This is a genomic window from Microbispora sitophila (genome assembly GCF_014892245.1).
GTDB classification, from domain to species: Bacteria; Actinomycetota; Actinomycetes; order Streptosporangiales; family Streptosporangiaceae; genus Microbispora; species Microbispora siamensis.
Genome location: NZ_JADBGC010000008.1, coordinates 325538 through 381528, shown reverse-complemented (window position 1 = coordinate 381528; position 55991 = coordinate 325538). Strand labels below are relative to the sequence as shown.

Sequence of the window (55991 nt, the reverse complement as noted above, 5' to 3'; positions counted from 1 at the left end):
GAGGGCCAGCAGCGTGAGCAGGAACCGCAGTGCGTCGGAAGGACGGCGGATCCGCTGCGGCAGCAGAGGCTCGACGACGAGGACAGCTCCTTGGCCAGGAGTGTCCAGCGTTATGTCCTGCTCCTTTATGCCTCTCACCACCAGCGATTCTGTGCGATCTTCGCACTCGGTGTCCACAATTGACGGCATGCGCATATCCCTGGCCTCGGACAGCCTCGACGGAATCGCGCCGGTGCTTGTGGCCGAGGTGGAACGACGCGGCCATTCAGTCACACTCTATGGAGCGCTGGCCCCCGGCGACCGGGCCGATTGGGCGTGGTGCTGTTCCGCCGCGGCGAGGGACGTCGCGGAGGGCCGCGCGGACCAGGCCGTGGTCTGTTGCTGGACCGGCACCGGCGCGTCCATAGCGGCAAACAAGGTAGCGGGGGTGCGGGCGGCGCTGTGCGCCGACGCCGCCACCGCCGCGGGCGCCCGCAAGTGGAACGACGCCAACGTGCTCGCGCTCAGCCTCCGCCTCACCTCCCAGCAGGTTCTGACGGAGATCCTGGACGCCTGGTTCTCCGAGGCGCCCAGCACCGATCCCGAGGACACCGCGAACATCGCGTACGTGCGGGAAATCCGGTAGAGACCACTCGTGGGCGGCACGCTAACGTCGATGCCATGAGCACGTCGCTACCCGTCCTCGGCGCCTGCCCGCTCGACTGCCCCGACACCTGCTCCTGGGTCGTCACCGTACGCGACGGCGAGGCCGTCGGGCTGCGCGGCAACCGCGACCACCCCTACACCCGCGGGGCCCTGTGCGTGAAGGTCAACCGCTACCTGGAGCAGGTGCGGTCGGCCGACCGCATTCTCCACCCGTTGAAGAGGGTGGGGCCGAAGGGCTCCGGCCGGTTCGAGCGGATCAGTCTGGACCAGGCGCTGTCGGAGATCGCCGCCAGGCTGACGTCGATCGTCGAGGAGCACGGCGGCGAGGCGATCTGGCCCTACCAGGGCACCGGGACGCTCGGGTACGTCCAGGGCGAGTCGGGTCAGGCCGGGCGACGGTTCTGGAACGCCCTCGGCGCGTCCCGGCACGACCTCAACATCTGCGCGCGGGCCGGCAACGACGGGCTGCGGTACGTCAACGGGACTCCCGGCGGCATGGACCCCGAGACGTTCGCGCTGTCGCGGCTCATCCTGCTGTGGGGCACCAACACGCTGACCAGCGGCCACCACCTGTGGAAGTTCGTCCAGGACGCCCGCGCCGCCGGGGCGTACGTCGTGGCGATCGACCCCATCCGCACGCGTACGGCCGACCAGGCGGACGAGCACCTGGCGATCCGGCCGGGCACCGACGCCGCGCTCGCCCTCGGCCTGCTGCACGTCGTGCTGGAGGAGGGCGCGGAGGACCGCGCGTACATCGAGGAGCACACGACCGGCTGGGACGAGTTCGAGGCCGAGATCCGCAGGCATCCCCCGGCACTGGTGGCGGAGATCACCGGCCTGCCCGAGGAGCGGATCCGCGCCCTCGGCGTACGGCTCGCGCACACCCGGCCGACCGGCATCCGGGCCACGATGGGCATCCAGCGGCACGCGGGCGGCGGGGCCGCGATGCGGGTGATCGCCTGCATCCCCGGCGTCACCGGCGACTGGCGATACCCCGGCGGCGGCGTGGCCTACTCCACCTCGGGATACGCCCCCACGGGCCCCGATCCGCGCGACGACCTGCTCCCCCACCCCGTGCGCACGCTCACGATGACCCGGCTGGCCGACGGGCTGGACGAGTCGGTCAAGTGTCTGTGGGTCTACGCGGCCAACCCGATGGGCTCGACCTCCGACCAGAACCGGATCAGGGCGGCGCTGGCGCGGGAGGACCTGTTCACGGTGGTGATGGAGCAGTTCCCGACCGACACCGTCGACTACGCCGACTACGTGCTGCCCGCGACCATGCAGATCGAGCACCTCGACGTGCACCACGGCTACGGGCACATGTACATGGTGTGGAACGAGCCCGCCGTCGAGCCGCCGGGCGAGTGCCTGCCGACGACGGAGACCTTCCGCAGGCTCGCCCGGCTGATGGGCTTGACCGAGCCGTCCCTGTACGACAGCGACCTGGACCTGGCCGAGCAGACGCTCGCCCAGGCGGGGATCTCCGTGGAGGAGATCCGCAAGCAGGGGTGGGCCCGGCTTCCGGTCGCCGACCCGTTCGTGCCGTTCACGGAGGGCTTCCCGACGCCGAGCGGGCGGCTGGAGTTCGCCTCCGAGAAGGCCGAGGCCGCCGGGCTGCCGCGCGTGGCGGGCTACGTCCCCTCGCTCACCGCCCGTACGGCTCCCGCCGACCGGCCGCACCCGCTCGTCATGATCACCCCGGCCGCGCACACGTTCCTGAACACGCAGTTCGCCAACAACCCGGAGCTGCGCAAGCGGTCGAAGGGCCCGCGGGTGCTGGTCAACCCGGCCGACGCCGAGTCCCGGGGGCTCGTGGACGGGCAGGCCGCCCGGGTCTTCAACGGCAACGGCGAGTTCAGGGCGTACGTGGAGGTCAGCGACCGGGTCGCGCCGGGGGTGGTGGCGGCGCCGAAGGGCAACTGGCCGAAGCTGTCGGCCGGCGCCAACCCCAACGCGCTCGTGGACGAGCGGGACGCCGACATGGGCCGGGGCCCGGTCTACCACGACAACTTCGTCGACGTCGCCCCGCTGGAGGAGTGTTGAAAAAGTGCTGCCCGTAGCGAGCGTGGATCCAGATGGATGCATCGCAAGGCGGAGGAGAAGCTCGTAGCGGAGCTACGAGCGACGACGACAACGCAGCGAGGCGCCATCTGGGCCACGCGCAGCAGGGTTTGACTTTTGAAACACGACTCAGCCGAGGAGGAGCTTGAACCCCTCGTGTGAGGCGTTGAAGCCGAGCGAGCCGTAGAAGCGATGGGCCTCGGTGCGGGCCTTGTCGGAGGTGAGCTGCACCAGCGCGCAGCCGCGCTCCCGGGCCCGCTCGACCGCCCACCGCATCATCTCCCGGCCGATCCCCCGGTTGCGGTGCGGCAGGGCGACCCTGACCGCCTCGATCAGCGCGCGCTCGCCGCCCCGCCGCGACAGCCCTGGGATGTAGGTGATCTGCATGGTCCCGACCACCTCGCCGTCCGACTCCACGACGATCAGCTCGTTGCGCGGGTCGGCGTCCACCGCCTCGAAGGCGGCGTAGTAGTCCGGCTCCCCGGATGACGGACGGGCGGCGGTGATCGGGTCCTCGTTGATCATTGCCACGATGACGGGAACGTCCTCACGCCGGGCAGTACGGAAGTGCAGATCCATGCCGGGGAGCCTAACCGGGTGGCGTCAGGGGCGGCTCAGGGACTTCCCCGATGCCGGCGAAACGCCCGAAAAGGCACGCTGTAGTCATGAACGAACTGACCCGCATGGACGAGATGTCCTTGGCCGGCGCGGCCCTGCGCGGCGCGCCCTGGCGGGCCGCGGCGACGTCCGGTGGGGCGGTCGCGGCCACGAGCTTCCTCCTGGGCGTCATCCTGCCCGGCCCGGCCGACCTGACGTGGGCCCTGTGCGCGGGGATCACCGTGTTCGCCCTTGTCGCGGCGATCGGTGCGATCTCCAAGCCGGACGTCGGCGACCGGGTGACCCGGCAGGCCCGCCTCTGGGCGCTGCGCCACCCCTGGCGCTTCTCGCTCTACCCGGGCCTCGGCGCGGCGGCCCTCATGTACCCGGTGCAGCTCGTGATCGACCGCGAGGGCGTCTTCGGCTCGGCCTGGGACGCGCTGTGGGGCGGCGCGCTCGTGCTGCTGATCACCGCTGCCCTCACGTTCTCGATGCGCGGCCGGGCCAAGGGCGCCTGACCCTCAGGCCTCCCGCTCCGCCGCGCTCCGGCAGACGCAGAACTCGTTGCCCTCGGGGTCGAGCAGAGTGACCCATCCGGCGCCGTCCGGCGTCCGGTGGTCCTCGTACGGCTTGGCCCCGAGCGCGAGCAGCCGCTCCACCTCCTGGTCCCGGGTGCCGTCCCCAGTGGGTCTCATGTCGAGGTGCAGGCGGTTCTTGACCGTCTTGCCCTCCGGCACCCGGATGAAGAGCAGGTGCGGGGCACCGTCCGGACGCTCCAGCATGACCTCCTCGTCCTCCGGCTCGGAGTCGACGAGCGGCCAGCCCAGGGCCTCGCTCCACCACTGGGCCAGCTCGTACGGCCGGGCGCAGTCGATCGTCATCGTGTAGATCTCAATCACGCGCCCAGCCAATCGCGACACCGGTAAAGGTGTCAAGCAGGTTACGTTGCCGTGCGCCGTGGCCGCAGGGACCGGACGAGGCCGACCGCGGACACGATGGCCCAGACCCCCTCCAGCAGCAGGAATCCCCAGTCGTCGTCCGCGTACGCGAGCCAGGCGAGCACCGCGGAGCCGACGAGGTTGAGCGTGAGGTAGATCTTCGAGCGGTTGTCGAGGACGTTCATCTGGGAGAGCAGGAACGCGCCGAGGATGAGGATGGCGCCGGCGATCTGCAGAACTTGGTCCATGTCCTTCCGCCCACCGTCTTCGCTGGTCCGGGTACGGCGGGCACCTCGTCCGGGAAGGCCGCGGATCGCGGCTTCTCACAACGGGACCATACCGGTTGTGCGTCACCATTCCGTGCGATCTGTGGCACAGACCATGGATATCGCCGGTTACTCGCGGGTAGCATTCGTTTAGAGTTACCGACCAGTACGTTACCCCCGGGTTCGGTTCTAGGAGCGCACACAGATGGGTCACTACAAGAGCAACCTCCGCGACCTGGAGTTCAACCTCTTCGAGGTGTTCGGGCGCAGGGAGATCCTCGGCACCGGCCCGTTCGCCGAGGTGGACGAGGACACCGCCCGAAGCGTGCTGGACGAGGTGAACCGGCTCGCCACCGGCCCCATCGCCGAGTCGTTCGAGGACGCCGACCGCCACCCGCCCGTCTTCGACCCCGCCACCCACGGCGTGACCATGCCGGAGAGCTTCAAGCGCTCCTACCAGGCCTGGGTGGACGCCGAGTGGTGGCGTCTGGAGCTGCAGCCGGAGCTCGGCGGCACGACGGCCCCGCGCAGCCTGGTGTGGGCCATGGCCGAGATGGTGCTCGGCGCCAACCCCGCCGTCTGGATGTTCGCCTGCGGCCCGGCCTTCGCCCGCCTGCTGTTCGACCTCGGCACCCCCGAGCAGAAGCGGTTCGCCGAGCTGGCCGTCGAGCGGCGCTGGGGGGCGACCATGGTGCTGACCGAGCCCGACGCAGGCTCCGACGTGGGCGCCGGCCGCACGAAGGCGATCCAGCAGCCCGACGGCACCTGGCACATCGAGGGCGTCAAGCGCTTCATCACCAGCGCCGAGCACGACATGGCCGAGAACATCTTCCACCTCGTGCTGGCCCGGCCCGAGGGCGCCAGGCCCGGCACCAAGGGCCTGTCGATGTTCCTCGTGCCGAAGTACCTGGTCGACCTGGAGACCGGCGAGCTGGGCGAGCGCAACGGCGTGTACGTCACCAACGTCGAGAAGAAGATGGGCCTGAAGGTCTCCACGACCTGCGAGCTCACGCTCGGCGAGAAGCACCCCGCCATCGGCTACCTGGTCGGCGACACGCACGACGGCATCCGGCAGATGTTCATGGTCATCGAGCACGCCCGCATGATGGTGGGCGCCAAGGCCATCGCCACGCTGTCCACCGGCTACCTCAACGCGCTCGACTTCGCCAAGAACCGTGTCCAGGGCGCCGACCTCACCCGCTCGGGCGACAAGACCGCCCCGCGTGTCCCGATCACCCGCCACCCCGACGTACGCCGCGAGCTCATGCTGCAGAAGTCGTACGCCGAGGCGATGCGGGCGCTGGTCATCTACACGGCGACGATCCAGGACCAGATCCAGATCGCGGAGTTCGAGGGCCGCCGCGACGAGGCCGCCGAGGCGCTCAACGACCTGCTGCTCCCGCTGGTCAAGGGCGTCGGCTCCGAGCGGTCGTACGAGCTGCTGGCCCGCTCGCTGCAGACGCTCGGCGGCTCGGGCTTCCTGCAGGACTACCCGATCGAGCAGTACATCCGCGACTCGAAGATCGACTCGCTGTACGAGGGCACGACCGCGATCCAGGGCCAGGACCTGTTCTTCCGCAAGATCCTGAAGAACCAGGGCGCGGCGCTGGGGTCGCTGCTCGGCGAGATCAAGACGTTCGCCGCCTCGGAGGCGGGCAACGGACGGCTGAAGGTCGAGCGCGGCCTGCTCGACGAGGCGGCCGACGAGGTCAAGGCGATGGCCGACACGATGGCCGGCTGGGCGATCGCCTCGATGGAGACGCCGCAGGAGGTCTACAAGGTCGGCCTCAACACCACCCGGTTCCTCATGGCGCTGGGCGACCTGGTGCTGGGCTGGCTGCTGCTGCGCCAGGCCGAGATCGCGCTGAACGCCCTGTCCGCCTCGGAGGAGGACAAGGCGTTCTACACGGGCAAGGTCGGTGCGGCCTCGTTCTTCGCGCAGACCGTGCTGCCCCGCCTGGCCGCCGAGCGCCGCGTGCTCGCCGCCACCGGCCAGGACCTCATGGAACTGCCGGAAGAGTCCTTCTGATCTGGTTCTGGTTCGGTACGGCCGCCGCCCGCTGGCCGGTGCGGCGGCCGTACCGCGTTTTCGGGGCCGCACCGCTCCCCGGGCCGGTCAGGTGAACGCGGGGAGCGGTGCGGCGGTCAGTGGAGGCACACGCGCGCTCAGGCGGACGCGGGAAGCGGCCGGGCGGCGCCGTCCTCGTCGGTGTTGACGGTCTGAAGCAGTTCCTCGCGCTCGGGGGTGTTCTCCGGGCGGATGAAGCCGATGACCGTGAAAAGCACCAGCGAGGTGGCCACCGGCGCGGCCGTCGCCACGGCGGTCGAGACGTCGCTCATGCCGTAGTTGGTGAGCCAGAAGACGAACAGACCCGCCGCCCACGAGACCAGCGCGGCCGTCGGGCCGGACCTGCGGAACAGCGGCAGCATGCCGAGCAGCAGCGGGATCGAGATCGGGCCCATGAGGCCGGCCACCCACTTGATGACGACCGTGATGATGTCCTTCAGCACCGGGCTGTTGACCTGCGTGGCCACGGCCATCGACAGCGCGATGAACGCCACCGTGGTGACCCGGGCCGCGACCAGGCCGGCCCTGGTGTCCCAGGCCCGCGCCGCGCGGGACAGCACCGGGATCACGTCGCGGGTGAAGACCGAGGCGATCGCGTTGGCGTCGGAGGAGGCCATCGCCATCGTGTGCGAGAAGAAGCCGGCGATCACCAGGCCGAGCAGGCCGTGCGGGATGAGCTGGGTCGTCAGCAGCGCGTAGGAGTCGCTGGCGTCCGGCTTGGTCGCGTGGACCAGCAGCGGCGCGGCCCACATCGGGAAGAACAGCAGCAGCGGCCAGACCGCCCACAGCACGGCCGACAGCCGCGCGCCGCGCGCCGCCTGCGCCGCGGTCGGCGCGGCCATGTAGCGCTGGGCCTGGTTCCACATGCCGCCGTTGTACTCGAACGTCTTGATGAACAGGAACGCGAGCAGGAACGTCACGGTGAACGGACCGTTCAGCGGCTGCGCGTGCTCGGGCGGCAGCCGGTCCCACATGTCGCCCACCGCGCCGATGCCGCCGAGCTTGGCGAGGACGGCGAAGAGCATCACGACACCGGCGAGAAGCTGGATCACGAACTGCCCGAAGTCGGTGAGCGCGTCGGCCCACAGGCCGCCGACCGTGCAGTAGACGGCGGTGACGACGCCGGTGATGAGGATGCCCTGGTTGAGCGACAGGCCGGTGAACGTCGACAGCAGCGTGGCGATCGCGGCCCACTTCGCGCCGACGTCCACGATCTTCAGCAGGCCCCCCGACCACGCGAGCGCCTGCTGGGTCGGCACGTTGTATCGCTTGGCGAGGAACTCCAGCGGCGAGCTGACCCTGAGTTTCGAGCGGATCCGGTTCAGCCGCGGGGCGAACAGCACCGAGCCGATCGCGATGCCGATCGCGATCGGGAACGCCCAGGTGACGTACGAGGTGGCGCCGTAGAGGTAGGCGATGCCGGCGTACCCGGTGAACATGACGGCGCTGTAGCCGGACATGTGGTGCGAGATCCCGGCCAGCCACCAGGGCATCTTGCCCCCGGCGGTGAAGAAGTCACTGATATTGCCGATACGCCGGTGCGAGTAGACGCCGATCCCCACCATGACGATGAAATAGGCGCCGAGAACGTACCAGTCCAAATGGTTCACGCGCGTCGTACCTCCGGGTGAACGGCGGCACCCGGACCGACAACCGCCTGGCCTCGTTACGATGCGCCCGCCCGCCGCCCGTCGTCAATGGCGGGTTCGCAGGTCACGGGCGTACGGGAGAGCGCGTCGAGGCCGTGACGCAGGTCACAGCCTGTTCATGTTTCTGAACCGGCTTCGCGTATCTGAATCGTTATCAGGAACGGCCTTGATCTCGCACACGGTGGGGGGTGAAAGTGTGCGGCGAAATGAGATTCCAGCAAGCGGCACACAACGGACCCGTCACCGCCTGGCACCGGTGATCGTCCGGCACGGCACGTACGCGAGCGGGAGGCCGGGAGCGCCGCCCGCCCTGTGCGTGAGCATGCCCGGGAGCGTGAGAGAGAAGGTCAGACGGCCGCGAGCACGGCGGAGCGGCGTTCGAGGGCGGCCGACAGGACGGCCAGCACGAGCGCGGAGGCGGTGAGGAGGGCGCCGACCCAGTTCGGCGCGGTGTAGCCGAGGCCCGCCGCGATGACGAGGCCCCCGAGCCAGGAGCTCAGGGCGTTGCCGAGGTTGAAGGCGCCGATGTTGACGGCCGAGGCCAGCGTCGGCGCGCCGTGGGCCAGGTCGAGCACGCGCTTCTGCAGCGGCGGCACGGTGGCGAAGCCGAGCGCCCCGATCAGGGTGACGGTCACCGCGGCGAGGACCTTGCTGTGCGCGGTCAGCGTGAAGGCGGCGAGGACGACCGCGAGGGCGCCCAGCGAGACGTACAGCATCGGCATCAGCGCGCGGTCGGCGAACCTTCCGCCGACGAGGTTGCCGGCGACCATGCCGAGGCCGAAGAGGACCAGCAGCCAGGTGACCGCCCCTTCGGGGTAGCCCGCGACCCGGACCATCATCGGCGCGATGTACGTGATGGCCGCGAAGACGCCGCCGAACCCGAGCACGGTCATGCCCATCGCCAGCAACACCTGGACGTCGCGGAGGGCGGCGACCTCGTGACGCAGGCGTACGCCCTCGGGCCGTGGCATCTCGGGCACGAGCACGGCGACGCCGATCAGGCCGACGGCGCCGAGCCCGGCGACGATGGCGAAGGTGGTCCGCCAGCCCGCGATCTGGCCGACCAGGGTGCCAAGAGGTACGCCGACGACGTTGGCCACGGTCAGGCCGGTGAACATCAGCGCGATCGCGCCGGCCCTCCGGTGCGGGGCGACCAGTTCGGCCGCGACCACGGAGCCGATGCCGAAGAACGCGCCGTGCGCGAGCGAGGCGATCACCCGGCCGGCCAGCATCACCCCGAAGCCGGGTGCGAGGGCCGAGAGCAGATTTCCGGTGATGAACAGCCCCATCAGCAGCATCAGCACGCGCTTGCGGGACATGGTCGTGCCCAGCACGGTCATCGGCGGGGCGCCGACGACCACGCCCAGGGCGTACCCCGTGACGAGCAGGCCGACGGTCGGAATGGAGACCCCGAGGTCGGACGCCACCTGCGGGAGCAACCCCGTGATCACGAACTCGGTGGTCCCGATCCCGAAGGCCCCGATGGCGAGGGCTACGAGTGCGAGAGGCATGAGGAGGTCCCCCAACAATTGCAGGAGCAAGTAACAGGCGTAGACAATAGTTGCAGACGCCTGATACTTGCAAGCGCGGGCTATTGCAGGAGTGGAGTATCCTCGTCTCAGTCACCCGCCTAGGAGGGAGAGTCGATGACGGCCGCCGATCCCGCCCTCACCGCACTCGCGCAGGGCTGGTGCGCGCTCTCCCTGTTGCACGAGAAGATCGAGGCGCACATCGAGCGCGCCCTGCAGAGCAAGCACGGCCTGAGCGTGCGGGAATACTCCCTGCTTGAGACGCTCAGCCGGCAGCACGACGGCCCCGGCGGCCACCTGCAGATGAAGCAGGTCGCCGACGCCGTGGTGCTCAGCCAGAGCGCGACGACGCGCCTGGTGACCCGGCTCGAAGAGCGGGGACTGCTCACCCGCTACCTGTGCCCCACCGACCGCCGGGGGATCTACACCGACGTCAGCCCCGCGGGCCTGGCGCTGCTCGCCGAGGCCAGGCCCACCAACGACGCCGCCCTGCGGGAAGCCCTCGACCAGGCCGCCCAGAACCCCAGGCTCGCCCCTCTGGTCGAAGCGGTCGAATCACTGCATGCGCGCTAGTGCTGTGACCGGAAACGATCATCGGGTTGGCGCGTAAGACGGTCCTGCCGGTCGGATGGTGCTGATCACGTTCGATCGGCAGTCGGAAGGCCAGGTGACGCAACCGGTCAAGGTCCGCGGGCTCACTGACCAAGAAGGGCAGAAGCTGCAGCGGATCGTGCCGCGCGGCACGATGAGCACGGTGCGCTATCGGCGGGCGATGATCCTGCTGGCCTCGGCCGGCGGCAACACCGTCCCGGTCGACGCGCGGCTGGTGCAAGCCGATGAGGACACCGTGCGCGATGTGATCCATCGCTTCAACGAGATCGGGCTGGGCTGCCTGGACCCTCAGTGGGCGGGAGACCGTCCGCGCCTGCTGAGTCCTGACGACGAAGACTTCATCGCGGCGACGGCCACCACCCGACCTGCCAAGCTCGGTCAGCCCTTCACCCGCTGGTCCATCCGCAAACTGCTCGACTACCTGCTTCGCCTGCCCGGCCGGGCCATCACCATCGGCCGCGAGGCGTTACGCACCCTGCTGGCCCGCCGCGGGATCACCTTCCAGCGCAGCAAGACCTGGAAGGACTCACCCGACCCCGGCTTCGACGCCAAACTGGACGAAATCGAGTACGCCCTGACCCACCGGCCCGAACGCAGCTTCGCCTTCGACGAGTCCGGCCCTTGGGCATCCGGCCCACCGCCGGATCCGGCTGGGAACCTGCACCAGCCGCCTGAAATCCTCACCCAACCTGGTGATCGTTTCCGGTGACAGCACTAGGCGCGCCGGTGGTCGCCGCTCGCGCCGTCGATGAGCTCGCGCACGATGTCCATGTGGCCGACGTGCCGAGCGGTCTCCTCGATCATGTGAATGAGCACCCAGCGCAGCGTCATCCTCTCGCCGCGCTCGTTGGTGCCGAGGTCCTCGAGGCCGAACTTCTCGATGACCTCGTCCGAGGACGCGCGGGCGCGGGCGTAGAAGGCGAGGACGTCGGCCGTGGTCTCGCCGGGGTCGACGCGCAGGTCGGCGTCCTCGTCATCGTCGTCGAACGGGAGCTCTTCGTGCTCCTGCCCGAACGTGTCGGCGAACCACCAGTATTCGACTGCCGCCAGATGCTTGACCAGGCCCAGGAGGTTCGTCCCAGACGGGGTCATGGGGCGTCGCAGCGCCTCGTCGTCCAGGCCCTCGACCTTCCACAGCACCGCGTCGCGATGCCGGTCCATGCTGGCCTGGAGGCTTTCCTTCTCCCCACCGGTGAACGGGACTCTTTTCATGCCCGGAACGTAACAGTCGCCCCGTCACTCGGGCTAACTGGTGGGGCCACCCGGCACACCTGCCATGGACCTCGAACGGCGTGTCATCAGACCCGGTGAACGTATGTGGTCAACGCACTAGAGCACGTACTGCACGGCCGCGCGGGCGGCGAGGATCGGCGTGATGCACTCGTCGATCACCGCCCGGTGGGCCGGGTGGTCGCGGTAGACGACGTAGTCCTCCTGGGAGTCGAAGTCGGCGACCACGCCGAAGGAGAAGTTGCCCTGGTTGACGCCGGCGTCCGGGCCGATCTGGTAGGAGCGCAACTCGGGGATGACGTCCGGCAGGCCGCCCAGCCGCCTGGCCACCTCGGCGCGCTGCTCCGCGGTGGCGTCCTCGGTCCACTTCAGCAGCACGACGTGGCGGAACATGCACTCCCCCTGGGACGAGACGCACGCGGCCCGGCGGCCGCGCCCTTCACGGCGCTCATCCTCTCATCCCCCACGCCCGCGGGGCGCACCACCGCCCCGCGGACACCGCCGCCCCGATCTGTGGCCTCGCCTCAGAGCCAGTGCCACTCGATGGAGGCCCGCCTGCGCCGTCCGGCGAGCCACTCGCCGAAGGCGGTCTCGCCCGCCGCGGCCAGCGTCTCCGGGTCGTCCCACGCCACCCGGCGCTCCAGCAGGATCCCGGTCAGATAGCCGTCGCCGTACGCCACAGGCCCGACCAGCGTGTCGTGCGCGGCGTGGCGCAGGGGCGCGGGCAGGTCCCTGGCCCACCGCTCGCCCACGGTCACCACGGCCTCCCCGCAGCCCACCAGGCCGCCCACGCCGCGCAGCAACTCACCGTTCACCGGCTGCGAGCCCGTCACCCACAGGGCACGTACGCGGTCGAAGTCGCAGCGGTGGGCCGCGAAGTGGCCCGGCGCGAGCTCGGCCTCCTTCCGCCGCCGGAAGCGCCGCCGCCGCGCGATTCCGGCGATGAACGCCTCGAACTGCTCTCCGGACAGCGACATCTCCGCCAGCCAGGCCAGCGTGGAAACGCGGTCACGCAGGCCGTGGCCGGCGCGGAACTCCTCGGCGGCGGCCCGGATGTCGGCGTCGTCGAGGGGCTCGCCGTCCTCCAGCGTCTCGTTCATCAGCAGGCACTGCTCGATGATCTCGTCGTGGACGTCGCGGTCGCCGTACGGCCGCCGGGGCAGCAGCATGAGCGCCTCGGCGACGCGCAGGCGCACGCGGTCGACCGTGACCAGATATCCGGCGACCCGATTCCCGGCGACCCGATTCCCGGCGGCCCAATTCCCGGCGGCGCAGTGGGCCGAGTCCTCGGCCGACCAGGGCACGCCGTCGTCGGGCGAGGCGGAAAGGACCACGGTGCCACCCTCCGGATGTTCGACGAGCAGGTCGTAGTCGACCAGCGGGCTGTCCGGACGCAGGCCGACGATGAGCCGGCCCCGCGCCTCCGGGTGGGTGGCCGCCCACGCGGCGGCCAGACTCCTGGCCTCGGACACGGCCGTACGGGGGCGGCGCAGGCCGCGCAGCAGTTCGACGGCGTCGGCGAGGACCGCGGCGAACGCGGTCACCGATACGGCGGTCATGCCGCCGTCACCCGTGACCCGGCGGGGAACTCAGCGATGTCCCACCAGGTCACGGGGACGCCCGGACGCTCGATCTTCGGGAGGACCCGGCCCACGGTGGTGTCCTGCCGGTCGCTCAGTATGAGGATCACAAGCGAACGGTAGGAATCCGAGCTTGAACCTCACTGGTTCGGATCTTGCATCCGACTTGAGTGTGCCCGCTCAGCTCCAGGCGAGCATGCGGAGGGGGTCCTCCAGCATGGCGCCGACGTCGCGCAGGACGTACGAGCCGAGCTCGCCGTCGACCACGCGGTGGTCGAACGACAGCGCTAGCGTGGTGACCTTGCGGACCGCGAGCTGACCGTCGACCACCCAGGGCATGTCCCTGATCTGGCCCACGGCGAGGATCGCCACCTCTCCCGGATTGAGGATCGGCGTGCCCGCGTCGACGCCGAAGACGCCCACGTTGGTGATCGTGATCGTGCCGCCGCTCAGCTCGGCGGGCTGGCACTTCCCGGCCCGCGCCCGCTCGGTGAGCTCGCCGAGCGCCCGGGCGAGGTCGGGCAGCGACATCGCGTCGGCGTCCTTGACGTTCGGCACGATCAGCCCACGATCGGTGGCGGCGGCGATGCCGAGGTTCACGTAGTGCTTGACCACGATCTCCTCGCCGGTCCACGTGGCGTTGGCCATCGGGTGCCGCTTCACCGCGGTGATCAGCGCCTTCGCCACGAGCAGCAGCGGGGAGACCTTGACCTCGGCGAACTCCGGCAGCGTGCGCAGCCGCCTGACCGCCTCCATCGTCTCGGTCACGTCGACCTGCAGCCACTCGGTCACGTGCGGGGCCGAGAACGCGCTGGCCACCATCGCCTGCGCGGTCGCCTTCCTGACCCCCCTGACCGGGATGCGCTCCTCCCGTGTCCCGGGCTCCCGCCGCGCCGCGGCCGGAACAGTGACGGGCGCCGCCACCGCGGCCTCCACGTCCGCCCGGGTGATCGACCCCTGGGGGCCGGTGCCCGTGAGGCTGGTCAGGTCGACGCCGAGGTCCTTGGCGAGCTTGCGGACCGGCGGCTTGGCCAGGACGCGTGCCCGTGTGGACGCTGCGGACCCGTCGCCCTGGACCGCACCGGCCGGAACGGCCGGAGCAGGAGTGGGCAGCGCGGGCGCGGCGGTCCGGGCGGGCGAAACTGGCACAACAGGCGCAACAGGCGCAACAGCCGGGGCGGACGAGACCGGCGGAGCGGGCGGAGCGGACGTGGCCGGTTTGCGGGGGCGGCGGCGGGTGGCGCTCGTCTTGACGCCGTACCCGACCAGCACCGGCTGGCGCTCCTCCTTGGCCGGAGCACCGTTCCGCACGTCCGGCACCATGTCGTCCGCCAGCGCCTCCCTGCCCGCGCCGGCGTCGTCACCGCCCTCGCCGTCCTCGACCGAGATGATCGGGGCGCCGACGTCCACCGTCTGGCCCTCGCTGACCATCAGGGCGGAGACGGTGCCCTCGTAGGGGCACGGCAACTCGACGACGGCCTTGGCCGTCTCGATCTCCACGATCGTCTGGTTGATCTTCACCGAGTCGCCCGGGGCGACGTGCCACTTGACGATCTCGGCCTCGGTCAGCCCCTCGCCCACGTCGGGGAGCCTGAACTCACGGAGCATGAGAAGTCCCTCCCCCTCAGTACGCGAACGAGCGGTCCACGGCGTCGAGCACGCGGTCCAGGTCGGGCAGGTAGTGGTCCTCCAGACGGGACGGCGGGTACGGCGTGGAGAACCCGCCCACCCGCAGCACGGGCGCCTCCAGGCTGTAGAAGCAGCGCTCGGTGACGCGCGCCGCGATTTCGGCCCCGAAGCCGGTGAAGACGGGGGCCTCGTGGACGACCACGCACCGGCCGGTCCGCGACACGGACTCGGTCAGGACGTCCACGTCGAGGGGGTTGAGTGAGCGCAGGTCGATGACCTCGATGTCCCGCCCGTCCTCCTCCGCCGCCGCGGCGGCCTCCAGGCAGGTCTTCACCATCGGCCCGTACGCGACCAGCGTGACGTCGCGGCCCTGCCGTACGGTGCGGGCGCGGTCGAGCGGCAGGCCGGGGGCGGCGAGGTCGACGTCGGCCTTGTCCCAGTAGCGGCGCTTGGGCTCGAAGAAGATGATCGGGTCGTCGCAGCGGACGGCGTCCTGGATCATCGTGTACGCGTCCGCCGGGTTCGAGCACGCGACCACCCGCAGTCCCGCGGTGTGGGTGAAGTACGCCTCGGGCGACTCCGAGTGGTGCTCGACCGCCCCGATGCCGCCGCCGCAGGGAATGCGTACGACGACCGGCAGCTTGAGCGTGCCGAGCGACCGCAGCGGCATCTTGGCCAGCTGCGTGATGATCTGGTCGGCGGCCGGGAACACGAACCCGTCGAACTGGATCTCGCAGACCGGCCGGTAGCCGCGCAGGGCCAGGCCGATCGCCGTCCCGATGATGCCCGACTCGGCGAGCGGCGTGTCGATCACGCGGTCCTCGCCGAAATCCTTCTGCAGGCCGTCGGTGACGCGGAAGACGCCGCCGAGCTTGCCGACGTCCTCTCCCATCACGAGCACCTTGGGGTCGTCCTCCATCGAGCGGCGGAGGCCCTCGTTCAACGCCTTGGCGAGAGTCAGTGTGGTCATCGTTCGAACCCCGCCAGGTAGGTCAGGTACTGCTCGCGTTCCTCGTCGAGGAGTGGGTGGGCACCGGCGTACACGTGATCAAAGATAGCCCCGGGTGGCGGGTCGGGCAGCGCAAGGCACCGGCTTCGCACGTCCTTGCCGAGCGCGTCGGCCTCGGCGTCGATCTTCTCGAAGAACTCCTGGTCGGCGAGCTGGTTCTTGAACAGGTACGCCTTGACCCGTTCGATGGGGTCCTTCAGCTTCCACGCCTCCAGCTCGTCGGCGAGGCGGTAGCGGGTGGGGTCGTCGGAGGTGGTGTGCGCGCCCATGCGGTAGGTGAACGCCTCGATCAGCGTCGGCCCCTGCCCTTCGCGGGCGTTCTGCAGCGCGCGGCGGGTCACGGCGAGGCAGGCGAACACGTCGTTGCCGTCCACGCGGATCCCGGGGAAGCCGAAGCCGGACGCTCTCTTGTAGAGCGGGATCTTCGACTGCTTCTCCAGCGGCTCGGAGATGGCCCACTGGTTGTTCTGGCAGAAGAACACGATGGGGGCGTTGAACACCGAGGCCCAGATGAAGGACTCGTTCACGTCGCCCTGGGAGGTCGCGCCGTCGCCGAAGTAGACGATCGTGGCCGCCTCGGCGCCGTCGCGCTGGATGCCCATGGCGTAGCCGACCGCGTGCAGGGCCTGGGAGCCGATGACGATCGTGTAGAGGTGGAAGTTGTGCTCGGCCGGATCCCATCCGCCGTTGCTCACGCCGCGGAACAGGCCGAGCAGCTTGACCGGGTCGACGTCGCGGCACCAGGCCACGCCGTGCTCCCGGTAGGTGGGGAAGACCATGTCGGCGTCCGTGAGCGCCCGGCCGGAGCCGATCTGGGCCGCCTCCTGCCCGAGCAGGGACGCCCAGATGCCGAGCTCGCCCTGCCGCTGGAGCGCGACGGCCTCCAGGTCGACGCGGCGGACGAGGACCAGGTCACGGTAGAGGGAGCGGACCTCCTCCGCGGTCAGCTCGATGTCGTAGTCGGGATGCTCGACCCGCTCCCCTTCCGGGGTGAGCAGTTGGACGAGCTCCGGGGGTGCGTCTACACCACGAGGGGCGTCGGCTGTCACGTGCCACTCCTGTGCGTGTCGGGCCCCCGCGGGTGGGGTCACCCCCGCAGGAAGGCCGGGTCGTCTGGCGTACGGCCGCTGGGGTGGGCGACCGGGCGCATATGGGGACATCGTGGCAGAAGTCACACCCCTTAGCGCAAGACCCCGCCCACCCGTCCACACTTCTCCGATTCCCGGACTGTGAGACGCCACACCCCGGCGTCACGTCTCAGGAGCGGTGGACCACTCGTCCGCCCAGCATCGTCAGCCACGCGTCCACCCCCGCCAGCTCGTCCACGCCGAGACGGTCGAGGTCGTGGTCCAGGACGACGACGTCGGCCAGTTTCCCCGGCGTCAGGGAGCCGATCCGGTCCTCCATCCGCAGCGCGTACGCCGCGTCGGCGGTGTGGGCGCGCAGCGCCTCGTCCAGGGTGACGGCGTGGTCGGCGCCGATGGGGTCGCCCTCCCGGGTGCGCCGCCGTACGGCGTTGGCCACGGTCTCCATCGGCCGCAGCGAGGAGACGAACGAGTCGCTCGACAGCACCGGGCGGAGCCCGGCGTCGATCTCCTCGCGCATCGGCTGGAGCCGGTGGGCGCGGCGCTCCCCCAGCCGCCGTACGAAGTCCCTGCCGCTGTCGTGCAGGAAGTTCGGCTGGTTGACCGGGATCACGCCGAGCGCGGCGAAATCGCGCACCTGGCCGGGAGTCGGGTGGCCGCAGTGCTCGATGCGCGGCCGGGCGTCGTCCCCCGACACGGCCACCGCGGCCTTGATCGCGTCGAGCGTGTAGGCCATCGCGAGATCGCCCTGCGTGTGGATGCCGACCTGCCAGCCCGCCTCGGCCGCCCGGCGGACGAGGTCGGTGAGGCGCTCGGGCCGGTGATAGGTGGAGCCGGTGAACTGGCCGCCCTCGCCGTACGGCTCGCTGAACAGGGCGGTGCCGCCGAGCAGCGTGCCGTCGCAGTAGAACTTCATCGCGCCCAGGCGCAGCATGTCGTCGCCGAAGGGACCGGCCAGGCCGAGCGCGGCCAGGTCGTCCAGCATGTGCGACAGGGGCATGCAGACCGTGCGGACCGGCAGCGTGCCCGCGGCGTGCGCGGCCCGGTAGATCGACAGCTCCCGGCGGGACACCTGGGGGTCGCACACCGTCGTGAGCCCCGCCGACAGGTACCTCTCACCGGCGGCGGCGAGCCAGGACAGCAGCTGCTCCGCCGGGAGATCGGTGTGGAAGTTGGGGCCGTGACAGCCGATGTCCACCGCGGTCGGCAGCAGCAGCTGCATCGCGGAGTCCAGCACCATCCCGGTGAGCCGGCCGCCCTCGTCGCGCAGGAAGGCGCCGCCGACCGGGTCGGGCACGTCCGCGGTGATGCCCCGCCACGCCAGCGCGGCGGAGTTGACCACGGCGTGGTGGCCGGAGACGTGGTAGACGATCACCGGGTGCTCGGTCGTCGCCTCGTCAAGGTCGCGCCGGGAGGGCCGGCCCCCGGGAAACTTCGCGTCGTCCATGCCGAACGCCCTGATCCACTGGCCCGGCGGCGTACGCTCCGCCTCCGCGGCGATCACCGCCACCAGGTCGGCGGCGCTCCCCACGGCCGGGTAGCGGGCGTCGACGGACACCAGGGACTCGGCCGTGGACAGCAGGTGGTTGTGCGGGTCGATGAACCCCGGCAGCACCGTGCGGCCGCCGGCGTCGATCACCTCGGCGCCGGGTCCGGCCATGGCCGACACGTCCGCGTCCCGGCCGACGGCGAGGACGCGGCCGTCGCGTACGGCCAGGGCCTCCCCCCTGGGCGCACCGGGGTCCATGGTGCGGACCTTGGCGTTGGTGATGACGATCGCGGACAAGACTCCTCCAACTACTGGATCACTGGGAGACGGCGGGAACGCCGGAGACGGCCGGGGTGTCGCGGTGGCGCGGCGCGACGGCCAGGCAGACCACGCTGAGCAGGCACATCCCGATCAGCAGCCCGATGGCGGGCGCGGGCCCCCCGCCACCGGCCTTGACGAGGGCGGTCGCCGCCAGCGGCGAGAGTCCGCCGAAGATCGCCCCGGCCACCTGGTAGGCCAGCGACATGCCCGTGTAGCGGACGTTCGGGGGGAACATCTCCGCGAGCAGCGTGGCCATCGGCCCGTACGTCGCGGACATGGCCAGCCGCATGAGGCCCAGCATCAGGAAGATGAGGACCGTGTTGCGCGTCCCCATCACCGTGAACTGCGGCACCGCCAGCAGGGCCACGGCGACCAGCCCCACGATCACCACGCGGCGCCCGCCGACCCTGTCCCCGAGCCACGAGATGGCGAGCGTGGCGACGAGTTCGACGAACGCGGCGAAGCTGAGCCCGTTGAGCACCACCTGCTCCTCGACGCCGACGTCGGCGCCGGTCGCGTACGCGAGCAGGAAGGTCGTCGCGATGTAGTAGCCGCCGATGGCCACAGGGAGCGCCCCGATGCCGAGCAGCACGGGCCGCCACGACGACCGCAGCACCGCCCTGATCGGAAGCTCCGCGGCGGCCGCGGGCGCGCTCTCGCGCCGCTGCCTGACCTGCTCGAAGACCGGCGACTCCTCGACCCGCAGCCGGATGAACATGCCGACGAGCACCAGGACCGCCGAGACCAGGAACGGCACCCGCCAGGCCCAGTCGCGCAGGGCCTCGTCGCCGAGCGAGGTCATCAGGCTGAACGCCCCGGTCGCGAGCAGGGCGCCCGCGGAGTTGCCGAGCTGGGCGAACGAGCCGTAGAAGGTCTTCTTCCCCTCCGGAGCGTGCTCGACCGCCATCAGCGCGGCCCCGCCCCACTCACCGCCGACGGCGAGGCCCTGAACGAACCGCAACAGCACCAGCAGCGCGGGGGCCGCCGCTCCGACGGAGGCGTAGGTGGGCAGCAGTCCGACGGCGAAAGTGGCCACGCCCATCATCAGCAGCGTGACGACCAGGGCCGACTTACGGCCCAGCCGGTCGCCGAAGTGGCCGAACACCACGCCGCCCAGGGGACGCGCGAAGAACCCGACGGCGTACGTCGCGAACGCCGCCATGACGCCGACCAGCGGATCGGTGGACGCCGGGAAGAAGACGTGCCCGAAGACGAGGGCGGCGGCGGTCGCGTAGACGTAGAAGTCGTACCACTCGATCGTCGTGCCGATGAAGGCCGCGAACGCGGCCCGGCGGGGAGTTCGTCGGTCCATGAGGTCCTCCGGTGGGTTGGGGGTTGGAGAGACCGTAAGACCAGGTCAGACGCGAGCACCGTGGGCGATGTGCACTATCGTCGGGGCTTTCTCGGGCGAAGCGCACAGGAGAGGTCATGCCGCTCACCGTCGCCGACGTGCTGGCCATGCCGATGCTGGAGATCAGCCTGCTCGCGGGCCGCGACGGGCTGGGCAACCACGTCAGGTGGGCCCACGTGACCGAGCTGGCCGATCCGGTGCCCTGGCTGCGCGGCGGCGAACTGGTCATGACGGTCGGGCTCGGGCTGCCCGCGTCGGCGCGCGGGCGCGCCGAGTACGTCGAGCGGCTGAGCGGGGCGGGCTGCGCCGCCCTGGCCTTCGCGCTGGACGAGCACCTGACCGAGATTCCTCCCGAGATCGTCGAGACCGCGGCCCGCCTCGGGCTGCCCCTGCTGGAGGTCACCGGCAGGACGCCGTTCGTCGCCGTGACGGAGGCCGTGGCGCGCTGGCACGCCGACGAGCGGGTCCGCGGCGAGCGGCGGGCGGCGGCGGCGCAGGAGGCGATGGCCCGCGCCGCGCTGCGGCACGGCTCGCTCGGCATCCTCCGCGCGCTCGCCGAGCACACCGACTGCGAGACGCTCCTGCTCGATCCCCGGGGACGGCCCCGCGTGTCCCATCCGGAGGGAGCCCGGCCGTGGCACGCGGAGGCGGCGGCGGCGGTCGGCCAGCTCACCGGCCCCCGAGGCTCCATGGTGATCGACAAGGGGGACCGGGTCCTCCAGGTGCAGAGCCTCGGCTTCACCGGGCCGCCCCGCGGCTGGCTCGCCCTGCGCGGCGCGTCGACCGAGTGGCACACCAGGATCCTGGCCAACCAGGCGGCGAGCCTGCTGGCGATCGAACTGGTGGGGCTGCACCGGGCCCGCGCCCGCGCGCACGCCCAGCGCGCCGCCGTGCTGAGCGCCGTCCTCGACAGCTCCGCTCTCGGCTGTGCCCCCGATCGCGCCCCGACCGGCACGGGCGCGGCGGCACCGCTGTTCACGGCCGGCCGGCTCGCCGAGATCTGCCCCATGCCGCCACCGCCGTACGAGGTGATCGTGGCCGTGGCCCGTACGGAGGGCGAGGCCCCGGCGCTGGCCGATCCCGCGCTGGACGCGCTGAGCGACGTTATGGGAGACCCGGCCGCCGAGGAGACGGCCTTCGTCTGCCCGCGCCCCGGCGGGCTGCTCCTGGTGGTGCCGCAGACCGATCCCCGCCTCGGCCCCGCCCTGGTCGAACGGCTGGGCACGCTCACCGGCCTGGACATCTCCGCGGGAGCGTGCGGCGCGCGGGACATCGGCGAGATCGCGTCCGCCGTACGGCACGCTACGGCCCTCGCGGGCGGCCCGGGATACACGCACGTCGACGACCTCGAGCCGTGGGCGCTGCTGCGCGACGCCCTGGACCCCGAGGGCGTGGCCCGCTTCGCCGACGTGGTGCTGAAGCCGCTGCGGGAGCACGATCTGCGGCACGGCGGCGCCCTCGTCACCTCCGTCCGGACCTTCCTCGACTGCGGCGCGAGCGTCGAGGCCGCGGCGCGGCGCCTCGGCGTGCACAGGAACACCATGCGGGCCCGCCTGCAGACGGCCGAGCGCGTCTGCGGGCGCGACCTCGGCAAGGCGCGCGACCGCCTGGAGCTGTGGCTCGCCCTGTCCCTGGAAGAGTTCGTCCCGCCGGGCCGCAGGAGCTGAGCGCGGTATCGGGCCGGCCGCGGGAACCGGACGGGACGGCCGGGCGCCCGCTTCGAGCACCGCTCGGCGCGGCACCCGGCCCGTCGAGGGCGTGACGACGGGGCGGCACTAGGCTTGACCCAGGCGGCCCCCCGAACGGGCGGACCTTTCCCGGACCGGCGGGCCCTCATTCGAATTGGAGGAACATCGTGGCGCGCGTCATCGTCGACGTCATGCTCAAGCCGGAGATCCTCGACCCGCAGGGCCAGGCGATCGCCAGGGCGCTGCCGCGACTCGGCTTTGCCGGGGTGTCCGGGGTGCGGCAGGGCAAGCGGTTCGAGCTGGAGCTGGACGGCCCGGCCGACGAGGCCGCACTTTCGGATGTCCGAAAGATGGCCGAAACCCTGCTCGCGAACACGGTCATCGAGGACTTCTCGATCCGCGTCGAGGGGTGAAGTGGCGCATTTCACACCACCATTCCCGCAGCTTGTCCACCCCTAATCAGGCATCGGTCCGTCTCGAACCCACCTATGCGGTGCGTCCTGAATAACGAGGACGTGATTTTGCGGTTAGCCCTGATTCATCGGGGAAGCCTACCTTGGTGACCTTCGACACCGGGGAGGGGTCCGGTGGATATTGAGTTCTCACTGGCGATGCCACGGGACGCAATCGGCATCCCGATGGTCCGCCGGGTGGTGGGAGACGCGCTGCGGTCTCTCGGGGTGACCGAGGAGTGCGTGTCCGACATACTCCTGGCCACATCCGAGGCGTGCGCCAACGCGGTGCGGCATGGTGGTCCCGCCAACCGCTACGAGGTCATGGCCACCATTGGCAACGGCCGCTGTGAGTTGCGCGTCGCCGACGAAGGCGAGGGGCTGCACATGATCCCCCGCCAGTACCCGCCGGCGGAGACCGAGAACGGCCGGGGCATCCTGATCATGCGCGCCGTCGTGGACGATCTCTCGTTCGACATCACGCCCGGGCGCGGCACGACCGTGCGCCTGTCCAAGGAACTCGACTGGGACGAGGACGCCATCGCCCACCACCTCACTCTCGATCGCCACCTCGCCGGGGTCTGAGGACCCCGGCTCCCCATCACGCCGGGCTCCGAGCCCGGCGTGACAGGTGATCGGAAGTGGGCCTCCACAGGGGAAGCCGATTTGGCGGCTCCGATACCCTGAGGTGTACCGCCACAGACCGCCGTCCGGCCAGATGACGGTGGCGTCCGGCTAGGCGGGGACCCTTGGAGGGAAAACTGTCATGAGCGCTGCCCGGGTGGGCGTCGTCACCTTCCCCGGAACACTCGACGACCAGGACGCCGCGCGAGCCGTACGGCTGGCCGGAGCGGAGGCGGTGCCCCTGTGGCACGCCGATCACGACCTCAAGGGAGTCGACGCCGTCTTCCTGCCGGGCGGGTTCTCCTACGGCGACTATCTTCGCTGCGGGGCGATCTCCCGGTTCTCCCCTCTCATGACCGAGCTGATCCCGGCCGCCCAGGGCGGGCTGCCCGTGCTCGGCACCTGCAACGGCTTCCAGATCCTCTGCGAGGCGCACCTGCTGCCGGGCGCGCTGACCCGCAACGAGGGCCTCCACTACATCTGCCGCGACCAGCGCATCCGCGTGGAGAGCACGCGTACGGCGTGGACGGCGGACTTCGCGGACGGCCAGGAGATCGTGCTGCCGATCAAGCACGGCGAGGGCCGTTACGTGGCCGATGCGGCGACGCTGGCGGCGCTGGAGGGTGAGGGCCGGGTGGTCTTCCGCTACGCGGGCGGCAACCCGAACGGCTCGCTCAACGACATCGCCGGGATCACCAACGAGGCCGGGAACATCGTCGGCCTCATGCCCCACCCGGAGCACGCGGTCGAGGACCTGACCGGCGCGCCGAGCGTGGACGGCCGCGGTTTCTTCACCTCGATCCTGAAGCGGCTGGTGAACGCGTGATGACCGGGAGCGATCCCGACGCAGTGAGCGGAGTGGCGGGCCGAGGCACGAGGGACGCCGCGGAGCGAACGAGGAGCGGTGAGCGACCAATGAACACCGACAGTGTGAGGCGCGCGCAGGAGACGCCGGACGAGCGTCAGCCGTACGCCGAGCTGGGCATGAAGGACGACGAGTACCAGCGCGTACGCGAGATCCTCGGACGCCGGCCGACCAGCTCCGAGCTGGCGATCTACTCGGTGATGTGGAGCGAGCACTGCTCCTACAAGTCGTCCAAGGTGCATCTGCGGCAGTTCGGGACCAAGGCGCCCAAGTCGGAGGCCCTGCTCGTCGGCATGGGCGAGAACGCCGGCGTGGTCGACATCGGCGACGGCTGGGCCGCCACCTTCAAGATCGAGTCGCACAACCACCCGTCGTACGTCGAGCCGCACCAGGGCGCCGCGACCGGCGTCGGCGGCATCGTGCGCGACATCATGTCGATGGGCGCCCGGCCGGTCGCGGTCATGGACTCGCTGCGCTTCGGCGGGGCCGACCAGCCCGACACGCGCCGCGTGCTGCCGGGCGTGGTCGAGGGCATCAGCCACTACGGCAACTGCCTCGGCCTGCCCAACATCGGCGGCGAGGTCGTCTTCGACCCCTGCTACATCGGCAACCCGCTGGTCAACGCGCTGTGCGTCGGCCTGCTGCGCAAGGACCAGATCAAGCTGGCCACCGCGCCCGGCCCCGGCAACAAGGTCGTGCTGTTCGGCGCCAGGACCGGCGCGGACGGCATCGGCGGCGCGTCGGTGCTGGCGTCGGCCACCTTCGAGGACGAGTCGCAGGCCAAGCGGCCCGCCGTACAGGTCGGCGACCCGTTCATGGAGAAGCTGCTCATCGAGTGCTGCCTGGAGCTGTACCAGGCGGACGTGGTCGTCGGCATCCAGGACCTCGGCGCGGCCGGGGTGTCCTGCGCCACGACCGAACTGGCCGCCAAGGGCACCGGCGGCATGGAGGTGAACCTCAACCTCGTCCCGCTGCGCGATCCCACGCTGCGGCCCGAGGAGATCCTGATGAGCGAGTCGCAGGAGCGCATGATGGCGGTCGTCACGCCCGACGACATCGCGGCCTTCATGGCGATCTGCGACAAGTGGGACGTCCCGGCGACCGTGATCGGCGAGGTCACCGACACCGGCAGGCTCGTGATGACGTGGGACGGCGAGGTCATCGTCGACATCCCGCCGGGCACGGCCGCCGACGAGGGCCCGGTCTACGAGCGCCCGTTCCACGAGCCCGCCGGGCAGGCGGCGCTCAACGCCGACGGTCCCGAGCGCCTGCCGAGGCCCGAGGACCTGCGGGAGACCCTGCTCACCCTGCTCGGCTCTCCCAACCTCGGGTCCAAGGAGTGGGTGACCTCCCAGTACGACCGATACGTCCGGGGCAACACGGTGCTGGCCCAGCCCGCCGACTCCGGCATGCTGCGCATCTCCGAGGCCATGCCGGGCGCGCAGGAGACCACGCGTGGCATCGCGCTCGCCACCGACGGCAACGGCCGCTACGCCAAGCTCGATCCGTACACGGGGGCCCAGCTCGCGCTGGCGGAGGCGTACCGCAACGTGGCGGTGACCGGCGCGAAGCCGCTGGCCGTCACCAACTGCCTCAACTTCGGCTCGCCGGAGGACCCTGAGGTCATGTGGCAGTTCTCCGAGGCCGTACGCGGGCTCGCCGACGCCTGCCGGACCCTGGGTGTGCCGGTGACCGGCGGCAACGTGTCGTTCTACAACCAGACCGGCTCGACCGCGATCAACCCCACGCCGGTGGTCGGCGTGCTCGGCGTGATCGACGACGTCGCGCAGCGGGTCAGGCCCGGCTTCACGGCTCCCGGCCTGCGCGTCCTCCTGCTGGGCGAGACCCGCGAGGAGTTCGGCGGCTCGGAGTGGGCGCACGTCGTCCACGGCCACCTGGGCGGCCTGCCACCGCAGGCGGACCTGGAGGCCGAGCGCGGCCTGGCGGCGGTGCTGACCGAGGCGGCGGCCCGCGGGCTGCTGGAGGGCTCGCACGACCTGTCCGACGGCGGTCTCGCGGTCGCCCTGGCGGAGTCGTGCCTGGCTCAGGGCGTCGGCTGCACGGTGACCCTGCCGGGCGAGGACGCCTTCGTCGAGCTGTTCAGCGAGTCGGCCGCGCGGGCGCTGGTGTGCGTGCGGCCCGAGGCGTTCGACGCCCTCGCCGACCTGTGCGCCCGCCACGAGGTCCCCTGCTCCGGGCTCGGCCTCACCGGCGGTTCCGCGCTCACGGTGGAGGGCGTCCTCGACGTCCCGGTCGAGGAGCTCCGCGAGGTCCACACCTCCGCGCTGCCTCGCATCTTCGGCTGATTCCGAGTGGGCGAAGGCCCTTCCGGACGGATCGTCCGGAAGGGCCTTCTCATGTCAGGCGACCGGCGGCCGCCCTTCCGGGAGGGGGTGTCGGAAGGGCCTGCTCGCCTTTCGCGTGCCGTCAGACGGCGTTGACGTGGCAGGTGGCGGTCATCGTCGTGGACGGGTCGCTCTCGGAGGTGGCCGTGAGCTTCACCGTGGCGTGACGGCTGCCGCCCGCGGACTGCTGGGCGAAGACCGTGACGGTCTCCTTGCCGCCGAAGTCCACGGCCGCGAGGGCGTTGGGCGTGATCGTGGTCCAGCCGTTCCCTTCGACCTCGGCCTTCAGCCGGTAGACGTCACTGTTCAGGTACGCGCTGACGTCCTCGGGGTGCTGCCCCTGGGCGGAGGCGGCCTTGCCGGTGTTGAACAGCGGGAAGCTGCACATCGACACTCCCTTCTGGGCGGCGGGGACGCCGGCGCCCGGAAGCAGCTTCACGCCCCGCTTCTGCGGGCCGGCTCCGTCGAGGGACTTGATCGCCACCGTGTACGACAGGGTCCCCTTGGCGTCGCGCTGCACGTCTGTCACGTAGAAGTGCAGGCGGTTGGCCTGGTCGACGTACTCGTACTCGCTGCCGGAGTCGGTGCCCGCGTGGAAGAGGGCGTCGGCGAGCTGCCGGTAGTCGCCGATCGTGATCGGGACCTTGGTGCCGTCGGGCAGCACGTAGTCGGTCATGTTGATGTCCTGCGGGTTGGCGTCGATCACCCACTCGAACGGCGCCCGGTCCTGGTTCTTCGTCTTGGCCAGGAGCACGCCGGAGTCGGGGGTGAAGGAGTCGCTGCCGATCCGGTCGACGACCTCGACGGTGTAGTTGTCGTAGCTGCCGCCGTCGCAGAGCGGGTCGGTCCGCTGGCTGCACGACCCGGTGGACTTGTCACCGGTGTCGAAGGAGATGTTGACGCCGGTCAGCCCGCCCTCGCCCGGCTGGATCTCGCGTGCGGTCACCTTGGCGACCACCAGGCCGGAGTCGCGGAGCGCCTCGCGCGACAGGCGCAGGACGTTGTCCTCGTCGACCATGCCCAGCTTGATCTTGTTGCGCAGCATGTGCTGGGCGCCCATCGACGCGCCCGCCGTGGGCGGGATCAGCCAGCGGCTGTGCGGGCCGCCGGGACCGTTGAAGCTGCCGCGGCTGAGCATCTCCCAGATGCCGGTGTAGGCCCGGACCGGCGGGTTGCCGTACGGGTTGTTGTAGTTGTCCAGGACACCGAGGATGTGGCTGAACTCGTGGGCGAAGACCCCCTGGCCGGAGCTCTCGGCCTGAACCGAGTCGACGCCGATGTTCGCGTTGGGCCAGAACGTCGAGCCGGCGGCCCAGGACGTCCATTCCACATAGCGGGTCTTGGACCAGTTGGGCAGGTTCGGGTCCGGCGGCCCGAAGTCGTCGGTGACGGCCTCCTTGGTGGGGAACTTCATCATGCCGAACTCCTGCCAGGTCGACGACTCGTCCTGGCCGGCGCTCAGATAGAAGACGAAGTCGAACTGGGAGGCGACGTCCTTGCCGACGTCGGCGAGCCAGGCGGCGTTGCCGTCGGCGCGCAGGTTCTTGTTGCAGCTGTCCCCCGCCGGGCAGGCGTCGCGCTGGTACTCCATCGCGTACTCGTGCGACTTGCCCGGCATGCGGTACGGACCGAACGCGGTGAGTTCGACACCGTACCGGCCGCCGGAGTCCTCCATCCAGTATTCGTGCAGGGTGTGGCCCTTGTTGAGCTGGTTCGGGGTGTTGAGGAAGTCCTGGTAGAACTTGGCGACCTTGTCACGCGGGATGTCGTGGGCCTCGGCGCTGGGGTTGCCGAAGACCGTCGAGTTCTGCGGCTGGGTGACCACGAACTGCTGGTTGGGGTAGTCCACCAGCACCAGCGCGCCCTTGAAGGTGCGCGTGGAACCCTTGGTGGCGGGGTTCGCCCAGTCGGTGCCCGGGATCTTCTTGTAGTCCGCCCACGTCATGTGGTCGGGGTTCTTCCAGTTCTGCGGATCGATCGGCGCGACGACCCGGGACGCGCGGCCGTGCAGAGCCTGAGCCTCGTCCGGCTCGTCGCGCTGCCAGGGCTGGATCTGGGGCCAGTGGTCACGACGCCAGGGGAGATCGGGGTCTCCGCCGGGGGCCGCGGAGGCGGGAGCCGCCGTCCACGCGAGCGGGGCGAGCGCGATGGCCGCCAGTATGCCCGGGAACAGCGTTTTTGAGAGTTTCACGAATTATGACGCTATAGAGACTATTGACGCAGATCATCGGTCACTTGTAGGGAAGACCAGCGGGCCCTTCTCCTACATATGTCGAAGCGTCCAGGTGGAGGCCGAGTGGTGGATCTGCAGCGAATCGTGGACGACCTCGCCCTTCGCCTCGAAAGACCTCTGCTGCTCGAGGACGGCCGCCAGCGCGTCGTCGCCTACAGCGAGCAGGACGGGCCCATGGACGACGTCCGCCGCCACTCGATCCTGCGCCGCCACACCACGCCCGACGTGCGCGACTTCCTGCGTACCGCGGGCATCCACGAGGCGACCAAGCCGCTGCGCACGCCCGGCGCCCCGGAGCTGGGGCTGCTGCCGCGGGTCTGCGTCCCCGTACGGCACGACGGCCTGCCGCTCGGCTTCCTCTGGTTCATCGACGCGGCCCCGGCCATGACCGAGCCGGAGATCGCGGTCGCGGCGGAGGCCGCGCCCACTCTGGCCCTGACCCTGTTCCACGAGAGCCTGGCCTCCGAGCTCGCCTCGCGCCGCGAACTGGAGGCCGTCACCGGCCTGCTGCAGCGCGAGCCCGACGCCGGCAGGACCCTGATCGAGGCGGGCGCGTTTCCCCCCGGCATGCCCGTGACCGTGGCGGTCGCCAGGCCCGTGCACGGCGGGGCCGACGAAACCCTGCGGCTGACGCTTGAGCGTGGGCTGCTGGCCCTGCGGCGGCGCCTGGCCAGGCACCATCCCCTGCACCTGGTCCGCTACGACCACGCCGTACTGCTCACCGCGGGCACCCGCGCCTTCGCCGAGGAGATGCACGCGGCTCTCGGGACGCCGGTCCTGGTCGGGATCGGCTCGCCGCGCCCCTCGCTCTCCCTCGCGGCCGAGTCGTACGAGGAGGCGTTGCACGCCGCCGAGGTCGTCGCGAAGGTGCCGGAGTTCGGGCGCTCGGCGGAGTGGGGCCGCCTCGGCGTCTACCGCATGCTGTCCGGAGTGCCGCACGGCAACCTCCACCCGGGGCTGGCACGGCTGCTGGACGAGGCCCAGCACCGGCCGCTGCTGGAGACGCTGGAGATCTACCTCGACCTCGCCGGCAACGCCCAAGCCGTCTCTCGCCGGCTCCGCCTGCACCGTACGTCGCTCTACTACCGGCTTCGCCGGGTCGAGGAGCTGGCGGAGACCGACCTCAGGGACGGCGAGGAACGGCTGAGCCTGCATCTCAGCCTCAAACTCGCCCGCCTCTCCGGCCGCTACCGCCCCTCCCCCCTCCCGGTCCAGGCCGAGAGCCCCGACCAATGACGTTCGCTTAGATATTCGCTGGTTTGCGGGCGATGAGGTACGCCTGAGGGGTTCGCTCGAACTCGCGGCGCTCTGTCGTCACGTGCGCGACCACCGGCAGGCCCGCCTCGGCCAGCATCGTGGCCGCCCGGTCCGGCGACAGGCGGTGGAAGTCGAGCGCGACCTGCCGGCCGAACACCTCCGCCGCGTGGAAGGACTCGTCACCGACCTGGAAGGCGAGTAGCAGATGCCCGCCCGGGGCCAGCACACGGTGGAATTCGGCCAGCACCGCCGGCTGCCGCTCGGGCGGAGTGTGAATGATCGAGTACCAGGCGACGACACCGCCGAGGGCCTCGCCGGCGATGTCCAGGGCCGCCATCGCCCCCTCCTCAAACCGCAGGCCCGGATGGTCGCGCCTGGCCACCGCGATCATTCCCGGCGACAGGTCGACACCGAAGACGTCCAGGCCGAGTGAGTGCAGGTGTGCCGTGATCCGGCCGGGCCCGCAGCCGACGTCGGCCACCGGCCCCGGAACGCCCGACGCCCGAACGATCTCGGCGTACACGGCGAGCATCGCGCGCTCGAACGGCTTGTCGTTCAACTGATGACGAAAGCGATCGGCGTAGTCCGCGGCGATCGCGTCGTAGGCCGCCCTGGCGGCCTGCACGTACGAGGGCTCGGTCATGATCGGACACCTTAGGCTCCGGAACCGCCGACCGCCCCCGGGACCGACGAAGGCCCTTCCGGTAACCCCTCCGGAAGGGCCTTCGCAGTGCCGTACGCCAACGCCTCATCGCGTACGGCAAGCAGGGGCGGCGCGTCCGCGGAGCCCCACGGACTCCAGCGGCACGCCCTTACGAGATCTTGGTGCAGATGGCGTAGACGAGGCCGTTCCCCTCGCCGTCGCTCGCCAGCTCGACCCTCCAGCCGTTGCCGCTCATGTAGCTGCCTGTGACGGTCCTACTCGAATTGATCTTGTAGCCGCCACCGGTGACCGTCTCTCCCGCCGCGCAGGAGACGGATGCGCTGTTCCCCGAGATGAACTGACTCGCCATGCGCGAGGTCAGCGTGGGGGCGCCGCCGGAGCCACCCTGGTCCTTGAGCCACTTGAGGAAGTCGGCCTCGTCCTTGGCACTACAGGTGCCCTTGTTCCAGATATCGCAGGCGCTCTTGCCGTCCTGGCCCGGGGCGCCGTCCTTCCCGTCCTTACCGTCCTGACCCGGAGCGCCGTTCTTGCCGTCCTTACCGTCCTGGCCGGGTTCGCCCTTTTCGCCCTTTTCGCCCTGGAGGCCCTGAGGACCGGCGGCACCCTGTGGACCGGCGGCACCCTGTGGACCGGCGGGACCCTGCGGACCGGCAGGACCCTGCGGACCGGCGGGACCCTGCGGTCCGGCCTGGTTCCACGACACCTTGGTCTCGGTCGTCTTGCACGCCGCGGTGTCGTCGACCAGACGCATGTCACCCGTGGTCTTGTGCGCACAGGCATAAAGCACGACGTCACTCGCCGACGAAGCGGTGGCCGCACCACCCAGGACAAGGACCGATCCAGCCAGAGCACCAGCCGTCATCAGGCCGATCGTGCGTCCACCCGGCAACTTGATAGCCACGGAACTTCCCTTTCTGAGGCACACGAACTGCGTGGGCACAGAGGTTGTACGTATAAAACACGCATTACGAAATATGCCGGTTGTCACACCCAACGTCACGTATGCGCATCTCCGCTACCAGTGAGTCCGAGTGGTCAAGAAATGGGCCGGACGCGAGCATGGCGGAGCCCCCACGAATCCCACCGCCTCGCCGGCCACGTCACATGCAGAGCACGTAGACCGTGCCGTTGGCGTTCTTGCCGGAGACCTGCCAGCCGAGCGGCTTGCTGTTCAGGAAGTACGGGCTGCTGACCCAGAACTGCCCGCTGGTGCTGCCGGAGGCGTTGTAGCCGCCGCCCGTGGCGATCCCCTTCTCACACATGACGATCTTGGTGCCGCCGCTGCCGCCGAAGTTGAAGCTGTCGGACTTGTAGGTGGCGCTGCCCGCGCCGCCGGAGCCAGAGCCGCCCGACTCACCCGGGTCGCCCTTGTCGCCCTTCTCACCCTTGAGCGACGCGAGGAACTGCGCGACCGTCTTGCCGCTGTTGCCCGGCTGCGCCTTCCAGATCTCGTAGGCGCTCTTTCCGTCCTCGCCATCCTTGCCGTCCCTGCCGTCGGCACCCTTGGGGCCTTGCGGACCGGCGGGACCGCGCTCGCCGTCCTTGCCGTCCTTGCCCGGCTTGCCGTCCTCGCCCGGAAGGCCGCGAGGACCGGTGTCGCCCTTGTCGCCGTCCTTGCCGTCGGCGCCCTTGGGACCCTGCGGACCGGTGTCGCCCTTGGGGCCCTGCGGGCCGCGCAGACCCTGAGGACCACGAAGACCCTGCGGACCCGCGGGACCCTGCGGACCGGTACCGCCGATGCCCACCGGACCCTGTGGACCGGTCCTGTTCCACGACACCTTGGTCTCGGTCGTCTTACACGTCGTCGTGGCATTCACCAGCCGCATGTACCGCGTGCTCTTGTTCACACACGCGTAGAAGGCGGCGTCACTCGCCGACGAAGCGGTGGCCGCACCACCCAGAACCAGGACCGATCCAGCCAGAGCACCAGCCGTCATCAGGCCGATGGTGCGTCCACCCGGCAACTTGATAGCCACGGGACTTCCCTTTCTGAGGCACACGAAGTGCGCGGAATACAGAAGTTACGCACGTGATTCACGCGCCATGGCATATGTGGGTTGTCATGCCAAACATCACGTATGCGCATCTCCGCTATTCGTAAGCCCGGACGGTCAAGAACGTTCCAATCCGTCGTCGGCCGATGCGGCACCCCCGCGCCCGGTGAGCGGGTCCTGAGACATTCAGGACGTACGGCGTACGTCAAAATCGACGGCATGCCCGACATCCCCCAAGAGCCAGGTTCAGCCGACCATGCGAAGGCCCTCCGGTACGCCTGGAGGGTCTGCTCCGTCACCGGGCTCGGTCTCGTGCTCATCGGGCTCAGCTCGAGCACCTTGAACGTCGCCCTCCCCGCGGTCGTACGGCACTTCGACGCCGGGCCGCTGGCGTCGAGCTGGATCCTGCTCGCGCATCTGCTGATCAGCACCGCGACGCTGGTGTTCTTCGGCCGCGTCGCGGACCTGCTCGGCAGGCGGGAGGTCTACCTCGTCGGGTTCGCCCTGTTCACGGGCGCGTCGCTGCTCGCCGGGATCGCGCCCCACGTCGGGGTGCTCATCGCCCTGCGGGCACTCCAGGGGCTCGGCGCGGCCATGATCCTGGCCAACGGCACGGTGATCGTCACCGCCGCCTTCCCGCCCGATCGGCTCAGCCAGGGGATGGGCGTCTACATGGCCACGCTCTCGGTGGCCCAGCTCGCCGGGCCGACCCTCGGCGGCCTGATCGCGGACACGCTCGGCTGGCGGTGGATCTTCTGGATCAACGTCCCGGCGGGGGTGGTCGCGCTCGTCTGGGGCGCGGCGGTGCTGCGGAAGGTCCCGGCCGGTCCCCGGCAGTCCGTGGACGCGCTGGGCAACCTGATCGTGTTCGCCGCTCTGTCGGCCGTGCTGATCGCGATCAGCCAGGGCGAGCCGTTGCCCGGCGTGGCCGCCGCCGCACTCGTCCCCGCGCTGTTCGCGGTGGAGCGCAGGGCGCGCAACCCGGTGCTGAACCTCACGCTGTTCGGCGGGCGCATGCTGCTGTACGCCAATCTGGCGTCGTTCGCCAACGCGCTGGCGCGCTCGTCGCTGATCCTGCTCGCCGGGCTCTACTTCCAGGCCGCGCGCGGGGCCGACGCGCTGGCCGCCGGGATGGGCGTGCTGCCGGTCCCGGTGGGCATGACCATCGCCTCTCCCCTGGCCGGCACGCTGGGCCGCCGGGTGAGCCCGTACGCGCTGTCGGTGGGCGGGTGCGTGCTCACGGCCTCGGGGCTGCTCGTCCTCGCGCTCTCGGCCGGCCCGGCCACGCCCTACTGGCTGATCGGGATCGGGCTCTTCGTGTGCGGGTGCGGCAGCGGCGCCTTCCTGACCGGCAACACCACCCAGGTCATGAGCGCGCTGCCGGAGGAGAGCCGCGGCGTGGTGAACGGCTTCCGCCTGATGGTCATGAACGTCGGCGTCGTGCTCAGCGTGGCGACGACGCTGAGCGTGCTGACCGCCTCGGTGGCGCCGGCGCTGCGCGACCAGGTCTACGCGGGGACGCTGTCACAGGTGTCCCCGGTCGCGCTGCGGCAGCTCATGGCCGGGTTCCGCACCACCTATCTTGTGCTGTTCTGCGTCGCGCTGTTCGGGGTCCTCTTCGCGGCCATGGCCTCGACCCCGGACATCAGGAGATCCAGACCGAACGCGTAGTAGGCGTCGAGGTCGGGCTCCCCCTCCATCGTCTTGGCGTACTCCACGATGCGGGGGAACTCGTCGGCGGGGAGCCGTTCCAGGGCCAGCCGCTTCTGCCGGCGCAACTCGGCCGCCTCCGCTGCGGTGAACGCGCCGGGGCAGCCGGGCTCGTTGTCGACCAGGGCCATCGCGCCGTGCAGCAGGTATGTGGAGACGGCGTAGCCCTCGCTCAGGGTGAAACCTCCCTGGGAGAGCAGGTCGAGCGCGGTGTCGGTCGCGCGGCTGAAGCTCGGGAGCTCCTGCTTCTCGACCATCGCGAACAGGCCCGGCATGTACCGGTGCCGCCGCATCACCCCGACCAGTGCCTCGACCATCGCCCGCAGCCGCATGTTCCACGTCGCGGCCGGGTCGAACTCGGCGGTGACCTCGGCCAGCAGGTGGTCGGCGACGCAGACGAGCAACTGGTCCTTGTTCTTGACATGCCAGTAGAGAGCCATCGGCGTCACCCCGAGCTCCTGGGCGAGCCGCCGCACCGTGACCGACTCCAGGCTCTCGGCGTCGGCCAGCTCGACGGCCTTCTCGACCAGACTCAGGCGGCTCAGCCGCTCCGCGTTCGCCATGGCCCGCAGCCTCCCTACCTCCTCGGCACTTGACAACTATACGCCGTACAAGGTCTCCTATGCACCGTACATGTACGCCGTACATGTACCTCGTACAAGAGGAGGACGCATGTCCGGACGGTGGTGGGCGCTCGTCGCGGTGGCGCTCGCGACTTTCATGACCTATTTGGACAACAACGTGGTCAACGTGGCCCTGCCGACGATCCAGCGGGACCTGGCGCTGACGATCTCCGGTCTGGAGTGGATCGTGAGCGCGTACATCCTGGTGTTCGCGGGCCTGCTGCTCGCCGGCGGACGCCTGGCGGACGTCTTCGGCCCCCGGACGGCGTTCTTCGGCGGCCTGGCGGTCTTCACGCTCGCGTCGGTGGCGGCGGGCCTCGCCGGGAGCCAGGAGACGCTGATCGCGGCGCGGGCGGTGCAGGGGCTCGGCGCGGCGCTGGTGACACCGTCGACGCTGGCCCTGCTGCCGCGGATCTTCCCCGATCCGCGCGAGCGGGCGACGGCCGTCGGCATCTGGAGCGCGGTCGGCGCCCTGGCCCTCGCGATCGGCCCGCTCACCGGCGGGTTCCTCAGCGAGAACGCCGACTGGGGCTGGATCTTCCTGATCAACCTGCCGATCGGCGTGGTCGCGGCCGTGATCGGCCTGCGCTCGATCAGGGTCGAGCGGGCCTCGTCCGGGCGGGCGTCCCTCGACCTGCCGGGCCTGGTCACCTCCGCCGTGGCGCTGTTCGCCCTCACCTACGCGCTCATCGAGGGCGAGTCGCGTGGGTGGACCTCGGCGCCGATCATCGGGGCGTTCGCGGTCTTCGCTGTGGCCGCCGTCGCGTTCCTGGTCGTCGAGTCCCGTACGGCGCAGCCGATGATCGACCTCACGCTGTTCCGTGAGCGGGTCTTCAGCGGCGGCCTGCTGTCGATGGGGCTGTGGTCGTTCGGCGTCTTCGGCATCTACTTCTTCACCGCGCTCTACCTGCAGAGCGCGCTCGGGTTTTCCCCGACGGCGGCGGGCGCGGGCTTCGTGCCGATGGCGCTGCTCATGGCGGTGATCGCGAGCGTCTCACCGCGGATCGCCGAGCGCTTCGGCAGCGCGGGCACGGTCGCCGTCGGACTCGGCCTGATGGCGGTGGCCATCGGCGGGCTGTCGAGCGCGGGCGAGGGCTCCCACTACGGCGACCTCATCCCCTGGTTCCTGCTGTACGGCGCGGGCGCCGGCCTGCTCGTCCCGCTGACCAACGTGGTGCTGAACGCGATGCCCCCCGCGAGGGCGGGCGTGGCCTCGGGCGTGCTCAACGTCTCCCGGGAGGTCTTCGGCCTGCTCGGCATCACGATCCTGGGCGCGATCCTGAGCGCCAGGCAGAGCGCGGTCGGCGGCGCTCCGCTGCACGCCTTCCTGGAGGCGTACCGGTTCACGCTGGTGATCGCGGCGGCGATCGTGCTGGTCGGCGTCCCGGTCAGTGTCTACGCCCTGCGCCGCACCCGGGCCGCCGCCGCCTCCGCCGAGCCCAGCGAACCCGCCGTGGCCGAGCCCGTCGCCTGACTCCCGGAGCTCAGGGCAACGGAGCTCAGCGCAACAGGGCTCAGCGCAACAGGGCTCAGCGCAACAGGGTTCAGGGCAGCAGGGCGCCGGCCCGCTTGACGGTGCGGATCACCGGGGCGGTCTCCACCTCGCGCACTCCGTCCAGCGTCGCAACCCGCTCCGTCAGGTAGCGGTAGAGGGCCCGGGTGTCCCGGCAGGTCACCCCGGCCATCAGGTTGGTGGGGCCGGTGGTGGCGGCCACCACATCGGCCTCGGCGTGCCCGGCCATGGCCGCGCCGACCGTGATCAGCGCCCGTGGCTCGACCTTCATCCACAACCAGGCCTCGGCCTTGTAGCCGAGCGCCCGGGCGGGGATCTCGACGTCGAAGCGCAACGCGCCGCCGGCGCACAGCTGCTCCAGCCGGCGGCGGGCCGTGGTCTGCGAACATCCGGCAGCCGCCGCCAGTTCGCCGAAGCCGGCCCGGCCGTCCCGGGCCAGCACCCGCAGCAGGGCACGGTCCTCGTCGTCCAGGCTGATCTCGTGCTCGTGCTCGTCCACGTGATCCGGGCGCAGGCGTGCGGCCTGCTCGTCCGAGAGCGCGACGGTCCGGCTGCGCCATCCGGCGAACATGTGCAGCGTGGCGTGCGCCGACATCGAGACGACGCGCGGCGTCTTGGGGAGCTTCTTCAGCAGCAGGTCGTCGCCCTCCCCGCCGCCCTGGACGCCGCAGGCGATCTCGGTGCCGCCGGACAGCAGGCGCACCCAGACGGTGTCCTCACGCCGGGCCAGCGCCTCGGCCACCGGCCCGGCGGCGTCCGGTGTGCACACCAGGCGCACCGCCCAGGCGGTCTGCCCGAAGCGGGTGCCGTCGAGCATGCCGACCACCCGCAGGAGCCCCTGAGAGCGCAGCCTGCGATAGCGGCGCGCGATGGTGTGCTCGGAGGTTCCGACGACCTCGGCGATCCGGCGGAAGGAAGCCCGGCCGTCGATCTGAAGCGCGTGCACCAGGGCACGATCGAGGTCGTCCAGCAAGCTGCTTTTCTCCATATTTCATGATTCCATGCGATTTTTCGCCGAAAAGTTGCCGCCGGTCTGCGGGCGACGCAGGTGAGAAGTGATCGTGAGCGCATGAGCACTTACCTGGTTTTCGGCGGCACGGGAAACGTCGGCCGGCGGGTCGTGGAGCGGCTCGCCCGGGCGGGCGCCGCCGTACGGGCGACCAGCCGCCGCCCGCGGACCGCAGGCCTCCCCACGGGCGTCGAGGTGGTCACTCCGGACCTGGACGCGCCCGGCGCCCTTGACGGTGTCGAGGCGGCGTTCCTGATGTGGCCGTTCCATTCGGCCGAACCCGCCCGGCCCCTCGTCGACGCGCTCAAGCGCCGCATCCGCCGGGTCGTCTTCATGACCGGTGGCGACGCACGCCCGGGTGTGGCCCCGGAGCTGCAGCCCACCGCGGTCGCCCGCTGGCATGCCACTGTGGAACACCTGATCGAGCAGTCCGGCATGGAGTGGACGATCCTGAGTCCCAGCGCCTTCATGGCCAACACCCTGTGGTGGAGCGAGCAGATCAAGGCCGGCGACGTCGTGCGAGGCGCCTACGGGCAACTGAAGACGGTGCCGATCCACGAGGACGACATCGCGGCGGTGGCCGTACACGCCCTGACGGAGGACGGGCACGCCGGGCGCCGGTACACGCTCACCGGACCCGAGGTCCTCACCCAGGAAGAGCAGGTGCGGATCATCGGCGAGGCGCTCGGGCGGCCGCTGCGCTGGCACGAGCTGACGCGGGAGGAGGAACGCGCCAGGCTGCTGGCCGATCCCGGCTTTCCCGACGACTTCGTGGACGAACTCCTCGGCGGATACGCCACGCTGATCGCCGCCCCGTCACCCGCCGTCACCACTGCCGTGCCCGACATCACCGGCACTCCGGCCACGCCACTGTCGGCGTGGGCCGCCGAGCACGCGGCCGGCTTCGGCGGTGAGCCGCGATGAGAGTGATCGTCATCGGGGCCGGTCTCGGCGGCCTGGCCCTGGCCAACGGACTACGCGGGACCGGAATCGACGTGGCCGTCTACGAACGCGACGCCTCGCCCGTGATCCGTGGGCAGGGATACCGTCTCCATCTCGGCGACGTGGGCATCGACGCGCTGACATCCGTACTCGCGCCGGAGCGCTCGGCCGTGTTCCTGGCCGCCGCCCACACGCCCGATCCGCGGTTCGTCCGTCTCGACCCGGCACTGCGGGTGCTGGAAGAGCACGATTTCGGCGGCCGGCACCTGTCGGTCGACCGGCAGGAGTTGCGTGACATCCTGCTGGCCGACGTGCAGGGGCTGATCACCTTTGGCAAGCGCCTCACCGCCTTCCAGACGGAGGGCGAGCATGTGACCGCGCGCTTCGACGACGGCACCACCGTCACCGGCGAGGTGCTGGTGGGCGCCGACGGCGTGGGCTCCGCCGTCCGCCGGCAGCATCTGCCCCACGCCCGCGTCGTCGGCACCGGCCTCACCCAGCTGTACGGCAAGATCCCGCGGGAGTCGGCCGAGGACCTGGACCACGTGTTCAGCGCGGTCACCGGGCCCGGCCACCGTGTGGTGGGCATCGCCCACACGCGCGACTACGCCACCCTCTCCTTCAGCGCCCGCACCGAAGAGCTGCCGCCGGAGCCGCACCTCATGACTCAGCGGCAGCTCGGATCCCTCGTCATGGAGATGACGTCCGGCTGGCATCCCCGCATCCGCCGGGTGCTCGCCGACTGGCGGGAGATCTTCCCGCTGGTGCTGCGTACCAGCGTTCCGATCGCCCCCTGGGACACCACGCGCGTCACGCTGCTCGGCGACGCGGCCCACGCGATGAGCCCGGCGGGGGGAGCCGGGGCCAACCTCGCCCTCCGGGATGCCGCGAGCCTCGCCGCCGCTCTCACCGGTGGCCGTCCCCTGATCCCGGCACTGCGTTCGTACGAGCGCGAGATGATCGACTGCGGATTCGCCGCGGTCCGCGCCTCCGCCGCCAACGGCGCTCGGATCCTCGGCCAGGACCCGCTCCCAAGCTGAGTCCCCCGTACGGCTCCGCGCCGAGCCGTACGGGATGCCCTATTCCTTGATCACGTTGTCGCGCGAACCGCCGGCGTAGAGCGGGTTCCAGTCAAGGTGCTCCCTGGTGACGAGCAGGCGGATCAGTCTGGGCTTCCGGGTGGACTCCTCCGCCTCCCAGACGGTCCAGTCCTTCCCGACGGGGATGTCCTGCCGTTGCGGATCGATGCCGAACCCGCCGAGGTTCCGCGGGTTGGGATCGATGATCAGATACGTGACCTTCAGGCCGCGCTTCTCGATCTCCGGCACGACCTCGCCCACCGTCTTCCCGTCCACCCGGTATCCGGCGAGCGAGCGGCCCTTCGTCGTCGCCATGCGATAAGCGAAGAGCTCCGGCTCGCTCGTCCTCTTGGGGGTGTCGTCGGGCACGAGCACGCACGGCTTCACCGGGTCGTTCATGAGGATCGTGCTGGTGCCGGTCTGCCCGTCGGGCAGGGCCGTGAGGGTCCAGACGAAGGTCTGTCCGGGCTTGAACAGCGTGGTGTCGATCCGCATCTGCCAGCCCTCCTTCTCCCCGGGGATGTTCGTCGGAGGGTCGTAGAGGCCCTGGGGGATGTCCTTCACGTAGGCGGCGCGCGGCTCCCGGCACTTCTTTCCCGGAGGCGCGTAGTCGACGATGGCGGGGACCCCCAGGTCACGCAGCTGCTTCGTCAGCCCGGCGACGTCGCGGAAGTCGCGGACCTTGACCCACACGACCCCGTGGGAGTCCTTGGTAACGGCATAAGAAGGCGTGGTGAGGGCTCCGTCGTCGAGCAGGCTCGGGCCGACGACGATGCCCGCGGCGGCCACGGCGGCGGCCGCCAGTCCCAGAGCCAGCCGGCGTGGGCCGCGACGCCTCGCACGCGCCGGTACGGCCACGCCGCCGCCGGGCGGCTCGGCCGTGATCGAGGCCAGCAACGCCCGCGCCCCCGCGTCGGACGGGCGGCCACCCGGCGTTCCCGGTTCGACCCGGGCCAGCGGTCCGATCATCGCCTCGATGTCCTTCACAGCGACCTCCCCGCCGGCGCCAGCCGGCTGCGTGACGTGAGATGGACGCCCGCCTCGGCGAGCGCGCGGGAAAAGCGCCGTCGGGCGCGGTAGAGCCGGATGCGTACGGCGTTGCGCGACAGGCCGAGCGCCGTGGCGATCTCCTCGCGGCCCAGCCCCTCCCAGGCGACCAGCGACAACAGCTCGCGGTCGTCGTCGGACAGGCCCAGGAACGCCTCGCCGATCGCGGACACCTCGACCCGGCTCTCGGGGGAGTCGCCGTACAGGTCGGTCAGCTCGGCGTCGAGCCGGGCACTGCGGGCCTGGCGGCGTACCTCACCCCTGCGGTGGTTGGCCACCACGTTGCGGGCCACGCCGTACAGCCACAGGACGGCCTCGTCCCCCTCCGGTAAGTCGTCCATCCGCCGCCAGGCGACGGTGTAGACCTCGGCCACCACGTCGGCCGCGTCCTGAGGCGAGTCGCACCGGCGCGCGGCGTACGCCGTGAGCCGGCCGTACGTCTCCCGGTAGACGGCCTCGAACCTGGCCGACGGTTCGTCATCCACGGGCGGTTCCCATGATCGTTCCCCTTGTCGGGTGCTCCTACGTACACCCCTCTCATGTACGAAGACCGCCCATCATTTCCCCCGCGATCGACCGGAGGCGGGATCCGGGACAATGGGCCGGTGCCGGCACGCAGACTCGACCCAGGGAAGATCCGGGAGGCGCTCGACGCCCAGCTCGCCGATCTCGGACGGCCGCCGTTCGACGGTCCAGAGAGCATGGCGGGCAACGCATGTGTGCTGGCCGTGCTCGACGCCTACGACGCCGGGCTCACGCCGGTGAGGGCCGCCGCCCGCGCCGCCGTACGGCACCTGCTGGAGGACCTGGCCGCCCGGGCGCCGGGACGGTCGGTGGAGGTGCGGGTCCCCCCGTACGCCGCGGTGCAGTGCGTGGAGGGCCCCCGGCACACGCGGGGCACCCCGCCCAACGTCATCGAGACCGACCCCCGCACCTGGCTCGAACTGGCCACGGGCCGGCTGTCCTGGGCCGACGCCACCGAAGCCGGGAAGATCGCGGCCAGCGGCTCCCGGGCCGACCTGTCCGCGCTGCTGCCTGTCTGGTGAACCCCGCCCGGGTCACTGGAACCCGGAGAGCTTGTTCTGCACGCAGCGCTGCGCGTCCTCCTGGGTGGGGTAGAGCCGGCGGTCGAAGCACTCGCCGACGTGCCTGGTCGTGAACCAGTTGTAGAGCGCCACGCTCATGATCAGGGCGATCAGCAGGGTCAGCGTGCTCAGCACCACCCCTCCGACCGCCCTGCCCCGGTTGGAGTTCCTGGCGATCGCCACGATGCCGAGGACGAGCCCGACGACCGCCACGAGCGTGCCGACGCCGCAGACCAGCAGCAGGACGATCGAGCAGATCCCGAGCACCAGCGCGGCCGTCCCCAGCCCGCCGCCCGGCTGAGGCCCCCAGGGCCCACCGGGAGGTCCGCCAGGTCCCGGGGGCGGCGGCAGCGGCCCCCCGTACGGCGGCTGCCCGTAGGGAGGCTGCCCGTAGGGAGGCTGCCCGTAGGGAGGCTGGCCATAAGGAGGCGGGCCATAGGGTGGGCCTCCGTAGGGCGGGCCTGCGGGTCCTTCGGGCACTCCTGCCGACGGCTCCCGCTCCTCCGGAGCCCCCGGGCCGTTCGGCTCCCGTGGGCGCCCGGGGTCGTCGGGTGTCGCCACGATCATCCCTCCCGTACCGATTCTGGGCCATATCCGATTCTTGGGGCCTGACCGGAACCCCAGGCTCCCCCGAAATCCGCCTGTGAGCAGGGGAGACACGGCAAAGGGCGGGTGATGCTTCCGGCGCCTGACGGGCATGCCCAGGTTTGAGCAGCGCCAATGCCCAAATAGACTCAAGTACGTGTTGAAGGGCGACGGCCGGCTGGGCCATGACCTCGACCCCCAGGACCGCGCTCCGAAGGACGCCTGTGGCGTCTTCGGCGTATGGGCGCCCGGGGAGGACGTCTCCAAACTCACCTACTACGGCCTCTACGCACTGCAGCACCGCGGGCAGGAGTCCGCGGGCATCGCGGTCAGCGAGGGCAACCGCATCCTCGTCTACAAGGACATGGGCCTGGTGGCCCAGGTCTTCGACGAGTCGATCCTCGGCACCCTGCGGGGGCACCTGTCTATCGGACACTGCCGCTACTCCACCACCGGATCGAGCGTCTGGGAGAACGCGCAGCCCACGCTGAACTCGAGCGACGGCAAGGGGCTGGCGCTCGCCCACAACGGCAACCTGATCAACACCGCCTACCTCGCCGAACGGCTCGCGCCGGGCTCCACCCGGGCGACGACCGACACCGAGGTGCTCACCGCTCTCCTGGCGCAGGACTCCTCGCGCCCGGTCGAGGACGTGGCGGCCGAGCTGCTCCCGGAGGTCAAGGGCGCCTACTCGCTCGTCTGGATGAACGAGACGACGCTGTTCGCCGCCCGCGACCCGCAGGGCATCCGCCCGCTCGTGCTGGGCCGGCTGGAGCGCGGCTGGGTGGTCGCGTCCGAGACCGCCGCCCTCGACATCGTCGGCGCGTCGTTCATCCGCGAGATCGAGCCCGGCGAACTGCTGACCATCGACGAGCGCGGGGTCCGCTCGCGCCGCTTCGCGCCGGCCGAGCCCAAGGGCTGCCTGTTCGAGTACGTCTACCTCGCCCGGCCCGACACCACGATCGCCGGGCGTGGCGTGCAGTCCACCCGGGTCGAGGTCGGCCGCGTGCTGGCCCGCGAACACCCGGTGGACGCCGATCTCGTGATCCCCACGCCCGAGTCCGGCACCCCCGCCGCCATCGGCTACGCCGAGCAGAGCGGCATCCCGTACGGCCAAGGCCTGGTGAAGAACTCCTACGTCGGCCGGACGTTCATCCAGCCGTCGCAGACCATCCGCCAGCTCGGCATCCGCCTCAAGCTCAACCCGCTGCGCGAGGTCATCGAGGGCAAGCGCCTGGTGGTCGTGGACGACTCGATCGTCCGCGGCAACACCCAGCGGGCCATCGTGAAGATGCTGCGTGAGGCCGGGGCCAGCGAGGTCCACGTCCGGATCTCCTCACCCCCGGTCGCCTGGCCGTGCTTCTACGGCATCGACTTCGCCACGCGGGCGGAGCTGATCGCCGGGTCGCTGTCGGTCGAGGAGATCCGCTCCTCGCTCGGCGCCGACTCCCTCGGGTACATCTCCCTTGAGGGGCTCACCCGGGCGACGACGCTGCCCGCCGACCGGCTCTGCCGCGCGTGCTTCACCGGTGAGTACCCCATTCCGATCGAGGACGACAGGGTGGGCAAGTTCGTGCTGGAGGCTCAGCGATGACCAGCTACGCCGACGCCGGCGTCGACATCGAGGCCGGCGACCGCGCGGTCGAGCTGATGAAGTCCCGGGTGGCGCGCTCCCGGCGCCCGGAGGTCGTGGACGACGCCAGCGGCTTCGCCGGGCTCTTCGACGCCTCGGCGTTCCTGCGCTACCGCAGGCCGCTGCTGGCCACGTCCACGGACGGCGTGGGCACCAAGGTCATGCTGGCCCAGCAGCTCGGCAAGCACGACACGATCGGCATCGACCTCGTCGGCATGGTCGTGGACGACCTCGTGGTCTGCGGGGCCGAGCCGCTGTTCATGACCGACTACATCGCGTGCGGCAAGGTCGTGCCCGAGCGGATCGCCGACATCGTGGGCGGCGTGGCCGAGGGATGCCGGCTCGCGGGCTGCGCGCTGGTCGGCGGGGAGACCGCCGAGCACCCCGGGGCGATGGGCCCCGACGAGTACGACCTCGCGGGCGCCGGCACCGGGGTCGTCGAGGCGGACGAGATGCTCGGCCCCGACCGGGTCGTGCCCGGGGACGTGGTGCTCGGGCTGGCCTCCAGTGGCGTCCACTCCAACGGCTACTCACTGGTCAGGCACGTGATCAAGACCGCCGGGCTCGGCCTGGAGCAGGAGCTGCCCGAGCTGGGCCGCACGCTCGGCGAGGAGTTGCTGGAGCCCACCCGCGTCTATTCGCTCGACTGCCTGGCGCTCATCCGGGAGACCGAGGTGCACGCCCTGGCCCACATCACCGGGGGCGGGTTGGCGGCCAACCTGGCCAGGTCCCTGCCGGGCACGGTGGACGCCCTTCTCGACCGGAGCTCCTGGACCCCGCCCGCGATCTTCGAGGTGCTGGCCGGGCGCGGCGGCGTGCCCCAGGAGGAGATGGACAAGACGTTCAACCTCGGGGTGGGCATGTGCGCGATCGTCCCGGTGGCGGAGGCCGACAAGGCACTCGCCCTGCTGAACGGTCGCGGCCTGCCCGCCTGGGTGCTGGGCGAGGTCGTCCCGGGCGAGGGACGAGCCCGTTTCCGTCAGTGAGGTCCGGGCCGCCCGGCCCGATGGACGATCGCCGGATGGAGGTCGTGGCGTGACGGCCACGGCGGGTCGTCCGGAGCACCGCAGCCGGGCGGTCGCGCGTCATTGTGGCCGGCGCCACCCGCATGCGATCCGTCACATCGGGAGGTGCGGCCACGGCGGACTCCCGGGGTCGCCCCCGCGAGCATCCGAGCAGCATCCCGTCGCGGCGACCACAAGGGGCCCAAGGGATGGGGTCCGGGCGGCAGCAAGGGACATCCGGCTACACAAGACGCACCAGTTCGACAGCCCGGCCGACTCGACGAATGGTGAAACACGCCGATGACGCCGACCGACTGTGACCATGCGGCCGGCCGGCTCTCACCCCGCGCCCGTCTCCGTACCGGAGACGAGGCATGCGAGAGAGCGCTCGCGGACATTGAGAGAACCCGGCGGGAACGTCCCCGCCGGGTCACTCACCTGGCGATCAGAACCGGGTCAACGCCGCCCACGGCGATCGTCGTCGCCGTCGTCGTCGTCGACGGCCGCGTAATCGGCGTAGCGATCAGCCAACTCGTCGTAAGGGTCATGCTCGTCACTGTGGCCGGAATCGTCGGCGTCCACGACTCCGAGCTCCGCGCGCAGGCGCTCAAGATCCGTACCGCCGCTGTTGTACTTCAGCTGACGGGCGACCTTGACCTGCTTGGCCTTGGCTCGGCCGCGCCCCATTGGCTCGACCCCCTCATGCGGGGCCGTGCCCGACCCCTCGTCACTAACGCACCGCGCACCGACGCCACCTGACTTCAGGCGTCAGTCTCTCGTTCGCCTATTACCGTACCTGGTTTGTGCGCCGCTCGGTACGTCGTACGAGCGGCGGCGGTCAGCGCCGGAGCCAAATACCCCTTAGCCGACCGATTTCTGACATTCTCCGCTCTGCCAGCCTATCCGCTGCGACGGCGGGAGGGACGCCTTCCTCCTCGGCCGAGCGGAAGATCTTCAAGGTCGTGTCGAAGATCTTCGCCGCCCGGGCGCGGGCCCGGTCCATGTCGAAGCCCTCGATCTCGTCGGCCACCTGGATGACCCCGCCGGAGTTCACGACGTAGTCCGGGGCGTACAGGATGCCCCGCTCGGCGAGCTGCTTCTCGACGCCGGTGTGGGCGAGCTGGTTGTTGGCGCCGCCGCAGACGATCTTCGCCTTGAGCCGGGGGACGGTCTCGTCGTCCAGCGCGCCGCCGAGGGCGCAGGGCGCGTACACGTCGATGTCGGAGCTCGCGAGCGTGGCGGCGTCGGGCACGACCTCGACGGCGGGGTGGCGCCGCCGCAGCCGTTCGACGGCCTGCTCGTCGACGTCGCAGACCACGACCTCGGCCCCGTCCTCGATCAGGTGGTCGACCAGGCGGTTGCCGACCTTGCCGACCCCCTCGACCCCGACCCGCCTGCCGCTCAGGGAGGAGGCGCCGTACACGTGGTCGGCGGCGGCCCGCATGCCCTGGAACACGCCGAACGCGGTGAGGATGGAGGAGTCTCCGGCGCCGCCGTGCGCCGGGGTGCGGCCGGTGACGTAGGAGCACTCGCGCGCCACCACGTCCATGTCCTCGCTGTAGGTGCCCACGTCGCAGGCCGTGTAGTAGCGCCCGCCGAGCGACTGGACGAACCTGCCGTAGGCCCGCAGGAGAGCCTCGCTCTTGTCGGTCGCGGGGTCGCCGATGATGACGGCCTTGGCGCCGCCGTGGTCGAGGCCGGCCAGCGCGTTCTTGTACGCCATGGCCCGGGAGAGGTTGAGCACGTCGGCGAGTGCGGCCTGCTCGCTCTGGTAGGGATAGAACCGGGTGCCGCCGAGCCCCGGTCCGAGGGCGGTGCTGTAGATCGCGATGATGGCGTAAAGGCCGCTGCGCTCGTCGGAGCAGAAGACGACCTGTTCGTGTCGCACCGGCTGGGCGGGGTTCGTGTCGCCGCCGGAGCTGGGATCCTTGTGGGACAGCCCGAAAACGTCGGTCACGGTGGTGACTCCTGATCGTGTACGCCGCCTCGTTGTGGCGATCGGCCTTCAGCTTATCCGACACACCCACGAAACGATCATGAAAAGCCGGAACGGTGCTGCACATGTGTCCGGCGACGTGGCACGATTCTGGTGTGCTCCCCTACGCCGCCTATCTCCGTGTGTACGAGCCGCTGACCGCTTTCGCCCCTCAGGATCAGGCTCGGTGGGCCCGGTACGCCGAATCGCGCGACCGGCCGCGCCGGGCAGGCGCGCTCGAGGTCGAACACGGCGAGGCGGTCCGCCGCCTGCTGCCGGTCCCGCCACTCCCGGCGCCCGAACGGGAGAGCCCCAACGCGTACCTGCGCCGGGTGGAGGAGACGTTGTATGTCTGCCCCTGGCAGAGCAGGCTGCGGTCGTGGCTGGCGTTCGCGTCGTTCCGGGGGAGCGTCCCGGTCAAGCTCGCCTCCCGGTTCGTGCCCCAGGCCATCGCGGAGCAGACCGCCGACGACTTCGACCGGTTCAAGCGGGGAGAGCAGTCCCTGCGCACCCACATCCGCACGAGCACCTGGCATGTGCCGATCGCGTGGTTCGTGCCGTTCGACTCGGCCGAGCGCTGGCTCGTGCTGGGCTCGGAGCAGCCGTCCGAGGCGGGCGCGCAGACCACCGCCGCACCGCCCAGGAACATGCTGTACGTCACCTCGATGGCACAGGCCCGGCGCCGGGTGGCCCGGGCGCTGGTGGTGATCCGCAGGCACGTCGGACAGGTGGCGGCCCTCACCGAGGTCGAGGAGGTGGGCCGCTGGCTGGAGGAGTTCCACCCGCACTCGCTGGTGGAACTCGACTACGGCGGCCTCGTCCATCTGATGGACGACAGGACCCTCCAGGGCGACCAGTCCGTCGCCGAGGTGGCGACGGCCCTCGCGGGTTTGGACAACGGTCAGGAAGAACTTGCCTTCGCGATGTATCAGCGGGTGATCCTCCGCTGGAGGTCGATCCGCGCCCTGGAATCGGCAAACTGACGGTCATGAACATGCCCTGACCTGCCGATTCTGGTCATGGCATAGTCGATCTCACATCTACGAACTGAGTAGTTTGCCGTTTTCACTGCGATACCACGAAACGTGTCGCTAGAATCACCCAGCGTGACATCAACCCGTGGTCGAGACGTTGTGCCCAGAGGGCTCGCCAATCGCACTACGTGGCTGTATGGTCACATCGGGTGATGCCGTAAATGATCCTAGAAACCGCACGTTTTGGATCATTGAAGGACATCCGTGACAGTGCCGTGACCGACAAGATTTGCCCGAACGAAGCGGTGTCCAGAGTGGCGCGACGCGACCGGGCAGGGATTGACGGAAGGGGCACTTGCGCCAGACAAGTCGCAGGATCGCTGCCGGCGGTCCACACGGAGGAGAGGCCGCACAAATGTCAGCTCGTACACCCGAGGCCGAGCCGCTGCTCACCCCGGCGGAGGTCGCCACGATGTTCCGCGTCGACCCCAAGACCGTCACCCGGTGGGCGAAGGCGGGCAAGTTGACGTCCATCCGCACCCTCGGCGGTCACCGGCGGTACCGGGAGACCGAGGTCCGGGCACTGCTCGCGGGGATTCCGCAGCAGCGGTCCGAGTAGGACGTGGCCGTCACGCCACGGGGGGAACGACGGCGCGCTCGCGTCGGGGATGTGAGCGCGTCCACCACACTCCCGTGACCGCTACGGGTCATGGGAGGGATCTGGGGTCGGCGCCGCCCGCCCGGCGCCTCCCCGCGTGCACGGTCCGTCCGCCCCCGGCGACTCCCCGTCTCCCCATGCGTACGCCCTGGTCTTCGCACCTCGGGCGGCTCGCGAACGGGGTGAGGGGTTCAGGGAACGGCCTCACGGTCCGCAGATGCCGGGTGCACGGGCAGCAGGGTCTCCAGCAGCACCCGCAACCCGGGATCATGCCCGCTCGCCGCCCCCAGGAGCGCGACCAGCTGGTCCACCAGGAGGCGCTCCAGCTCGGCCCGCTCCATGTCGCGGTGCTCCAGCCAGTCGAGGCCGGCCGTCTCCACCGAGGCGACCCACGACCTGAGCGTGACACGCAACGCCGGACCGGGCGCGTCGACCCCCATCTGATGAACGATCATGCGCAGCATGCGCTGCCGCACCCCGTCGACGATCTCGCCGATCTCCCCGGCGCGGTTGGCCGGGCCTCCCCTGAGCAACGCGGCGAAGCCGGCCGCGTGCTCCTCGACGAAGTCGAAGTAACGCGTCAGGCCCGAGCTGAGCTGCTCCAGCGGCCCGCCCTCGCCCTGCTGCTGTAACCGCGCCTGCAGTTCGGCCGCCGCGCTGCGCAGGGCCGCCACGTAGAGCTCCTGCTTGCCGCCGAAGTAGTGGTAGACGAGCGCCCTCGACGCGCCCGCGGAAGCCGCCACGTCGTCGATCGAGACGTCCTCGGCGTCGTGCCTGCTGAACAGCTCGAGCGCGGCGGCGATGAGCTCTTCCCGCCGCCGGTCCACGCTGAGCCTGCGACGCGCCGGACGTGCGCCGTCTTCCGCTTGGCGTGTGGCACTCACACTCCGCACCCTAGCGAATCGGCCCCCTGGGAGGGGGACCGGCCGGATCAAGGGTCCCCCTCGAAACCCCTCCCGGTTCCGGCCTCCTACCCATGGTGCGGCTAACCTTCCCAACGCCCGATTAGAGGAAGGATCCTGTCTTACCGCGATCAACCCGTACCCTCTGGGCAACTCGATCGTTTGGTGTGTCAGGTGCACGTCCACGCATCGTGGGGAGAACCATGTCAGGACCGTCCATGCAGACCACTGCCCGGAAAGACGTCGGGGTCACGATCCCCACCGGCGGACTGTCCGATGGGTTCAGCCCGCGGCCACGCCCGACGATCCGCAACGTGGCCGAGCGGGCAGGCGTCTCCAAGTCGCTGGTGTCTCTCGTGCTGCGGGGCTCCCCGCATGTGAGCGAGCATCGCAGGGAGGCGGTCCTCCAGGCCGCCCGGGAGCTCGGCTACCGCCCGAACGCGGTCGCCCGCAGTCTGGTCGAGGGACGCACCCACCTGGTGGGCGCGCTCGTGGCCGACCTGCACAACCCCTTCTACGCCGAGTTCCTCGACGGCCTGCAGGAGAGCCTGCACGGCGACGGGCTGCGGCTGCTGATCGGCAGCGGCCGCTGGGACCCGGCGTTCGAGGACGAGGCCGTCGAGGCCTTCCTCGAGCTGAGGGTGGACGGACTGGTCCTGCTCGGGGTGGCGCCGTCCAGCGACACCTTGGCCGAGGCCGCGGCCTACACGCCGACCGTGGTGGTCGGCGAACGCGACGTCGAACTCGAGGGCGTGGACATCGTCGTCGACGACGACCAGCTCGGCGCCCGCTTCGCCGTGGACCACCTCGTGGAGCTGGGCCACCGGCGCATCGCCCACATCGAGGGCGCCCCGTCGTCGGCCGCCCGCTGCCGCTGCGAGGGCTACCTGGTGGCCATGCGCCGCCACGCGCTGGCGCCGTACATCATGGTCGAGCACGGCGACTTCAGCGAGGAGGGCGGCAGGCGCGCCGCACTTGCGCTGCTGAAGCGCGAGCCCCGGCCGACGGCGATCTTCGCGGCGAACGACATCGTGGCCATGGGCGTGCTGAGCGCGGCGAGCGAGCTGGGGCTGCGGGTGCCCGAGGACCTGTCGGTCGTCGGATACGACAACACGCATCTCGCCTCCGTCACCCACATCTCGCTGACCAGCGTGGACCAGCCCCGGCGGGCCATGGGCCGCTCGGCGGCGGCGCTGCTGAGCGACCGCATCACCGAGCCGGGCAAGACCGCCCGGCTGCGGCAGGTGAGCCCGCAACTCGTCGTACGGCGCAGCACCGGGCCCGCTCCAAGCGGTGGCCAAGGCTAGGTCAATCACCGACGTGTCCCCTCGCGGCCGGTGTTGACTTCAGCCGTGGCGCCGGCCCCCGGCGGGTCGCGGAAGGGCTGCCCGCGGGCCGGCGACCGGGAATCGGGGGGATTCATGCGTGATCCTGAGTTGGTCTCCTGCGCTCAGCGGGCCGCCGGCGAACTGGAGCGGGCCTGGGCGCACTGGAGGGAGAGCCGGGGGCTGGACAGCGATGACGTCGCCGAGTCGGTCGCGAGCTACGTCGCCCACTCGATAGACCACCCCTGGGGACGGCCCCGCGTGGTGCTGGGCCTTGACGCCGAGGACGCCCGTGAGCTGGCCGCTCTCCTGCACCGGCAGGAGGTCCCCGAGCCGGCGTGGGTGGGCAGGTTTCCGGCATAACGGTCTGATCACGACTCCGTTCCGGTTAGGTTGGGGAGACCACACCTCCGGGAAGGGATCTCGACCGTGATCAGACGACCACTCGCCGCCGCAGCCCTGGCCCTGTGCGGGGTCGGAGCCGTCGCCTGCGGCGGCGCTGAGGTCTCCGACACGGGGGCCTCGGCCCCCGCCGCCTCGCCCCGGCTCGGACGGCCGGCCGCGACCCAGGACCAGGCGGACGCGTCCGAGACGGCCGCCCCGACCACGCGTACGGCCGCCTCCGAGACGGAGGCCCTGCCGCTGGCCGGGAAGGTCGTGGTCGTCGACCCGGGCCACAACGGCGGCAATTTCCGCCACACCAAGGAGATCAACCAGCTGGTCGACATCTCCAACCAGAAGAAGGCCTGCGACACGACCGGCACGTCGACGAACGACGGCTACACCGAGGCGGCCTTCACCTGGGACGTGTCCAACAGGCTCGCGAAGCTCCTGCGAGCCCAAGGGGCCACGGTCAAGCTCACCCGGACGAGCGGCACCGAGTGGGGTCCCTGCATCAACCAGCGGGCCGCCATCGGGAACAAGGCCCACGCGGACGCGGCGATCTCCATCCACGGCGACGGCGCGGCGGCGAACCTTCGCGGGTTCCACATCATCATGCCGAAGAAGATCGGCGGGCCGGTCGATCCGGTCGTGAAGGACTCGGCGCGGCTCGGCAAGAACGTGCGGGACGCCTTCCACAGCGGCACCGGCCTGCCGTACTCGAACTACATCGGCAAGCAGGCGCTGAACTACCGCAGCGACCTCGGCGGGCTCAACCTGTCGACGGTGCCGAAGATCTTCATCGAGTGCGGCAACATGCGCAACGCCAAGGACGCCGCCAGGTTCAAGGACCCCGCGTTCCGCGCGAAGATGGCCCAGTCGCTGGCGAAGGGCCTGGAGGCGTATCTCACCTCCGCCCGCTGACCGCACCTCAGCGGCTCTCAGCGGGCTGTGGACGAGGTGGCGGGACCGTCGGTGGGGTTTGGCATCATCGGCGGCATGAACCATCTCCTTCCCCTGCCGAGGCTCGCGGAGACGGGCTCAGGGTCGGCCGAGATCGCGCCCGGCTCCGCCGTGTCGGGCCCGGCCCCGCTCACCGACGCCGTACGGCTCGCGCTCCCCGTGCTCGACCTGAGGCCCGGCGACGCCGCCACGGCGGCCGTACGGGTGGAGGAGGATCCCCGGCTCGGGCCGGAGGCGTACGCGTTGACGATCTCGGGCGACGAGGTGCGCATCGCGGCCGGAGACCGGGCGGGCGCCTTCTACGCCGGGCAGACGCTGCGGCAACTCCTGCCGGCCGAGGCGTTCCGGTCGGCCCGCGTGCCGGGGACGTCCTGGACGGTCCCCTGCGGGCGTGTGGAGGACGCGCCGGGGTTCTCCTGGCGTGGCGCGCACCTCGACGTGGCCCGCAGCTTCCTGCCGAAGCGGGAGGTGCTGCGGATGATCGACCTGATGGCGCTGCACAAGCTGAACCGGCTGCATCTCCACCTGGCCGACGACCAGGGCTGGCGGGTGGAGAGCAGGGCGTTCCCGCTGCTGCACGAGGTGGGCTCGCACCGCCCCCGGACGATCACCAGCCGCAAGGGGGAGGAACTCTCCTTCGACGGTGTCCCCCACGGCGGCCACTACACGCTCTCCGACCTGACGGAGATCGCGGCATACGCCCGGGGGCGGGCGGTCACCGTCGTGCCCGAGATCGACGTGCCGGGCCACGCGTCCGCGGTGCTGGCCGCCTATCCCGCGCTGGCGTCCCGGCCGCAGGAGCGCTACGAGGTGCTGGACCGGTGGGGCATCTCGTCGGCGATCCTGTCCCCGCTTCCGGCGACCGTCGACTTCCTGACCACCGTGTTCGCCGAGATCGCCGACGCGCTGGGCGACGTGCCGTACTTCCACATCGGCGGTGACGAGTGCGTGCTCGACGACTGGGCGGCGTCGGCCGAGATCTCGGCGTACCAGTCCTCGCTGGGCCTGGAGAACACGGGTGATCTGCACGCCTGGTTCCTGCGCCGGCTCGCCGACGCACTGGCCGAGCGCGGCAGCCGCACGGTGGTGTGGGACGAGGCGTTCGTCAGCGGCAGGCTGAGGCCGGACACGATCGTGATGCCCTGGCGCGGGGAGCATGTCGCCCGGCGGGCCGCGGCGGCGGGGCACGACGTGGTGGCGACGCCGGTCTTCCCGATGTACTTCGACTACGCCGAGGCGGCCTCGCCCGAGGAGCCGGCCGGTCTGGGGGACGCGATCACCGTGGCCGACGTGGCGGCCTTCGCGCCCGCGCCATCCGACTGGCCGGAGGAGGAGCGTGCCCGGGTGATCGGCGTCCAGTTCCAGTTGTGGAGCGAGCGCATCCCGGACGGCCGGACGCTCGACTACCGCGCCTGGCCCCGGGGCTGCGCGGCGGCCGAGGTCGCGTGGACCGGCGGCCCGGCCGAGCCCGGGGACTTCTTCCGCCGCCTGGACACCCATCTGGAGCGGCTGGACGCGTTCGGCGTGGAATACCGCCCGCTGTCCGGGCCCCGGCCCTGGCAGCGGGGCGGCACCGGCTGGCGTCGGCACCGGCCTGGCGCCGTCGCCGTGCACGACGTGATGCGCCACCTGCACGAGCTCAGCCTGTCGGCCGACTCCACCCGGCCCAGCCTCTGACGCCGCGCCGCGTCGGCGACGTCTCTACGCCGCACCGTGTGGCTGGCGTCTCTAACGCCGCACCGCGTCGGCGACGCGCCGCACGCGGGAGCGGTCGCAGAGCACGTCGGTGCTGTCGACGTACTGGTCCACCGTTCCGGTGAGAGGCAACCGCCGCACCTCCGGATCGGTGATGGTCTCCAGCAGCGCCTCGGTGAAGCGCTCGGCGCGCAGCACCCGGTACGGCCGGTCGTGGTACGGCCGGGTGCGCGGATCGACGGGCCTGGTGAGGCCGAGGGCGTTGTGCAGGGCCGCGAGAGCCTCGTAGGCGGTGGCGAGGTGGCGCTCGCGGTCCCACCGGCCGGTGGCCGACACGGCCGCCCTGAGCACGGGCGCCAGGTCGGGGCCGCACGGCAGGGCGGCGAAGGCGCTGCCCAGCCACTTGCCGTACGGCGGGTAGCGACGGTGCATGAGCAGGGCGAGCCGGATGAGGTCCCGCACCAGGCGGGCGCAGGTGACGGCGGAGCCCAGTTCGTCACCGGCCTCGCCGGCGCGGCCCACGAACGCCTCCTCCTGGCATATGCGCCGCCACTGACAGGCCAGGACGTAGCGCCAGACGTCGTCGGGATACCAGGCGAGGCGCCGGCGGACCGGCAGGAGCAGCCCCAGGCCGTCGTGGAAGACCTCCCCCGCCGTGACCTCCGCGAGCGTCTGGGTGGGCGTCGCCAGCCAGTCGGTCAGGCCGACGCCCGCGAGCGGGTCGAACCCGAGGTGCCCGGTGAGCCATGTGGTCAGGTCGGCCGGCACCACTCCGTGCCGGCGCGGCCCGTCCGTCGTCTCCATACGCCGGGTGCCGTCCGACGCGGGCGGGCCGAAGTTCGTGGGATAGCCGAGGAACCGAGGCGGCAGGCTTTCGGCGAGCGCGGTGTCCACGGCCTCGCCGTGGGCGGCGGCGTCCTCGGGGCCCAGGAACAGCTGCAGCCGTGGGCCCCAGTCGTGGTCGGTGGACCGCTCGGTGTCGTACCCGAGCACCTCCGAGCCCGGACCGAGGAGGGCCGCCGTGTGCGTGAGGCCGCCGAAGCGCCGTGCCAGCAGCGGTGCCACCGCCTCCAGGTAGAACCGCCGCGACAGCTCCAGCCCGCGCACGTGCCCGTCTCCCATGACCGACATCCTCCGCAGGCTCCGTCGCGCGGGGCAACCGGCTTTCCAGGTGCGGCGGGGGATGTCACGCTCCGTCGAGGACCTCGGCGACGATGGCGGCCGCGATCTTCTCCGCGTCGAGGCCCTGGTAGGTGTCGATCACCTCGCGGATCCTCGCGGTCAGGCGCAGGTCGGCCTGGGCGGCGTCGCCGATGTGGCGCCCGGCCACCGCCACGGCGGCGGCGAGCTCGTAGGCCTCGGCCGGCCCGAGACCCTGCGGATCGACCTCGACGAGGACGCGAGCGCCGTTCTTCGGCGAGACCCGGACCTTCCACCGCCCGGACGGGCCGGAGACCGACAGCGTGTCCTTCCGCAGGGCCGGCGGGAACAGGACGACGGCCACCCGGCCCGCCGCGGCGAGGACCCGCTCGGCGAGCCTGCGTACGTCCTTCTTGGCGACGACGATCCTCCCGGAGCGGTTGATGATGCTCACGGAATCACCGCTGTCGGCCACGGCGATCCGCTCGCCGTCGGCCTGGTCGTAGATGGCGCTCATGGGGGGTCGCTCGCTTAGCTTTGTCGGGGCGGGCTGCGAGACTCCGCCCATGCATGATCTCGTACTTTCGGAGCGCATGATCGTGATCCGCCTTTTCCCATGCGAAGGCCGCAGCGGGCGAGCGGCATGAGCACGTCCGAGCGGTTCAGCCTGCGGCCGAGCGCCGAAGAGTGGCGGCACGCTTGGATCGCCCGCGGCGAGCTGCGCGACCAGCGGTTCGAGCTGCCGGCCGGAGTGTCGAGCGTGATCTTCGACCGGGCGCGGCTGGTGAACGTCGACTTCTCCGGAACGCGCTTCGCCGAGTTCATCGTCGAAAGCAGCGAGTTCGAGGGCTGCGACTTCTCCGGCACGGCCTTCGACAACCTGACGATGGGCGCCGGTCTCCGGCGGAGATGGAGGGGCGACGTGTGGCCGCAGTCGGTCTTCCGCGAGTGCGTGTTCCGGCGTACGCGCTTCGCGTCGCTCACCTCGTTCGGCAACGTCCGATTCGAGAGGTGCGTGTTCGACCGGGCGCGGCTGCGGCAGCAGACGTTCACGATGGAGGCCGAGTTCGTCGACTGCGTCTTCTCCGGACGGCTCCACGACATCAACTTCTGGGGCCGTCCCACCCGCAACCAGGCCGCGCTGGGCAGGGAGCACAACGCGTTCACCGGCAACGACTTCACCGCCGCCGAGCTGGACTACGTCGCCTTCAAGCACATCGACCTGCGCGCGCAGCGCTGGCCCGGCCCGCCCGGCTATGCGCTCCTCGACCGCGTCAGCGCGCGGGTGACGGCGGTGCTGCCGCTTGTGGATGCCTGGCCGGACGCGAAACATCGGAAGGAGGCCCGCTTCAGCCTGGAGTTCCTCGCCGGCAAGGCCGTGGAGCACAATGACGACCACGCGGTGGTGAGCCCGCTGGACATGGGCCGCAGGCTGCCGCCCGCCCTCCGCGAGGAGCTGTTCGAGGCGTTCAGGGGCACATCCAGCAATACATCCCCTGGTTGAGCCGTACGGCCGTGCGGGCCAGGTCCCGCAGGGCCGTGACCCGCTCGACCTCGAACTCGT

At 70.9% G+C, this 55991-nt stretch carries 55 protein-coding genes, 1 pseudogene and 1 riboswitch (2 of these 57 running past the window's edge); of the genes and pseudogenes, 26 read left to right on the top strand and 30 right to left on the bottom strand.

Annotated features, from left to right (window positions below):
- Positions 1-138 carry the 5' portion of a lysylphosphatidylglycerol synthase transmembrane domain-containing protein gene (locus IL992_RS17675; protein ID WP_319018623.1) on the bottom strand. 2268 nt of this gene lie to the left of the window's left edge, so the window shows 138 of its 2406 coding nt (coding positions 1-138); the start codon lies at positions 136-138; its stop codon lies off the left edge, out of view.
- Between the two features lie 49 nt (positions 139-187).
- Here IL992_RS17675 and IL992_RS17670 point away from each other — a divergent pair, with 49 nt between their 5' ends.
- Together IL992_RS17670 and IL992_RS17665 are read left to right on the top strand one after the other, a co-directional pair.
- On the top strand, positions 188-625 hold the full coding sequence (locus IL992_RS17670; protein ID WP_193204420.1) for an RpiB/LacA/LacB family sugar-phosphate isomerase: 438 nt from the start codon (positions 188-190) through the stop codon (positions 623-625).
- 35 nt (positions 626-660) lie between these two features.
- Positions 661-2691, top strand: coding sequence for a molybdopterin-containing oxidoreductase family protein (locus IL992_RS17665; RefSeq protein ID WP_193204419.1), 2031 nt, complete (start codon positions 661-663; stop codon positions 2689-2691).
- Between the two features lie 147 nt (positions 2692-2838).
- Here the strand turns inward: IL992_RS17665 and IL992_RS17660 are convergent, their stop codons facing one another.
- Positions 2839-3288: a GNAT family N-acetyltransferase gene (locus IL992_RS17660; protein WP_193204418.1), complete on the bottom strand. Its 450-nt coding sequence runs from the start codon at positions 3286-3288 to the stop codon at positions 2839-2841.
- An 86-nt stretch (positions 3289-3374) separates the two neighbouring features.
- Here IL992_RS17660 and IL992_RS17655 point away from each other — a divergent pair, with 86 nt between their 5' ends.
- Positions 3375-3824: a hypothetical protein gene (locus IL992_RS17655; protein WP_193204417.1), complete on the top strand. Its 450-nt coding sequence runs from the start codon at positions 3375-3377 to the stop codon at positions 3822-3824.
- Positions 3825-3827: 3 nt separating this feature from the next.
- On the opposite strand, the gene IL992_RS17650 is transcribed toward IL992_RS17655, so the two are convergent.
- Together IL992_RS17650 and IL992_RS17645 are read right to left on the bottom strand one after the other, a co-directional pair.
- The gene (locus IL992_RS17650) at positions 3828-4205 is read right to left on the bottom strand and encodes a VOC family protein (RefSeq protein WP_319018622.1); all 378 of its coding nucleotides are present in this window, start codon (positions 4203-4205) and stop codon (positions 3828-3830) included.
- Between the two features lie 41 nt (positions 4206-4246).
- Positions 4247-4492, bottom strand: a complete 246-nt coding sequence (locus tag IL992_RS17645; protein ID WP_193204416.1) for a CBU_0592 family membrane protein — start codon at positions 4490-4492, stop codon at positions 4247-4249.
- Between the two features lie 5 nt (positions 4493-4497).
- Positions 4498-4569: riboswitch (guanidine-III (ykkC-III) riboswitch) on the bottom strand.
- A 146-nt stretch (positions 4570-4715) separates the two neighbouring features.
- Here IL992_RS17645 and IL992_RS17640 point away from each other — a divergent pair.
- Positions 4716-6539 (top strand): acyl-CoA dehydrogenase, encoded by a 1824-nt coding sequence (locus tag IL992_RS17640; RefSeq protein WP_193204415.1) that lies wholly within the window; start codon positions 4716-4718, stop codon positions 6537-6539.
- 137 nt (positions 6540-6676) lie between these two features.
- Here the strand turns inward: IL992_RS17640 and IL992_RS17635 are convergent, their stop codons facing one another.
- Together IL992_RS17635 and IL992_RS17630 are read right to left on the bottom strand one after the other, a co-directional pair.
- Positions 6677-8188, bottom strand: coding sequence for a sodium:solute symporter family protein (locus IL992_RS17635; RefSeq protein ID WP_193204414.1), 1512 nt, complete (start codon positions 8186-8188; stop codon positions 6677-6679).
- A gap of 386 nt (positions 8189-8574) precedes the next feature.
- Complete coding sequence (locus IL992_RS17630; protein ID WP_193204413.1) at positions 8575-9738, bottom strand: MFS transporter; 1164 nt, start codon at positions 9736-9738, stop codon at positions 8575-8577.
- Between the two features lie 135 nt (positions 9739-9873).
- On the opposite strand from IL992_RS17630, the gene IL992_RS17625 reads away from it, so the two are divergent.
- Both IL992_RS17625 and IL992_RS17620 read left to right on the top strand, forming a co-directional pair.
- Positions 9874-10329, top strand: a complete 456-nt coding sequence (locus tag IL992_RS17625) for a MarR family winged helix-turn-helix transcriptional regulator (RefSeq protein ID WP_193204412.1) — start codon at positions 9874-9876, stop codon at positions 10327-10329.
- A 55-nt stretch (positions 10330-10384) separates the two neighbouring features.
- Positions 10385-11022 (top strand): annotated as a pseudogene (locus tag IL992_RS17620) (helix-turn-helix domain-containing protein); the annotation flags it as partial.
- Between the two features lie 60 nt (positions 11023-11082).
- Here IL992_RS17620 and IL992_RS17615 read toward each other — a convergent pair.
- From IL992_RS17615 to IL992_RS17580, 9 genes are all read right to left on the bottom strand, one after another.
- Positions 11083-11580 carry a DinB family protein gene (locus IL992_RS17615; RefSeq protein WP_193204411.1) on the bottom strand — a complete coding sequence of 166 codons (498 nt, stop codon included), beginning with the start codon at positions 11578-11580 and terminating at the stop codon, positions 11083-11085.
- 117 nt (positions 11581-11697) lie between these two features.
- Positions 11698-11991 carry a Dabb family protein gene (locus IL992_RS17610; protein WP_193204410.1) on the bottom strand — a complete coding sequence of 98 codons (294 nt, stop codon included), beginning with the start codon at positions 11989-11991 and terminating at the stop codon, positions 11698-11700.
- Between the two features lie 131 nt (positions 11992-12122).
- Positions 12123-13157: a TIGR04500 family putative peptide maturation system protein gene (locus IL992_RS17605; RefSeq protein WP_193204409.1), complete on the bottom strand. Its 1035-nt coding sequence runs from the start codon at positions 13155-13157 to the stop codon at positions 12123-12125.
- Entirely contained in the window at positions 13154-13288 is a 135-nt protein-coding gene (locus tag IL992_RS47650) for a hypothetical protein (RefSeq protein WP_264295020.1), read from the bottom strand. Before IL992_RS47650 ends, IL992_RS17605 begins: the two co-directional genes overlap by 4 nt.
- A gap of 70 nt (positions 13289-13358) precedes the next feature.
- The gene (locus IL992_RS17600; protein ID WP_193204408.1) at positions 13359-14786 is read right to left on the bottom strand and encodes a dihydrolipoamide acetyltransferase family protein; all 1428 of its coding nucleotides are present in this window, start codon (positions 14784-14786) and stop codon (positions 13359-13361) included.
- 16 nt (positions 14787-14802) lie between these two features.
- On the bottom strand, positions 14803-15777 hold the full coding sequence (locus IL992_RS17595; protein WP_193204407.1) for an alpha-ketoacid dehydrogenase subunit beta: 975 nt from the start codon (positions 15775-15777) through the stop codon (positions 14803-14805).
- Complete coding sequence (gene pdhA / locus IL992_RS17590; RefSeq protein WP_319018621.1) at positions 15774-16865, bottom strand: pyruvate dehydrogenase (acetyl-transferring) E1 component subunit alpha; 1092 nt, start codon at positions 16863-16865, stop codon at positions 15774-15776. Before pdhA ends, IL992_RS17595 begins: the two co-directional genes overlap by 4 nt.
- A gap of 208 nt (positions 16866-17073) precedes the next feature.
- Positions 17074-18687: an amidohydrolase gene (locus IL992_RS17585; RefSeq protein ID WP_193204405.1), complete on the bottom strand. Its 1614-nt coding sequence runs from the start codon at positions 18685-18687 to the stop codon at positions 17074-17076.
- 19 nt (positions 18688-18706) lie between these two features.
- The gene (locus tag IL992_RS17580) at positions 18707-20023 is read right to left on the bottom strand and encodes an MFS transporter (protein WP_193204404.1); all 1317 of its coding nucleotides are present in this window, start codon (positions 20021-20023) and stop codon (positions 18707-18709) included.
- Positions 20024-20139: 116 nt separating this feature from the next.
- On the opposite strand from IL992_RS17580, the gene IL992_RS17575 reads away from it, so the two are divergent.
- The 5 genes from IL992_RS17575 to purL all read left to right on the top strand — a co-directional run bounded on the left by IL992_RS17575 (position 20140) and on the right by purL (position 25997).
- The gene (locus IL992_RS17575; RefSeq protein WP_193204403.1) at positions 20140-21729 is read left to right on the top strand and encodes a PucR family transcriptional regulator; all 1590 of its coding nucleotides are present in this window, start codon (positions 20140-20142) and stop codon (positions 21727-21729) included.
- Between the two features lie 188 nt (positions 21730-21917).
- Positions 21918-22163, top strand: a complete 246-nt coding sequence (gene purS, locus IL992_RS17570; protein ID WP_193204402.1) for a phosphoribosylformylglycinamidine synthase subunit PurS — start codon at positions 21918-21920, stop codon at positions 22161-22163.
- A 174-nt stretch (positions 22164-22337) separates the two neighbouring features.
- Positions 22338-22787 (top strand): ATP-binding protein, encoded by a 450-nt coding sequence (locus IL992_RS17565; protein WP_079315171.1) that lies wholly within the window; start codon positions 22338-22340, stop codon positions 22785-22787.
- A gap of 181 nt (positions 22788-22968) precedes the next feature.
- Positions 22969-23652 carry a phosphoribosylformylglycinamidine synthase subunit PurQ gene (gene purQ / locus IL992_RS17560; protein ID WP_193204401.1) on the top strand — a complete coding sequence of 228 codons (684 nt, stop codon included), beginning with the start codon at positions 22969-22971 and terminating at the stop codon, positions 23650-23652.
- Between the two features lie 89 nt (positions 23653-23741).
- Positions 23742-25997, top strand: a complete 2256-nt coding sequence (gene purL / locus IL992_RS17555) for a phosphoribosylformylglycinamidine synthase subunit PurL (protein WP_193204400.1) — start codon at positions 23742-23744, stop codon at positions 25995-25997.
- Between the two features lie 121 nt (positions 25998-26118).
- Here purL and IL992_RS17550 read toward each other — a convergent pair whose 3' ends face one another.
- Positions 26119-28227, bottom strand: coding sequence for a M6 family metalloprotease domain-containing protein (locus tag IL992_RS17550; protein WP_193204399.1), 2109 nt, complete (start codon positions 28225-28227; stop codon positions 26119-26121).
- 108 nt (positions 28228-28335) lie between these two features.
- Here IL992_RS17550 and IL992_RS17545 point away from each other — a divergent pair, with 108 nt between their 5' ends.
- Positions 28336-29505: a PucR family transcriptional regulator gene (locus IL992_RS17545; protein WP_193204398.1), complete on the top strand. Its 1170-nt coding sequence runs from the start codon at positions 28336-28338 to the stop codon at positions 29503-29505.
- A gap of 7 nt (positions 29506-29512) precedes the next feature.
- On the opposite strand, the gene IL992_RS17540 is transcribed toward IL992_RS17545, so the two are convergent.
- From IL992_RS17540 to IL992_RS17530, 3 genes are all read right to left on the bottom strand, one after another.
- Positions 29513-30169, bottom strand: coding sequence for a class I SAM-dependent methyltransferase (locus tag IL992_RS17540; RefSeq protein WP_193204397.1), 657 nt, complete (start codon positions 30167-30169; stop codon positions 29513-29515).
- Positions 30170-30338: 169 nt separating this feature from the next.
- On the bottom strand, positions 30339-31091 hold the full coding sequence (locus IL992_RS46280; protein WP_226873162.1) for a collagen-like protein: 753 nt from the start codon (positions 31089-31091) through the stop codon (positions 30339-30341).
- A gap of 199 nt (positions 31092-31290) precedes the next feature.
- Complete coding sequence (locus tag IL992_RS17530; RefSeq protein ID WP_193204396.1) at positions 31291-32127, bottom strand: collagen-like domain-containing protein; 837 nt, start codon at positions 32125-32127, stop codon at positions 31291-31293.
- Between the two features lie 276 nt (positions 32128-32403).
- Between IL992_RS17530 and IL992_RS17525 the strand changes: the two genes are divergently transcribed.
- Entirely contained in the window at positions 32404-33855 is a 1452-nt protein-coding gene (locus tag IL992_RS17525; protein WP_193204395.1) for an MFS transporter, read from the top strand.
- Here the strand turns inward: IL992_RS17525 and IL992_RS17520 are convergent.
- Complete coding sequence (locus IL992_RS17520; protein ID WP_193204394.1) at positions 33762-34457, bottom strand: TetR family transcriptional regulator; 696 nt, start codon at positions 34455-34457, stop codon at positions 33762-33764. The genes IL992_RS17525 and IL992_RS17520 overlap by 94 nt on opposite strands.
- A 109-nt stretch (positions 34458-34566) precedes the next feature.
- Between IL992_RS17520 and IL992_RS17515 the strand changes: the two genes are divergently transcribed.
- Positions 34567-35991, top strand: coding sequence for an MFS transporter (locus IL992_RS17515; protein WP_193204393.1), 1425 nt, complete (start codon positions 34567-34569; stop codon positions 35989-35991).
- 70 nt (positions 35992-36061) lie between these two features.
- On the opposite strand, the gene IL992_RS17510 is transcribed toward IL992_RS17515, so the two are convergent.
- Positions 36062-37018, bottom strand: coding sequence for an Lrp/AsnC family transcriptional regulator (locus IL992_RS17510; protein WP_193204392.1), 957 nt, complete (start codon positions 37016-37018; stop codon positions 36062-36064).
- 81 nt (positions 37019-37099) lie between these two features.
- Here IL992_RS17510 and IL992_RS17505 point away from each other — a divergent pair, with 81 nt between their 5' ends.
- Positions 37100-37963, top strand: coding sequence for an NAD(P)H-binding protein (locus IL992_RS17505; protein ID WP_193204391.1), 864 nt, complete (start codon positions 37100-37102; stop codon positions 37961-37963).
- Entirely contained in the window at positions 37960-39021 is a 1062-nt protein-coding gene (locus tag IL992_RS17500; RefSeq protein ID WP_193204390.1) for an FAD-dependent oxidoreductase, read from the top strand. The genes IL992_RS17505 and IL992_RS17500 overlap by 4 nt, the downstream gene beginning before the upstream one ends.
- A gap of 39 nt (positions 39022-39060) precedes the next feature.
- On the opposite strand, the gene IL992_RS17495 is transcribed toward IL992_RS17500, so the two are convergent.
- Positions 39061-40047 (bottom strand): hypothetical protein, encoded by a 987-nt coding sequence (locus IL992_RS17495; RefSeq protein WP_193204389.1) that lies wholly within the window; start codon positions 40045-40047, stop codon positions 39061-39063.
- A complete protein-coding gene (locus IL992_RS17490) occupies positions 40044-40592 on the bottom strand; it encodes an RNA polymerase sigma factor (RefSeq protein ID WP_193204388.1) in 549 nt (182 codons plus the stop codon). The genes IL992_RS17495 and IL992_RS17490 overlap by 4 nt, the downstream gene beginning before the upstream one ends.
- Positions 40593-40712: 120 nt before the next feature.
- Here IL992_RS17490 and IL992_RS17485 point away from each other — a divergent pair, with 120 nt between their 5' ends.
- Complete coding sequence (locus IL992_RS17485; protein WP_319018620.1) at positions 40713-41153, top strand: sterol carrier family protein; 441 nt, start codon at positions 40713-40715, stop codon at positions 41151-41153.
- Positions 41154-41165: 12 nt separating this feature from the next.
- On the opposite strand, the gene IL992_RS17480 is transcribed toward IL992_RS17485, so the two are convergent.
- The gene (locus IL992_RS17480) at positions 41166-41459 is read right to left on the bottom strand and encodes a DUF4190 domain-containing protein (RefSeq protein ID WP_193204386.1); all 294 of its coding nucleotides are present in this window, start codon (positions 41457-41459) and stop codon (positions 41166-41168) included.
- 475 nt (positions 41460-41934) lie between these two features.
- Here IL992_RS17480 and purF point away from each other — a divergent pair, with 475 nt between their 5' ends.
- The gene (gene purF, locus IL992_RS17475) at positions 41935-43371 is read left to right on the top strand and encodes an amidophosphoribosyltransferase (RefSeq protein WP_193204385.1); all 1437 of its coding nucleotides are present in this window, start codon (positions 41935-41937) and stop codon (positions 43369-43371) included.
- The gene (gene purM, locus IL992_RS17470) at positions 43368-44396 is read left to right on the top strand and encodes a phosphoribosylformylglycinamidine cyclo-ligase (RefSeq protein WP_193204384.1); all 1029 of its coding nucleotides are present in this window, start codon (positions 43368-43370) and stop codon (positions 44394-44396) included. Before purF ends, purM begins: the two co-directional genes overlap by 4 nt.
- 474 nt (positions 44397-44870) lie before the next feature.
- Here the strand turns inward: purM and IL992_RS17465 are convergent, their stop codons facing one another.
- Together IL992_RS17465 and IL992_RS17460 are read right to left on the bottom strand one after the other, a co-directional pair.
- Positions 44871-45101: a DUF3073 domain-containing protein gene (locus IL992_RS17465; RefSeq protein ID WP_079315184.1), complete on the bottom strand. Its 231-nt coding sequence runs from the start codon at positions 45099-45101 to the stop codon at positions 44871-44873.
- 151 nt (positions 45102-45252) lie between these two features.
- Complete coding sequence (locus IL992_RS17460) at positions 45253-46371, bottom strand: Leu/Phe/Val dehydrogenase (protein ID WP_193204383.1); 1119 nt, start codon at positions 46369-46371, stop codon at positions 45253-45255.
- 134 nt (positions 46372-46505) lie between these two features.
- Between IL992_RS17460 and IL992_RS17455 the strand changes: the two genes are divergently transcribed.
- Positions 46506-47372 (top strand): hypothetical protein, encoded by an 867-nt coding sequence (locus tag IL992_RS17455; RefSeq protein ID WP_193204382.1) that lies wholly within the window; start codon positions 46506-46508, stop codon positions 47370-47372.
- A gap of 406 nt (positions 47373-47778) precedes the next feature.
- Positions 47779-47982 carry a developmental transcriptional regulator BldC gene (bldC, locus tag IL992_RS17450; protein ID WP_013133571.1) on the top strand — a complete coding sequence of 68 codons (204 nt, stop codon included), beginning with the start codon at positions 47779-47781 and terminating at the stop codon, positions 47980-47982.
- Positions 47983-48212: 230 nt separating this feature from the next.
- On the opposite strand, the gene IL992_RS17445 is transcribed toward bldC, so the two are convergent.
- A complete protein-coding gene (locus IL992_RS17445) occupies positions 48213-48905 on the bottom strand; it encodes a TetR/AcrR family transcriptional regulator (protein ID WP_319018619.1) in 693 nt (230 codons plus the stop codon).
- A 221-nt stretch (positions 48906-49126) separates the two neighbouring features.
- Here IL992_RS17445 and IL992_RS17440 point away from each other — a divergent pair, with 221 nt between their 5' ends.
- From IL992_RS17440 to IL992_RS17425, 4 genes are all read left to right on the top strand, one after another.
- Entirely contained in the window at positions 49127-50230 is a 1104-nt protein-coding gene (locus tag IL992_RS17440; RefSeq protein ID WP_193204381.1) for a LacI family DNA-binding transcriptional regulator, read from the top strand.
- 114 nt (positions 50231-50344) lie between these two features.
- Positions 50345-50611 carry a hypothetical protein gene (locus IL992_RS17435; RefSeq protein ID WP_193204380.1) on the top strand — a complete coding sequence of 89 codons (267 nt, stop codon included), beginning with the start codon at positions 50345-50347 and terminating at the stop codon, positions 50609-50611.
- Positions 50612-50677: 66 nt separating this feature from the next.
- On the top strand, positions 50678-51553 hold the full coding sequence (locus IL992_RS17430) for an N-acetylmuramoyl-L-alanine amidase (RefSeq protein WP_193204379.1): 876 nt from the start codon (positions 50678-50680) through the stop codon (positions 51551-51553).
- A gap of 75 nt (positions 51554-51628) precedes the next feature.
- Positions 51629-53269: a beta-N-acetylhexosaminidase gene (locus IL992_RS17425; protein WP_193204378.1), complete on the top strand. Its 1641-nt coding sequence runs from the start codon at positions 51629-51631 to the stop codon at positions 53267-53269.
- Between the two features lie 51 nt (positions 53270-53320).
- Here the strand turns inward: IL992_RS17425 and IL992_RS17420 are convergent, their stop codons facing one another.
- Both IL992_RS17420 and IL992_RS17415 read right to left on the bottom strand, forming a co-directional pair.
- The gene (locus IL992_RS17420; RefSeq protein ID WP_193204377.1) at positions 53321-54409 is read right to left on the bottom strand and encodes a DUF4037 domain-containing protein; all 1089 of its coding nucleotides are present in this window, start codon (positions 54407-54409) and stop codon (positions 53321-53323) included.
- A 64-nt stretch (positions 54410-54473) separates the two neighbouring features.
- Positions 54474-54944: a hypothetical protein gene (locus tag IL992_RS17415; RefSeq protein ID WP_142561074.1), complete on the bottom strand. Its 471-nt coding sequence runs from the start codon at positions 54942-54944 to the stop codon at positions 54474-54476.
- Positions 54945-55043: 99 nt separating this feature from the next.
- Here IL992_RS17415 and IL992_RS17410 point away from each other — a divergent pair, with 99 nt between their 5' ends.
- Positions 55044-55931, top strand: a complete 888-nt coding sequence (locus IL992_RS17410; RefSeq protein WP_193204376.1) for a pentapeptide repeat-containing protein — start codon at positions 55044-55046, stop codon at positions 55929-55931.
- On the opposite strand, the gene IL992_RS17405 is transcribed toward IL992_RS17410, so the two are convergent.
- Positions 55897-55991: the final stretch of a hypothetical protein gene (locus IL992_RS17405; protein ID WP_193204375.1), read on the bottom strand. 298 nt of this gene lie beyond the right edge of the window; only the last 95 of its 393 coding nucleotides appear in the window; the start codon falls outside the window, past its right edge — the gene reads right to left on this strand; the stop codon is at positions 55897-55899. The genes IL992_RS17410 and IL992_RS17405 overlap by 35 nt on opposite strands.

What these genes read in the sequence shown, in the direction of transcription:
- IL992_RS17670 (WP_193204420.1), top strand. Translation starts at nt 188, where the DNA reads ATGCGCATATCCCTGGCCTCGGACAGCCTCGACGGAATCGCGCCGGTG.
- IL992_RS17665 (WP_193204419.1), top strand. Translation starts at nt 661, where the DNA reads ATGAGCACGTCGCTACCCGTCCTCGGCGCCTGCCCGCTCGACTGCCCC.
- IL992_RS17660 (WP_193204418.1), bottom strand. Translation starts at nt 3,288, where the DNA reads ATGGATCTGCACTTCCGTACTGCCCGGCGTGAGGACGTTCCCGTCATC.
- IL992_RS17655 (WP_193204417.1), top strand. Translation starts at nt 3,375, where the DNA reads ATGAACGAACTGACCCGCATGGACGAGATGTCCTTGGCCGGCGCGGCC.
- IL992_RS17645 (WP_193204416.1), bottom strand. Translation starts at nt 4,492, where the DNA reads ATGGACCAAGTTCTGCAGATCGCCGGCGCCATCCTCATCCTCGGCGCG.
- IL992_RS17640 (WP_193204415.1), top strand. Translation starts at nt 4,716, where the DNA reads ATGGGTCACTACAAGAGCAACCTCCGCGACCTGGAGTTCAACCTCTTC.
- IL992_RS17630 (WP_193204413.1), bottom strand. Translation starts at nt 9,738, where the DNA reads ATGCCTCTCGCACTCGTAGCCCTCGCCATCGGGGCCTTCGGGATCGGG.
- IL992_RS17625 (WP_193204412.1), top strand. Translation starts at nt 9,874, where the DNA reads ATGACGGCCGCCGATCCCGCCCTCACCGCACTCGCGCAGGGCTGGTGC.
- IL992_RS17615 (WP_193204411.1), bottom strand. Translation starts at nt 11,580, where the DNA reads ATGAAAAGAGTCCCGTTCACCGGTGGGGAGAAGGAAAGCCTCCAGGCC.
- IL992_RS17610 (WP_193204410.1), bottom strand. Translation starts at nt 11,991, where the DNA reads ATGTTCCGCCACGTCGTGCTGCTGAAGTGGACCGAGGACGCCACCGCG.
- IL992_RS17605 (WP_193204409.1), bottom strand. Translation starts at nt 13,157, where the DNA reads ATGACCGCCGTATCGGTGACCGCGTTCGCCGCGGTCCTCGCCGACGCC.
- IL992_RS17600 (WP_193204408.1), bottom strand. Translation starts at nt 14,786, where the DNA reads ATGCTCCGTGAGTTCAGGCTCCCCGACGTGGGCGAGGGGCTGACCGAG.
- IL992_RS17595 (WP_193204407.1), bottom strand. Translation starts at nt 15,777, where the DNA reads ATGACCACACTGACTCTCGCCAAGGCGTTGAACGAGGGCCTCCGCCGC.
- IL992_RS17580 (WP_193204404.1), bottom strand. Translation starts at nt 20,023, where the DNA reads ATGGACCGACGAACTCCCCGCCGGGCCGCGTTCGCGGCCTTCATCGGC.
- IL992_RS17575 (WP_193204403.1), top strand. Translation starts at nt 20,140, where the DNA reads ATGCCGCTCACCGTCGCCGACGTGCTGGCCATGCCGATGCTGGAGATC.
- purQ (WP_193204401.1), top strand. Translation starts at nt 22,969, where the DNA reads ATGAGCGCTGCCCGGGTGGGCGTCGTCACCTTCCCCGGAACACTCGAC.
- purL (WP_193204400.1), top strand. Translation starts at nt 23,742, where the DNA reads ATGAACACCGACAGTGTGAGGCGCGCGCAGGAGACGCCGGACGAGCGT.
- IL992_RS17540 (WP_193204397.1), bottom strand. Translation starts at nt 30,169, where the DNA reads ATGACCGAGCCCTCGTACGTGCAGGCCGCCAGGGCGGCCTACGACGCG.
- IL992_RS17530 (WP_193204396.1), bottom strand. Translation starts at nt 32,127, where the DNA reads ATGACGGCTGGTGCTCTGGCTGGATCGGTCCTGGTTCTGGGTGGTGCG.
- IL992_RS17525 (WP_193204395.1), top strand. Translation starts at nt 32,404, where the DNA reads ATGCCCGACATCCCCCAAGAGCCAGGTTCAGCCGACCATGCGAAGGCC.
- IL992_RS17520 (WP_193204394.1), bottom strand. Translation starts at nt 34,457, where the DNA reads ATGGCGAACGCGGAGCGGCTGAGCCGCCTGAGTCTGGTCGAGAAGGCC.
- IL992_RS17515 (WP_193204393.1), top strand. Translation starts at nt 34,567, where the DNA reads ATGTCCGGACGGTGGTGGGCGCTCGTCGCGGTGGCGCTCGCGACTTTC.
- IL992_RS17510 (WP_193204392.1), bottom strand. Translation starts at nt 37,018, where the DNA reads ATGGAGAAAAGCAGCTTGCTGGACGACCTCGATCGTGCCCTGGTGCAC.
- IL992_RS17505 (WP_193204391.1), top strand. Translation starts at nt 37,100, where the DNA reads ATGAGCACTTACCTGGTTTTCGGCGGCACGGGAAACGTCGGCCGGCGG.
- IL992_RS17500 (WP_193204390.1), top strand. Translation starts at nt 37,960, where the DNA reads ATGAGAGTGATCGTCATCGGGGCCGGTCTCGGCGGCCTGGCCCTGGCC.
- purM (WP_193204384.1), top strand. Translation starts at nt 43,368, where the DNA reads ATGACCAGCTACGCCGACGCCGGCGTCGACATCGAGGCCGGCGACCGC.
- IL992_RS17465 (WP_079315184.1), bottom strand. Translation starts at nt 45,101, where the DNA reads ATGGGGCGCGGCCGAGCCAAGGCCAAGCAGGTCAAGGTCGCCCGTCAG.
- bldC (WP_013133571.1), top strand. Translation starts at nt 47,779, where the DNA reads ATGTCAGCTCGTACACCCGAGGCCGAGCCGCTGCTCACCCCGGCGGAG.
- IL992_RS17440 (WP_193204381.1), top strand. Translation starts at nt 49,127, where the DNA reads ATGTCAGGACCGTCCATGCAGACCACTGCCCGGAAAGACGTCGGGGTC.
- IL992_RS17435 (WP_193204380.1), top strand. Translation starts at nt 50,345, where the DNA reads ATGCGTGATCCTGAGTTGGTCTCCTGCGCTCAGCGGGCCGCCGGCGAA.
- IL992_RS17425 (WP_193204378.1), top strand. Translation starts at nt 51,629, where the DNA reads ATGAACCATCTCCTTCCCCTGCCGAGGCTCGCGGAGACGGGCTCAGGG.
- IL992_RS17420 (WP_193204377.1), bottom strand. Translation starts at nt 54,409, where the DNA reads ATGGGAGACGGGCACGTGCGCGGGCTGGAGCTGTCGCGGCGGTTCTAC.
- IL992_RS17415 (WP_142561074.1), bottom strand. Translation starts at nt 54,944, where the DNA reads ATGAGCGCCATCTACGACCAGGCCGACGGCGAGCGGATCGCCGTGGCC.
- IL992_RS17410 (WP_193204376.1), top strand. Translation starts at nt 55,044, where the DNA reads ATGCGAAGGCCGCAGCGGGCGAGCGGCATGAGCACGTCCGAGCGGTTC.